Consider the following 57671-nt stretch of genomic DNA (forward strand, 5'->3'; position numbering starts at 1 on the left):
GTCTGATGTCCTTTTTCGCACTCTGGAGTCCTTATTTCACACATGGTGTAGCCTATCTTGTCATTATTGTATTATCCGGTCTCATGGTGAGCCAAATCCGATTCCCGTCTTTAAAACAAGTGCTAGCCTCACATGAGAAGGATATTGTGGAACCGAAATAAGGAGCGAGTCAGTATGGAATTTGCAAAAGAATTTATTGGTCAATATGGTTATTTCGCAATATACGGACTACTGGCTCTTGGCGTTATTGGCATGCCGATTCCGGATGAGGTGATGATGACGTTTGTCGGATATCTCGCCTCCATCTCGGTATTGAATTACTCCGTATCCATCGCCGTCAGTTTCGGTGGCGCATTTACCGGGGGGTTGCTCAGCTATATGATCGGTAAGAAGGCGGGCAGGCCGCTGGTTGAAAAATACGGTAAGTGGGTTGGCGTCAACGCCAAACGATTCAGCAGGGTGGAGTCGTGGTTCCTGAGATATGGATATTGGTCCATCATCCTGGGCTATTTCATTCCAGGCATTCGTCATCTGATGTGTTGTTTCTCCGGAATTAGCAAGATGGCCATCGGCAGGTATGTTGTCATATCCAGTATTGGTGCATTTGTATGGTGTGTTGTCTTTATATCTATTGGTTTTTATGTCGGTGTGTTAACTTAAAATGGGACAGCCTGTTGCAACATTGGGCTAAGATCGAAGACCTCTTGAGTGGTAAGATGGTCTTTTTTTGTTTTTAAGTGGTTATAAGAACTGTATGGCATAATTCAAAATGCAAAAAGCCGCTTTGACCATTCCAACCTTCGGGTTGAAGGGGGATAATGGATCAAAGCGGCGTGGGCTTCACGACCAATATGGTGTTTAATCTAAGGAAGAACGCTTGTAATGCGGTATGATTTCAATACCCTGCCTGTACACACTTTTGCAGTTACCCGCTTAAGTGAGAATCCTCGATTCCTCTTTCAACTCGTTTTTCCCCTTTTTTACGTGCAAAGGTGATCTTGAGCAGTGGCGGTGTAACCAGTGTAGTGATGATGACCATAATTACAACGCTGGTAAAGTACTCCGGATCAAGTAATCCGGAGGCAAGTCCGGTTGAAGCGATAATGAGCGCGACCTCACCTCGTGATATCATTCCCGAGCCAATGGCCATGGAAGATGTCATATCAAATCCGGTCATTCGCGCACCGGCTGCGCCACCAATAAGCTTGGACAAAATGGCAATGATACTGATGATCACGATGAACCAGATTTGAGAACCTACACCATCAAAGGTTACATTCAGACCGATACTTACAAAGAATACTGGTACAAAAATGCCGTAGGCAATGGGCTCCAGTTTGGTTTCGACTTCATGTTTGAAGTTGGTTTGAGAGATGGCGATACCAGCGGCAAATGCACCAATGATTCCAGCAACACCCATCCACTCTGCAAAGTAGGAAAATCCGAAACAGATAATCAGGCCCGCAGTAATAACGGTCTCGGTTACCTTCAGTGGTGCCATCCACTTCATGATGCGTGGAACAAGGAACCAGCTGGCAGCGATAATAATAACAAAGAATAACAGCTTCTTGCCAATCAGCAGAGAAATCGAAGTGTCTCCTCCACCTGTACCTAGCAAGCTCATCATAACGGCAAGAATGACAACGACAAGGACATCATCGACGACGGCTGCACCAAGGATTGTTGTACCCTCACGAGAGCTGAGTTGATCCATGTCCTTCAGCGTCTGAACCGAAATACTGACGGAAGTGGCACAGAACAAAAGTCCAAAGAACAGTGCGTGTGTCGTTGACATGCCAAAGGCTATGGCCGAACCGTATCCCCCGATAAAAGGTAATATGATACCGCCGACCGCTACGGCAAAGGCCGCCTTCCAGTTTTTCTTCAATTGCTCCAGATCTGTTTCCAGTCCGGCAATGAACATAAGCAATAGTACCCCGATTTCAGCCATGTAATGCACGAAATCACTTTGTTGAACCCAGCCCAGCAGCGCAGGTCCGAGAATGACACCGACAATCAGCTTTCCTAATACTGAAGGTTGGCCCAATCTGACGGACAAATCACCAGCAAGTTTGGTGAAAATCAAAATTAGCGCAAGAACCAAAATAAATTCCATAGATGTGCTCCTCTCCAGCAGTTGCGTTTTTATAGGATTACCTGCCCAAGGGCGAATCATTCCAAGCCAAAAAACAAAAAAAAGGCATAGAACAGCATTAATAAATAGTGCCATTCATGCCTAAAAAAAGACAAGGAGGGCCCTTGGTGACAGGCTCCTCCGGTTTCAACGCGTATGTGATTAATGACACTAATTATAACACAAATTTGAGCTGTGGTAAACATATTGCTGTCTTGGTAAGTATGAAAATGGCTATAACGGGAACGCTAACGTCGGTTGTGACATGTTTTGTTCAGAGTGTTGTCACTTAACAGCCCGGAATTGCCGAGATATAATGATATAGAACATAGAAGTTAGGATATGAGGAGGATTTTGCATTGGGCAAAAATAACAAAGGGGAGCCGAACGTTCCATCCCCGACGAGTAATAAAAATTTCGCAGGCATCATTATCACGATTTCCATTCTCGCTAATGTCATTATTTTATTATTGTTCTTCGCGCCGTCCATTGGTTACAAAGGTGATGTAACCTTTGATATTACGGTGTTGCCGCGGTTTAATGCCGTGTTTAACAGCTTTACCTTCATCTTCCTGCTTGCAGCGCTTATTGCTATTATCAAGCGGAATGTGAAGCTGCACAAACGATTTATTCTTGCAGCATTCTCAACGACATTGTTATTCCTCGTGACATATCTGACGTTTCATTACCTCTCACCAGAGACGTCTAAATACGGCGGCGAGGGCATTATTCGTTCGATCTATTTCTTCATTCTGATTACCCATAGTATACTGGCAGCCCTGATTGTTCCCTTGGCGTTGTTCACACTTGTGTGGGGTTGGACGAATCAATTGAAGAAACACCGCAAAATTGCACGTTGGACTATGCCAATCTGGCTGTACGTCAGTTCTACAGGTGTCGTGGTATACCTGATGATGGCACCATATTATTAATGTTATGAATGTTTCACTGTGCTAATTAGTTTGACTTGCGGGTAATGTTTCCATGGAAGGAGGGTTCACGTTTATGTACAGAGTTGTTTTGATTCGCCATGGACAGAGCATGTGGAATGTAGAGAATCGTTTTACCGGATGGACAGATGTGGATCTGACGACGGATGGATACGCAGAAGCTCGTAAAGCAGGGAAGATCATGAAGGAACAGGGATTTGATTTTGACTACGCTTATGCATCCGTGCTGAAACGTTCTATTCGCACACTCGATATTGCGCTGGATGAAATGGACCTCATGTGGATTCCCATTACGAAGACCTGGAAGCTGAATGAACGCCATTATGGTGCGCTGCAAGGACTGAATAAACAGCAGACTGCTCTGAAGTACGGGGAAGACCAAGTAAAGGAATGGAGACGATCCGTTAACGTATCTCCCCCGGCACTGGACGAAACCGATGACCGATATGTGCAGGATCAGGACAAGTACAAACGGCTCGGGTGCATCATCCCGTTTACGGAGAACCTGATGGATACCTCCAAGCGTGTGCTGGAGTACTGGAATGCGGAGATTAAACCGATGGTGTCGGCTGGCAAAAGAGTGCTGATCTCTGCGCATGGTAATACGCTCCGTTCACTCGTCATGCATCTGGACCAATTGTCCGAAGCAGACGTGATGGCGCTAAATATCCCGACAGGCATTCCGCTTGTCTACGAATTGGATGAAGATCTGCATCCGATCGGTCACTTCTATCTAACCGCCGATGGCTCGACCTACAAACATGAAGAAATGACCCATGTGGCAACGCCATCTGATTAATGGACATGGACGTATGTCTCGATTGTACGAAAGTTTGTTTGATTTACTAGTTCGGTTGATGTTTCAACTGACCGAGTACGAGTGAAAGATGACCGCTGAATTTTAATTCGGAGGTCATCTTTTTTTGCGCGATCAAGCCTGCACTTCGTTTCGTTTTGCTCCCACAGGGTAATTGTCAAACAAGACACGATGTACATTTATCCTGAAGGAGGAGAAGCACATGTCTAAAAGAAGAGGAATACTCATGACGGCTATCGGCGCAGGTGTGACTTATCTGATGAGGAACAAACAAGCAAGAGATAAGCTGTTTAGCACTGTCTCGGGTATGATGAAAAACTCCAATTCGTCGTCTAATGGAACAAGTAAAACCAGACCACGCGTGGAAGTGAAATAGATTGCGATAGTTCGTTTATCATTGAATTAAAATGATGATCATGAGAAACCTGGAGATGAAGTCGTTCCAGGTTTTTTTGTGCAGTTGAAAACTACCTTTTGTTTCGGTGAGGCATGCGATTTTTGCCAGCAAGAATGATACAATGGATACTTGCAGAACGTATGGAGGGAGATGCACATATGAAGAAAAATTGTCTAGGTACATCCGAACTGATGGTGTCTGAGATTGGGCTGGGATGTATGTCACTTGGAACTGAAATGGAGCACGCTAGGGGCCTGATTCATGAAGCTCTGGATCATGGGGTTAATCTGCTAGATACAGCCGATCTGTACGACGCAGGGCGTAATGAAGAGATTGTAGGACAAGCTATTAAAGGGCGTCGGGACCAGGTCATTGTGGCGACCAAAGTAGGTAATCGTCGTATGCCCGGCAAAGAGGGCTGGTTATGGGACCCGTCCAAAGCCTACATTAAGCAGGCTGTACATGAAAGTCTGAAGCGTCTGCAGACCGATTACATCGATCTGTATCAGCTGCATGGCGGGACCATGGACGACCCCATCGAAGAGACGATTGAAGCGTTTGAGGAACTGAAGAAGGAAGGCGTTATCCGATATTACGGAATTTCCTCCATTCGTCCCAATGTCATTCGGGAGTATGTAAAGAGGGCATCCATCGTCAGTGTGATGAACCAGTACAGTGTTGCTGACCGCAGAGCGGAAGAAGAAGTGCTGCCTTTGTTGGAGCAAAAGGGGATCAGCGTAATTGCCCGTGGGCCCGTAGCTAGCGGTGTACTCGCCGATTCCGGATCTGCCAAGGCAGATAAAGGTTATCTGGACTATACGCCAGAGCAACTATATACCATTCGGCAAGGGCTAAGTCTTCTTGTTACAGACCAACGCAGCATGGCTCAGACGGCTATTCGCTACGCGTTATCCCATCCTGCGGTAGCAGCTGTTGTCCCTGGTGCCAGTTCAAGAGACCAGTTGCTGCACAATATTGCCGCTTCCAATTCGCCTGAACTCACCGCTGCGGAAATTCAGGAAATACGAGAGCTCAGTCCCGCTAATCTGTACAAGCAGCATCGTTAACTTCATTAAGCCTATTTTCAATTGTAACTATACGAGGTACAATGAAGATCAGCCAAAAAAGGAACGTATAAGGGAGAGAAGACATATGGAAAGAATTCAAAGTGAACAGCAGTATTTGGATACAATTAACTCTGATGGTTTTACCGTCATTAAATTTGATACAACCTGGTGTCCGGATTGCAAAAACCTGGATCGTTTTATCGGGGATGTTATCGACCAACATACGGACAAAACCTTCTATGCCCTGGATGCAGAGAAGTTCCAGCCGTTTGCCGAAGAGAATGGTGTACGCGGCATTCCAAGCCTGCTCGTCTTCCAGAACGGCAAGAAAATCGCCCATCTGCATAGCAAATGGGCTAAAACACCTGCTCAAATCTCCGAGTATCTGGAGACGCTTGAATCCAAAGTTTAAGCGTACCAAGGCATCAGCAGTTTGTTTGATTAACTTAGCATACGGAGACCTCTTCTTGTCCTGCGACAGGAAGGGGTTTTGTGTTTCATTCCAGCCCGCATGATGTGCATTCAAATGTGCATTCGAATAACTGAAGTTGAGAAACAACGCTTGTTTAGAATTTGTTCAGTGCTCCCATGTATACTGTGAGAACAAACTGAATATTTGGGAGTGAACAAGATCCGTATGAAGAATGAAATTTTTGAGGAAATGCACCAATTAAGTCACAATGATGACCGGAGATACCGATTGTTAATGATTGGAGTGAAGCAATTGCTGCAGGAACAAAAGGAGAATAGATATAATCTGCGTGAGAGATTGAAGAATCGGAAGAAACACCGGAACATTCAAGTAAAAGAGTGGTACTAGCCAGACTTCTTTTCGGAAGTGAACATAAATATGGTTGTCCATGATACATAGTAAACCTAGTTGGCATCACCAATGATCCAAGCCAGCAAAAAAGGAAATAATGAAGAGTAGGACTTCTTCTAATTACAGATATTCCTGTCTTTGAAGCAGCAACAGAATCGTGAAGCAACAGAAACATAGCACAGAATATAAAATATGACGGCCTCACTTCCCAAGGGAACGTGAGGCCGTCATTGATTTTGCCTGTCTAATTACTTGAATTGTAATGATTACATCAGAATAATAAAGAACACGGCTGCCAAGACAAAACGATACACAGCAAAGACGGTCAGGCTCAATTTTTTCAAAATGGACAGGAACGTCTTGATCGCAAGCATGGCGACGATGAAAGCAGCGATGAATCCAATCGCAAAGATTGGAAAATCACTGCCGTTCAGGTGATCGATACTTTTGTACAGGTCATATCCCGTAGCACCAATCATAATTGGCACAGACACGAGGAATGTGAACTCCGCAGCGGCTACACGACTTACCCCTGCAAAGAGACCGCCTGAGATCGTTGACCCGGAACGGGAGAAGCCTGGCCACAAGGCCAAGATCTGAAATATACCCACCGCGAATGCCTGTTTGTAGGAAATATCATCGACATCATGAGTGGTAATTCGGTGACTCTTACTGCTCCAGCGTTCGGCTACGATCATCAATATACCACCAATAACGAGGCTGTACAGTACTGTCTCCGGACCAAATAAATGTGCTTTGATCCAGTCGCGGAATACAAGTCCGATGACTACGGCAGGAACCATCGCCAGGAAGATATGTCCCAGATTGAGGCGGCGGGAGTAAGGTCGGTTCCCTCCAGTGAAGCGGAACATATCAATGAATTTGTTCCAGTACAGTACAACAACAGCAAGTACAGCTCCGAGTTGAACAACCACCTCAAACGTTTTGACTGACTCGTTGTCCTCTGATAAACCCAGCAAGTGGGCAGTCAGAATCATGTGTCCAGTAGAGGACACGGGCAAAAACTCAGTCAAACCTTCGATGATGCCCATAATAATGGATGATATAATGTCCAATTCTCTTCCTCCTTGAAATGCAGGTGACAGCACAGGCTGTCCTGCTTGACCATGCCTGTTCATTTGAACAAGGCTATCACCTATTATGATCACAAATGCACTCAACTTCAACTTATGCTTGTAACCATTTGTTTAAAACTATATTGACAAAAACCTAGTTATCCCATAGGATATAACTTAACTGACTGACTGATCAATCGGGAGGGTTACATGAATGACCAAAATTAACGGTTTGGAACCTGGTGAAGAACGCCGGGACCAAATAATACGCATAGCGATGGAGCGGTTTGCAACCCAAGGCTACCATCAGACGAAAATTTCCGATATTGTCCGTGAGGCTGGTGTGGCGCAAGGGACATTCTACTGGCACTTCAAGAGTAAAGAAGCCATTGCTTCGGAGATTGTCTTAACGGGCAAGGAGGAGTTACTTGAGTCGATCGGACAAGGGTACCGCAAGGATGCCGGATCGGTAGAGGATATGGTGAAAGCTTCAGAAAGGCTGTTCACTGACTTGTTCTTGTTTGCTGCGAAGAATCGTTATTTTATGGAACTGTTGCTCAAAGGCATCGTGACGGAAGAGTCCGTACAACGCCTGGTCGAGGAGACACGTAATGCCGTCGAAACTGCGTTCCGTCATAATATGGAACGTGCCATCGAACTCGGCATGTTGCCTCAGGGCATAGATGTACCGCTTCGCGCAGCACTACTGGTAAGCATGATTGAAGGCATGATATCACGCTGGTTATTCGGCTCCGATGAGTTGCACAGCAAGTTCTCAGCCATGACAGCTTCATCGCTGGCAGCTGAGGCAGCAAGCTTTGAATTTTACGGACTATTGGGCACATAAGATTCACATGATTAAGCAATCTGAAGGGAATAATGGGTACAACTGCGGTTTAGTCACAATAAAGTAATCAAATGTACATCCAGATCAATACACGACTGAGAGGAAGTTAACGTAATGAACAACACATATGGATCGAAAACTCGTAAAGGCTGGTCTTTGACAGCGATTCTACTGATGACCGTGCTGGTACTTAGTGCTTGTGGAAGTAAGGCAACAGACAATGGAAGCACGAATGGTGCACAGGCAAGCAATGAACTGGAGCAGATCAAGTCGGCTGGCGTTATCAAAGTGGGCATGATGGGCACATACGCACCATACAACTTCCTGAACGATAAGAAAGAAATGGACGGCTACGATGCCGATATCGCACGTGAAGTTGCGAAGCGTCTTGGGGTTGAAGTTGAATTTGTATCCCAGGAGTTCTCCGGTCTGACACCAAGTCTGCAAGCGAAGAAGCTTGATGCCATTATCAGTCAGATGACGATTACCGATGATCGTAAGAAAGTACTGGATTTTAGTGATCCGTATATTACGAACCAAGTTAAAATTATTGTAAAAGAAGACAATAACGATATTACCAAGCTGGAAGACTTCAAAGGGAAAACGATTGGCGTAGGTCTGGGTACAAATGATGAATCATATCTGCGTAATGAAGTGTTGCCAAAAGTGGGAGACTTCACGATTAAAACCTATGACGATGTCATCTCCTCACTCAAAGACCTGAATGCTGGACGGATTGATGCCACAATCAACAATATGTATGCACTGAAACCTATTGTTGACGCCAACGGATTGAATATCAAAGCTGTAGGTGAAGCTATTAAGAGTGACCAGGCAGGTATTGCTGTTCGCAAAGACAATCCGGAACTCGTAGCAGCACTGAATGATGCTCTCAAAGGCATGAAAGATGATGGCACGTACAATACCATTTTCAAAAAATGGTTTGGTGAAGAGCCTGCGCAATAATGAACCTGCAAGGCGAAGGGAAGATTTGACCCATGGAACTGGTATTTGAAAATATCCCCTTCTTTCTGAAGGGGGCTTACTATACGCTGTATGTAACTGTGATCTCCATGTTTTTTGCTTTCATCATCGGGGTGCTTGTTGCGATTGCTCGTCTGAAGGGACCGATGTGGCTTAGGTTGATCGCAAGGTTTTATGTATCCATCATGCGGGGAACCCCGCTGCTGGTGCAATTATTCGTCATTTATTACGGATTGGTCGATTATGGAGTGACCTTGGGATCACTAACGGCTGCATGTCTGGGACTCAGTCTGAATGCAGGTGCATTTCTGTCGGAGACGTTCCGTGGAGCCATTCAGGCTGTACCAAAAGGACAGACAGAAGCTGCATACGCAACGGGAATGACCCCGGCTCAAGCAATGAGACGGATTATCTTCCCGCAGGCTGTGCGCATTGCCATCCCGCCGATGGGTAACACCTTCATTGGCATGTTGAAGGAAACATCACTTGTGGCGGCGATTGGAGTTACGGAGTTATTACGGTCAGCACAACTGCTGGTATCACAATATGCATTGAACATGCCATTTTATCTGGCCATCGGTGTGATTTACTGGATTATGAGTATCGGCTTCTCGGCCATTCTGGAACAAGTGGAGCGCCGGTTGGCCCGGGCTTACTGATGGGAGGAGAGAACCGATGATTACAACAACTGGACTTACCAAACGTTTTCAGAAAAATGAAGTACTTACGAACATCGATCTTCATGTCGATGCCAAAGATATTGTTGTATTGCTCGGCCCAAGTGGCTCCGGCAAGAGTACCTTGCTGCGCTGCCTGAATGGGCTGGAAGAGCTGTCTGGAGGACAGATCGAAGTGAACGGTGTTGTGGTTAACAGCGGCGATCCACTGCGAGTCCAGCGTGCCCGGGTACTGGAGATTCGTCGCCAGACCGGCATGGTATTTCAGCAATTCAATCTGTATCCGCACAAGACAGTGCTGGGTAATGTGATGGAAGGTCTCGTGACGGTAAAAAAAATCAAGCGTGACGAAGCGGCTGAACGCGGCCGGATTCTTCTGGATCGGGTCGGCTTGTCGGACAAGCAGGATGCGTATCCATCCCGATTGTCCGGTGGACAACAGCAGCGGGTCGCCATTGCACGGGCACTTGCAATGGAGCCGGAAGTGATGCTGTTTGATGAGCCAACTTCAGCCCTTGATCCTGAATTGGTGGGAGAAGTGCTTTCCGTCATGAAGGATCTGGCAGAGGAAGGTATGACGATGCTGGTCGTGACGCATGAATTGAAGTTTGCCCGTAATGTGGCGAACAAAATCGTCTTTATGGCGGATGGATCGATTGTGGAAGAAGCAAGTCCACAGGCCTTTTTTGAACATCCAACGCAAGAGCGCACCCGTCGTTTCCTGCAGCAGATAACTGAATTTTGATGAAGATAACAGCGATCGGAAGGTTATTCTGTCATCGGAGTGGCAAGTGCAAACCTTTTTTGCTTGAACTTAAACTATTGTGAGAAAGAAGGATAACATCATGAATGTAACAACCGTATGGAAAGGCAAACGCGCGTTTACTTCCGAAGGACCCTCTGGTTACGCGGTTGGCATGGATGCCACTGCTGCTTATGGTGGTGACAGCAAAGGGGCGACCCCGATGGAATTGTTACTCGCGGGTCTCGGCGGCTGTATGGGAATTGATATCACAATGATTCTGGACGCTTTCCTCGACAAAATTGAGTCGATTGAGATTGAAGCGCAAGGCACACGCAGTGAAGAGATGCCTAAAGGTTTCACATCCATTGATCTGATCTTCAAAGTTGATGGGGATATCCCGGATTATCGCATCTGGAAAGCCATCCAGATGGCGGAAGAGAAATATTGTGCAGTCTCCGCTTCGCTGAGCGCCGATATTCATCCAAAACTGATCCTGAATGGGGTAAGTACACCTCGTCCTTAATAGCACACGAGCAGATTCTATACTGAGAAGGCACTTCCAATCGAGGGAGTGCCTTTTTGGCTTTTCTAACACGTCAACAGGAATTTCGCCCATCTAGGAGTCACTGAACTTCTGTCAGCAAAAATAATTCGGTAAGCCCGGCCACCATGTTAATGGCGGCATCTTCTGCTAGAGGTTCAATGACAATCCGAATTCCGGCGGTTATGTGGTATGATTAATTCTGAGGACAGAACATCCTGATCCTGCTGTTTATATGTAAGCGCTTATACAGATGACGGAAGGTGCAGACATGTTGAAAAGGCTGATACAAACCACTAATAATCTCAAATTAAAGCATAAATTGCTCATTTCCTATGTACTGGTTGTCATGATTCCGGTCCTGATTGTTGGCCTTGCTGTGACCAGTTATTTTCGCCAGCAAGCCCTGGACAATGCGATAGGACAGACGATCATCAATGTGGACAAGATCAAGAGCCAGACGGCAACCATGCTTCGTGTACCAACCGATATATCCAATCTTTTAATGTTTAATGCGGATCTCAAGGAGATCGTGAATAAGCGGTACAAGAGCGTTGTGGAGTTAACCTCAGCATATCTGGCATACAAAGACTTTCAGGAGTACAGGCGTTTGTACCGTGAGATAGCGGGTATTCGCTTTTACTCAACTAACCCAACATTGATTAACAACCTCGAATTCATCCCGGTAGACAAGCAGACGGAAGAGAGTTATTGGTACCAACAGGCACTGAAAACAACCAGCATCGGGTGGTTCTACATTCCGGACAAGGAAGATAATCCTGTACACAAGCTCAGCCTGGTGCGCAAAGTACCTTTTGCCGAGTATCGGACAGAGGGCGTATTGATGATTGTGATCAATCAGGATGAGCTGAATGGATTGTTACGTCAGGAACAGTTCGAAACGATGATTACGGACGAGCAGGGTTATGTGGTTGCAGCCAAAAATACCGAACTGGTAGGCAAAACGCTGGACGAGCTTGATTTTGGCGTTGACCTGCAGAATCAGGCGAAAGGCACCATAGAAGGTGATTTCCGGGGGGAACCATCCAACATTGTTATTGATGAGTTGGGCCCTGGATCGAGTATGAACAGCCTGAAGGTGATTTCGGTTTTTGCTACCAAAAATATCGTCAAAGACGCCAACACCGTCAGCATGATCGGCATGATTTTCATTATCCTTGTGCTGGTTATTGCCCTATTATTCGTATATATCATCTCGTTCCTCACTTCGAATCGATTGCTTCGGCTGAGTAAACATCTCAACAAGCTGGCATTAGGAGACCTGAACGTGACTTCACGAATTGATGGAAACGATGAGATTGGACAATTGTCACGACAGTTCAACTATATGGTGAAAAGCATCAATGAACTCATGACGCAGGTGGTAGAAGCGACAGAACAGAACAATCAATTGGAAATCGCCCAAAAAGAGATTAAACTGAAAATGATGGCGAGCCAGATCAATCCCCATTTCTTGTTTAATGCATTGGAGTCCATTCGCATGAAAGCCCATATTAAGGGAGAAGCAGAAATTGCCAACATTGTTAGGTTGCTGGGTAAGCTAATGCGCAAGAGTCTGGAGATTGGCAGTGGAAAAACAACCTTCCGGGCTGAACTTGAAATGGTACGTTCCTATTTGGAAATTCAGAAATTCCGTTACGGCGACCGCCTTGCATTCCAGATCCATATCGATCCCGAGGTCGAGAAGATGTACATTCCGCCTCTAATTATTCAACCTTTGGTTGAGAATGCGATTGTCCATGGTCTGGAGAACAAAGAGGGTACTGTCCGTGTTCATATAAGTATTCGTTTAGTAGAGAACATTGTGCAGATCCGTGTGGATGACAATGGTGCAGGCATAACGTCAGAACGACTGGCTGAGGTGATGCAGTTTATCTGTGGACCGGAGGAACAGGAAAAGAGTCGGATCGGCATGCGTAATGTACATCAACGCTTAACATTGACGTACGGGGAGCCATATGGATTGCAGATTAAGAGTGTATATGGGGAAGGAACAGAGGTTTCTTTCACTTTGCCAGCAGGAGGGGACCAACATGTATAAAGTGTTTTTGGTGGATGACGAACCGAGCATACGTGAGGGACTGACAACCATTATCGAGTGGGAAAAATACGGATTTCAGGTCATCGCTACAGCTGCCAGCGGGCGTGAGGCCATCTCCCGGTTTGAGGAATTGGAGCCTGATCTGACGATTATTGATATTCGCATGCCTGGGATGACCGGGCTGGATGTGATCGAAGAAGTGCGCCGGAATCATCCGAATTCGCACTTTTTGATATTAAGTGGTTACGCGGATTTTGATTATGCCAAGAAAGCCATCAGTTTTGGTGTGGATGGTTATCTGCTCAAACCGGTGGATGAAGAAGAGATTATTGGTGAACTGGAGCGTATTGCTGCAATCCTGACCCGTGAACGAGAGACAATGGCACGTCAAGCTGGTGAAGATACCGTCTATCGGGAGCATCAGATCGAAGCTTTGCTCTTTGACAGTCTGGAGGGGGCGGGCAGCATGGAAGAAGATAGCCTGGGGCTGCACTGGCCTCACTATCAGATTGTACTGCTTGAGATGCATGCGGCCCCCGACCTGCAACGAGGAAGTGTTATGAAACGCAAACTGATTGAAGCATTTGACCATAAAGACCGAGGCATTGTATTTTCGTTCCATTCCGGTCTGGGGTTGTTAAGCAAGGAAACAATCACATCCGAGTCATCCGCAAGAAATCTGTATGATGAGCTGGAAGGACTTCTGGGAGAATGGGAGGTTCACATGTACGGTGCTGCAGGAGAACCCGTACATTCCACTTCTGAAATTGCGCGGTCATACACGCAGGCGAATCGTTTACTCGGGGAACGCTTTTTGTTCACGGAGCAACGCATCATTCTGTGGACTGAAGGTAGCGAAGGCGAAAGCGTTGTTAAGCCAGAAGTTGAAGCTGTGGACGGAGCACATGAGCCAGTTGAGGACGAACTCGCGGACAAGCTGTATTATGCGTTAGACATCCGCAGTAGTGAGTCCGTTATGCGGGTACTGGGTGAGATGGAAGAGCGGCTGGTTCCATATCACCGAACAGAGCAAGCGATCAAGACGGCGTTCTCACAGGTATTTTCCCTGGCGTTCAACAAGCTTGCAGCGACGAATCAACAGATGCATTCCATTATGCAGGAACATTCGGTTCTGATTAATGAAGTCTATCATCAATTTACGATGACTGATCTCAAAGTCATGGCATCGGAACACTTGAATCGACTTATTCAACGTATGGGTGGGGGAAGCAAGGATACTGTATTGAAACAGATGATTGAATTTATCCAGCGTAACCCTGGCGAAAATCTCAAGCTCGAAGTACTGGCAGAAGTGTTTAACTATAACAGCAGTTACTTGGGTAAGTTGTTCAAGAATCATACTGGAGAGTATTTCAATGCATTTCTGGACAAGGTTCGTATGGAAAAGGCCAAAGAATTGCTGGACGAAGGACTGAAGGTCCATCAGGTCGCAGCGAGAGTGGGGTATGCAAATGTGGACTACTTCCACGGTAAGTTCAAGAAATATGCAGGGGAATCCCCTTCCGCTTACAAACAGGCCAGAACCCAATCATCGTTGAAAGGAACGGCTACAGATATAAACGAGGAATAAGTACGAGTGCTGGGCCTTGCCCTTGCCTATTGTGTAAAACGTTTTCGGTAATCCTCGGAAATTTCCAGATTCATCATATTGTCCATGTACTTCCCATGATAAGCAATGGTCACGGAATGCTTTACATTTTAGACTGGATTTACAAGAATCCAGATGAAGGGATGGTTATACGATATGAATTTGTCTGATATAGGCGCTGTACGTCATACATTGAACTTAAATGGAACATGGCAGTTTTGTTTGGATCTGGAATCCGATAAACTCGTTGAACAAGTGATATTACCGCCATCACAGTGTGAAAACACATCATGGGAGACCATTCAAATTCCCGGTTCATGGGAAGAACAAGGATACGGAGATGAGCCTGAATATGATAGGATCGATACCTGGACCAAGGTACGCGAGTATGAAGGCTCAGCCTGGTATGCTCAGGATATTCATGTTCCATCAGGCGATCCCGGATGTCACTATGTATTCAGATTGGAAGGTGTCCGATGGACAACGGATCTCTGGATCAATGGACAGTATGCCGGGCAGCAGGATAGTCTGGTGAATCAACAGAAGTGGGATGTTACCTCTCTGGTGAAGCAGAGAGAAGTGAATCGGGTGGAGATCCGCGTTGATAATACGATGAAACTCCCGCTGGCGGGTAGCCATATTCATTCATTGCATACGGCCACAGCCTGGGGTGGAATCACGGGTGGTGTTTATCTGGATAGTCTGCCCCCATGCCGATTACAGACGTTACGGATTCAACCAGATGCTGAAACTGGAACCATTCTGGTTGATTGTACTGTAAGCGCTCCCGCAAATGAATCCGCTGGATCGATGCAATTACATGTGGATATCCAGCATCCGGACGGCACATGGCTTGATCGATATAGTTGTAATGTGAATCTGAGTGATCCATTGCATGTGGGTATAAGCTCAGCAGCTTTAACTGAAAGCAACGCTTTAATAGAACAGTGGCGATTGGAACTTGGAACAGAGAAGTCTATCGCAAGATGGTCGGATGAATCTCCGGAATTATACAAGGCAGTGATCCGTCTGCACAACGGTGAACAGGAACTGGATCGGCTGGAGCAATCATTTGGTGTACGCTCCTTTGCAACAAACGGGAAGCAGCTTGAACTGAATGGGACACCGGTGTATCTGCGCGGGTACGTCGATTGCTGTATCTTTCCACTGACGGGTTATCCCGTCTGGGACAAGGAGCATTATATTCAGCAGTTTCGAGTCGCCAGATCGTACGGCTTCAACCACGTCCGACTGCATGGGTGGAGTGCGCCAGAGCCATTCTGGGAAGCTGCTGATGAAGAGGGCATGTTGGTACAGGCAGAACTTCCCCATTGGTCTCGATTCTTTGAGCAACCGCATCAGTCTGTGCCAGCTGAAGTGTTGTCTTATCTGACACAAGAACTGGACGGGTTGCTTCAATCGCTGCATAGACATCCTTCATTCGTCATGTTCTCCATGGGGAATGAACTCATTGGTCCGAATGGCCACCCTGAACTCAATGCATGGGTGTCGAGGGCAAGGGATATGGACCCAACCCGGTTATATACGGACAATACAGGTTTTGGACAGCTTCCGGCGCAAGGGCGGGAATGTGATTATTATATTCAGTCGTTGAACTGGCATCCCCCGTTGGAATCTGCATATTCTGCTGTGCCGGATACCACGCTGGATTATCATGCAGTCACCCGGCTTGCGAAGCATCCCGTCATTGGGCACGAACATGCACAGTACACCATGTATGTGCGGCCCCAAGAGCGAGCCAAGTATACTGGCGTATTGCGTCCTAGCTGGTTACGACCGATCGAAGAATCGTTAACAAACAAAGGCATGATGGAGGACCTGGAGCATTTTCAACAGGTCAGTGGTACCCATCTGGTACGTTCCTTAAAAGAAGCCATGGAGCGAATTCGGCGAACACCGGACGCTGCAGGCGTACAGCTTCTGGATATTCGCGATTTTCCAGGGCAAGGACATGCAACGACGGGCATTCTGGACGTATTTTGGGATGACAAAGGCATTACAACACCAGAAGAATTCATGCGTTTCAACGCAGATGTGGTGCTGTTGCTAAGCTGCGAGGAGCGTACCTTCTACGCCGGTGAACCTATCCATGTGGATGTACGCATATCTCACTATGGTAAAGTGCCGCTTAAAGATGCATCCATACAGTGGAAGTTGATTAGCGATGATGTGATACTTACCAAAGGGGCATGGAAGACCGGAGATATCCAATGTGGGTCCGTCATGTCACTGGGAAGCATCGTCGCTACCGCACCTCATGAAGGAGCAGCAGCTTTTCGGATCGAAGCGGAGCTGATATCAGGCGATTCGGAAAGAACTGTAGCGAATGTATGGCATGGCTGGTCGTTTCCTATTTATCAGTCTCATCCGGGTTCGAATCGCTTGTGGAATACCGTGGCAGAGTTGAAGCCATTCCTGGGTGAAGCGCATGATGATTGCGTAGATCGCATCGATGGATTCCAGTTGTTGAAAAATCGGGAGATTGACCTGGTTATCGTTCAGTCGTTAACACCCAATGTTGTTGATTATGTGGTCAACGGGGGGAGTGTTTGGCTACAGACAACCGCAGAAGGGTTATATGATTCAGTGGAGACCAAGTATCTGCCTGTATTCTGGAATTACCTGATGTTTGCTACACAGCCTGGTGCAACGATGGGCATGTATTTGAGAGAACAGCTAGCACTACTAGGCTCCTTCCCGCATGATGGGGCTTCGGACTGGCATTGGTATCACTTGGTGAATGGTACACCAGCGATATGTTTGGATACGTTGCCCGGGGTGGAGCCGCTGATCGAAGTGGTGGACCATTTCCATCGGGCCAAACGACTCGCTTATGCCTTTGAGGCAAAAGTAGGGAAGGGCAAGATTTTGATATCCTCACTTCCGTTTGCCAACCTGGCTTTAATGAAGCGTCCGGAAGCCGCCTACTTATTTCAGGAGATACTTGCGTATCTGAATGGAGATCAATTCCGTCCAGCAACCTCCATATCAGTAGCGCAATTACTCGGGATCGTTAAACTGCAAACCATTCAATTTACATTGTAATCAGAGGGACCCGAAAGGGTCCTTTTTGTATGCCATGTATTTAGAGTAAACGATTACTATAAAACGTTTTTGATATTTACCATCTTAGATAATAATTTACCTTAATATTACTTTTATTTCATTTAAAAGTAGGATTTATCGCTGATTTTAACTAATTATTGTCTGATTATATATGTCTATATCTAATTTTTATATGATTTTCTCTAAAATCCAGATGGTATTTTGAAAACGCTCTATCGAGTATGATTATTTTATAAAACAGAGGAGGGGGAACGGAGATGGAAACGCTAACAAAAAAATCCGCTTCCGCGAACAGAAGCAGTGACCCCAAACCGCCTTTAAAGAATCGGCGGAACGGAATTTGGGACAGAATGAAACAGCAGAAATATCTCTATCTCATGTCATTGCCATTCGTAGCTTGGGTTTTCGTATTTAACTATCTGCCATTATGGGGATGGACGATGGCTTTCCAAAATTATAAACCTGCCAGATCGTTTGGTGATCAAGAGTGGGTTGGCTTTAAACACTTTGTAGAGCTGTTCAGTGATGATCGTTTCTATCTGGTACTTCGAAATACACTTGCTATGAGCTTGATGGGACTGGTTGTCGGTTTTATCGTGCCGATATTCTTCGCCATTCTCTTGAATGAAATGAGAGGTATGTTCTTCAAGCGTGCCGTGCAAACGGTATCATATCTGCCTCACTTTGTATCATGGGTCGTTGTGGCAGGTATTATCACCAAGATGCTCTCCACCGATGGTGGGATTATCAATGATCTATTGGTAGGACTGAACATTATCGATCAGCCGATCCAATTCATGGCCAAGGGGAACTTGTTCTGGTATATTGTAACCGCTTCAGATATGTGGAAGGAAACCGGTTGGAATGCCATCATCTATCTGGCGGCGATTACAGGTATCGACAATGAGCTGTATGAAGCTTCCCGTGTAGATGGAGCCAACCGCTGGAGACAGATGTGGCATATTACGTTGCCTGGCATACGGACCACGATTTCTGTACTTTTCATCATGTCGATTGGGCATCTGATCAGTATCGGTTTCGAGAAGCAGTTCTTGCTTGGCAACAGTCTGGTCACAGACTACTCGGAAGTCCTTGATCTATACGCGCTCAATTATGGTTTGAATATGGGACGATTCTCATATGGTACAGCCATAGGTATATTCAACTCCGTTGTCAGTATCATCCTTCTGTTTACTGCGAACGGCTTGTTCAAAAAATTCACTAAAGAAAGCATCATGTAGGGAGGGGACGACATTATGGCGAACAAAGCATTCAATGCTACTCGGGGCGATAAACTGTTCGATATATTCAACATCCTCGCGATGACCATGGTGCTGGTTGTAACACTTTATCCATTCCTTAACGTACTAGCCATCTCACTCAATAACTCGACAGATACAGTACGTGGCGGAATTTACTTGTGGCCTCGCGAATTCACATTACAGAACTACAAAACGATTTTCCAATATGATGGATTGCTACAAGGTTTGCAGATCTCCATTCTGCGTACACTTGTAGGTACCGTGCTCGGATTGATCAGTTCATCCATGATCGCCTTTACACTGAGCAGACCTGATTTTGGACTTAGAAAATTTGTTTCCACAACGCTCGCACTCACGATGTATTTCTCCGGTGGTCTGATTCCGGTGTACATTCTGATGCGTGACTTGAACCTGATCGGTACATTCTGGGTATATGTATTGCCTGGCATGATCAGTGCATTTAACGTGTTCATCATCCGTTCATTCATTGATGGCCTGCCATACTCATTGCAGGAATCCGCGAAGCTGGACGGAGCGAATGACTTTACAATCTATTACAGAATCATCTTGCCACTGTGTAAACCAGTGCTTGCTACCATCGCATTGTTCCTGGCTGTCGGTCAATGGAATGCGTGGTTCGACACGTACCTGTATAATGGTTCAAAGGCACATTTGACCACGCTCCAATATGAGCTGATGAAAGTATTGCAAAGTACGCAGCAAGGTTCAGGTGCTGGACGAAATGCCAATGATATGGCGCAGCAAATGACACAGATTTCACCGGAATCGATCAAAATGGCGATTACGATCGTTGTAACGGTTCCAATCCTCATTGTATATCCATTCCTTCAGAAGTACTTTGTCGGTGGTATGACACTGGGCGCAGTAAAAGGTTAAACAAGTGGGTACAGGCTGCCAAATAGAGCGGCCGTACATCTACAAATGAAGCATCAGGATACCCGAAGCGCAGCCATGTGGTCTGTGCTTCACCGTATAGGGCTGCGGTGTGGTATTCATGAAGCTATAGACAGGGACAAAAAAGTCCCGGACAAACAGACATATGAAACAGGGAGGATTACCATTATGGCAAGTTCCAAAATGAAGATTGCACTGGCACCAGTGCTTGCAATGTCTTTACTCGCAGGTTGCGGTGGAGGAAGCGGCGGTGATACGTCGTTCAAGGATACAAGCGCAGAGACAACTCCACTTACTTTTGATTTCTTCAGCGTTGACCCCAGTCCGAACTGGAATGGCATGAAGGATGAAGTAGGTAAAGTCCTTACGGAAAAAACAGGGATAACCCTTAACGGTGAATTCGCCGTTAGTGGTGGTCAAGATAAAATATCCTTAATGGCGGCGAGCGGAGATTATCCGGATATCGTCTCACCCAAAGGAGAACTTAGCAAACTGGTGGATGCCGGAGCAATGCTCGATCTGACAGATCTGATCGACCAATATGCTCCCAATCTGAAGAAGCTGTATGGTAATTACATGGACCGGTTGAAATACAGTAATGAGGATCAGGCTATTTATGTGCTGCCGACGTATTATGCGGTAGACCAAAAGTACTTTGATGCAGGTGGTGGATTTGGCATTCAGCATCGTGTACTGAAAGAACTCGGATATCCGGAAGTGCGTACACTTGAGGATTACGAGAATGTATTGAAGGCGTACAAAGAGAAACACCCAACGATTGATGGTCAGCCAACCATCCCGTTAACACTGGACGCGGATGATTGGAGAATCATGATTACGGTAACGAACCCGGCCTTCCAGGCAACAGGTGCTCCGGATGATGGTGAATACTATATCGATCCAGAGACGTATGAAGCAAGTCTTCATTACAAACGTCCAGAGGAAAAAGAGTACTTCCGCTGGTTGAACCATATGTATAACACTGGATTGCTTGATCAGGACAGCTTCATCCAAAAAACAGACCAATACAAATCCAAAATTGCAAGTGGACGTGTTCTGGGTGTCATTGACCAGGATTGGGGTTATTCCGATGCAGAAAATGCATTGAAATTCGCTGGTAAGACTGAAGCAACGTATTCACACTTCCCGGTAACCCTGTCCGAGGATATCAAGGATCATGCCTACCAAGACCCTGGTTTTGTATCCGGTTGGGGTGTAGGGATTACAACATCGAATCCTGACCCGGTTCGTACGATCAAATTCTTCGATTACCTGGCTTCTGAAGAAGGGCAAGTGTTGATGAACTGGGGAATTGAGGGCAAACAGTACGAAGTGAAGGACGGCAAACGTGTCATTCCTGCCGACATTCTGGATCAGAAAACCAATAATGCAGCCGTATTCCAGAAAGAAACGGGTATTGGACTGTACACCAATATGTCTGGTCACTATGGAGACGGTGTGAAGGATTCAACGGATAACTACTACACTACGAATTTCCCAGAACAGATTGTGGCAGCATATTCCGATGCAGAGAAAGAAACACTCAAAGCTTACGGTGCTACGACGTGGAAAGATCTGTTCCCGAGTGAAGACGAGTTCCCAATCAAACCATGGGGAGCAGCATACAATCTGCCAACACCAGGTGACTCCAACTACAACGTCATCTTCAAGAAAACACAGGATATCATCCGGAAGCGTATCCCGGAAGCCATTCTGAGTACTCCTGAACAGTTCGATGCGATCTATGACGGCATGATTGCAGAAGTGAACCAAGCAGGAGCAGAGGATATGGAGAAACAATATACAGAACTCGTTCAAAACCGTGTTCAATTGTGGAGCGGTGAAGAGGCTAAATAAACGATTAGCCAGTCAGATGTAAAACGAAAAAGAACCCAAAATATCTGGGTTCTTTTTTATGTGAAAACGTTTTCTATAAAACGTTTTCAATTTTATGAATTCACTATTGACAAGGGGTATAGGAGCGATTATTATTCAATTATGAAAGCACTTACATTTGCTTGTACATCACGTGATGTACACCTGAATCTCAAAGTAAACACTTGCAGGAATGAAGAGGAAATAAGGCAAGAGAAGAACATTTTTTTATTTTTAAGAAAACGCTTCTATTGTTATAAAAACAAGAAAATTACATTTGTATCATCTGGTCACGGTATGTGCAGGTCAGCCTGTTATACAAATATAAAGCTTCATTAATATCCATAAGGGGGATTATACATGAAGGGCAAAACACCAAAAACATTCGCAATGCTTCTGTTAGCCAGTGCTCTTGCAATTACAGCAGGATGCAGCGGCAGTGGAGGAGGAACTAACGCTTCAGAGAAATCGGTTGATTCCGGAGATACAACCAGTCCAGTGACCTTTACATTCTTTGGTGCAGACGCGAGTCCGAACTGGAATAACATGAAGGATGCTGTCGGTCAAGAGATTACTAAGGCAACGGGAGTTACAATTGAAGCTGAGTATGATGTGAATAATGGTGGTGACCAAAAGATTCCTTTGATGGCTGCCAGTGGTGATTACCCTGATATTATCTATCCTAAAGGCAACTTGTCTAAGCTTGTGGATGCAGGCGCGATGCTGGACCTGACCGATCTAATTGAGGAGCATGCTCCCAACTTGAAAAAAATCTATGGTGATCAGATGAACCGTCTGAAATACAGTTTGGAAGATCAAGCCATTTACACGATCCCGACCAATATGGGTGTAGATAACGTTTCATTTGACGCTACGGGCGGATTCGAAATTCAACAAAGAGTATTGAAAGAGCTCGGCTACCCTGAAGTAAAAACGCTTGAGGACTACGAGAACGTACTGAGAACGTATTATGAAAAACATCCAACGATTGATGGTCAACCGACTATTCCTTTAACATTGAATGCAGATGACTGGAAAATTATGATTACGGTAACGAACCCTGCATTCCAAGCTACGGGTGGACCAGATGATGGTGAGTATTATATCAATCCCGAGACCTATGAAGCCGTTCTACACTACAAACGTCCTGAAGAAAAGGAATATTTCCGTTGGTTGAACAAAATGTACAATGAGGGTCTGCTTGACAAAGATACATTTGTTCAAAAAGATGACCAATACAAATCCAAAATTGCCAGTGGCCGTGTACTCGGTCTAATCGACCAGGAGTGGAACTATGGTGAGGCGGAGAATGCTTTAAAATCATCTAACGGTGGCGATAAAACATATGCCCACTTCTCCGTATCCCTGAACAAGGATATTGTGGATCATACGTTCCAACCGACAGGATTTGACGGTTATGGTATCGGAATCACAACTTCGGCCAAAGATCCGGTACGTATCATCAAATTCATGGATTGGCTTGCTTCAGATGAAGGTCAGGTCCTGAGAAACTGGGGTGTTGAAGGCCAACATTACCAAGTAGAGAATGGTAAACGCATCATTCCGGATGATGTACAAGATCGCAAAACCAATGATAACTCCGCTTTTACCAAAGAATCAGGCATAGGCATGTATAACGTATTTAGCGCCAGATACGGTGATGGTGTGAAAGATGCTACAGATAACTATTACACAACGAATTTCCCTGAACAGATTCAAGCAGGTTACACTGCAGCTGAGAAGGAAACCTTGAAAGCCTATGGCATTACAACATGGAAAGATTTCTATCCTTCCGAAGAGGATCTGAAGCTGAAAGATTGGGGCGCAGCATACAACATGCCTGTACCATCTGACACGGATTACAACGTGACGTTCCAGAAAACACAGGATATCGTACGTAAACGTATTCCAGAGGCTATCCTTGCCAAACCTGAGAACTTCGACAGCGTATATGATGGTCTTCTGGCTGAACTCGATAAAGCGGGTGCAGTGGAGATGGAGAAACAATACACGGTTTGGATCAAAGAACGTGTATCTCTCTGGACTGGAAAAGATGTGAAATAAGCTTTGAAAACCAAGCATTAAAGATAAGGATTTTCATAGCGGAAAAAGCCCTTGAGAAGGGGCTTTTTTTATTGTTGACGTGAGGTGATGGATAGCCTATAATCTATCATGTAAGCACTTACAGTAAGCGGTTTATTTCATTTTCGAAAACGTTTTATGTCTGTTGGAAGGATAATTCTTTTTTACAGAATCGAAACGTCAGTTTCAGTAAAAACGTCGGAATGGATGATATCGAAAGCGCATTCAAAAAAATGGTATCCTCAGGCATAAAGCCTGTTATACAGATAAAACCTTCATAAATAATAGGGGGAACTAGACAATGAGAGGCAAAATGAAAGGCAATACACCCAAGACGTTTGCAATGTTGATGCTCGCAAGTGCAATGTTGGTTACAGCTGGCTGCGGGAATTCGGGAACCAAAGAGACTTCGGATTCCAGCGGAACCGAACCGATCACAGTTACATTCTTCGGGGCGGATGCTAGTCCAACCTGGAACAAGATGCAAGATGCTGTTGGTAAAAAGATTACGGAGCAAACAGGCGTTACCATTGAAGCAGAGTATGATGTAAACGATGGTGGTAACCAGAAGATTGCACTGATGGCTGCCAGTGGTGATTTTCCTGATATGATCTACCCTAAAGGTAACTTATCTAAGCTTGTGGATGCAGGCGCGATGCTGGATCTCACGGATCTGATTGAGGAGCATGCTCCCAATTTGAAAAAAATCTATGGAGAACAGATGAACCGTTTGAAATACAGTCTTGAAGATCAAGCGATATATACCATTCCAACCAATATGGGTGTTGATAATGTTACGTTTGACGCTACAGGTGGATTTGAAATTCAGCAAAGAGTATTGAAAGAGCTCGGGTACCCTGAAGTGAAGACACTTGAGGATTACGAGAATGTACTCAGAGCCTATTATGAAAAACATCCAACGATTGATGGTCAACCAACCATTCCATTAACGTTGAATGCGGACGACTGGAAGATCATGATCACGGTAACGAACCCGGCCTTCCAGGCAACAGGCGCACCGGATGACGGTGAATATTACATTGACCCTGAAACGTATGAAGCAAAACTGCACTACAAACGTCCAGAGGAAAGAGAATATTTCCGCTGGTTGAATAAAATGTACAATGAAGGCCTGCTGGACAAAGATGCATTTGTTCAAAAGGATGACCAATACAAGTCCAAAATTGCCAGTGGCCGTGTACTCGGTCTGATTGACCAGGAGTGGAATTATCAAGAAGCGGAGAACGCGCTCAAATCATCGGGCAAGGATGACGCCACATACGCTCATTTCTCTGTATCACTGAACGATGAAATTGTGGATCACACGTTCCAACCAGCCGGATTTGACGGTTATGGCATCGGGATCACAACTTCGGCCAAAGATCCGGTGCGTATCATCAAATTCATGGATTGGCTTGCTTCAGATGAAGGACAAGTTCTGAGAAACTGGGGTATCGAAGGTGAACATTACAACGTAGAAGATGGTAAACGCGTGATTCCAGATGACGTTCAGGACCGCAAAACGAATGACAACTCCAATTTCAGTAAGGAAACAGGAATTGGGATGTATAACGTATTTAGCGCAAGATATGGTGATGGTGTAAAAGATTCTACGGATAACTACTACACAACGAACTTCCCAGAGCAGATTGTAGCTGGTTACACGGCTGCCGAGAAAGAAACACTGAAAGCTTATGGTATCACGACTTGGAAAGAGTTCTATCCGGCTGAAGAAGATCTGCCAGTTAAGGATTGGGGCGCAGCATATAACATGTCCGTACCTTCCGGTACAGACTATGAAGTAACATTCCAGAAAACGCAGGATATCATCCGTAAACGGATTCCGGAAGCTGTTCTGACTACACCAGCAAACTTTGATGCAACCTATGATGCTTTACTGGCTGATTTGGACAAAGCGGGTGCAGTTGAAATGGAGAAACAATTTACGGTTTGGGTTAAGGAACGTGTTTCTCTGTGGACAGGAAAAGACGTAAAATAATATGGATTGTCTGTGATCCATACTTAAACAAGGAAAGGGCCCTATATGGGGCCTTTTTTTTGTTTAATGATGTGATGATTTGCATTGACGCAAATTTGGAAATCACATATAATTTTATTATTGTAAGCACTTACCGAAAACGTTTTATATTATAAGGAATATACAGCTGATTTAGGAACAGGAGCTAATCATGTCCCAACACAATAACCAAACCAAAATCAATCGTCTATGGTATCGACAACCGGCAAAACGCTGGGAAGAAGCATTGCCCATCGGAAACGGCCGTCTTGGAGGCATGGTGTACGGTGGCGCAGCAGATGAACGAATTCAGCTCAATGAAGATACATTATGGTCAGGGTTTCCACGGGATACGATTCAATACAGCAGTCAGCGGTATTTGAAGCAGACGCGAGAGTTGATCATGTCCGGACAGTATGGTGAAGCTGAGGATTTGTTAAACCGTGAAATGCTTGGTCGTGATGTAGAGGCCTACCAGCCGATGGGTCATTTTCTATTGCACCATGAGGGTCTAGAGGATCTTTCATATGATGCATTTGAACGGGAGCTTGATCTGGAATCGGGTATTGCAACCACGACGTATTCATGGAAAGGAACTCGTTACGTACGTGAAGTGTATTGCAGTGCTTCGGATGATCTAATGGTCTGCACATTGGCTGCTGATCAGAAGGGCGCTGTGAGTGTAAGTGTTACGCTAGACAGTCCCCATCCTTATCGCGTTGAGACTTCGGGAGATGCTCTAACCATGTTAAGTAGGTGCCCAAGTCATGTGGAGTCCAATTACTTCAGGGATCACCCGGAATCCGTCCTCTATGAAGAGGATCGGGGAACGGCTTATGCTGTCCGGGTAGCACTTACGGCATCTGGGGATCAGGTGAAGGTCTCCAATCTGGAAGGCAAGTTACATATTCAGGGTGCTGATCAGGTTGTTTTCTATCTGGCAGCAGCTACGTCCTTTGAGAGTTACGATGTGTTACCTGTGAAGGATCATCTTGTATTGGAAGAGGAATGCAAGAATCTGATCTCCAAAGTGACCACACATGGCGCGGAAGCACTTCGTGACCGACATATTCAGGATCATCGTGCGTTGTTTAACAGAGTCTCTATTGATTTAGGGGTATCGGTTAACGCCGAATTACCTACGGATGAGCGGCTGCAGGCTTATCAGGCAGGGCAACAAGACTCTGGACTGGAGGCACTTTATTTTCAATATGGAAGATATCTGTTAATGGCTAGTTCGCGTCCGGGCAGCCAGCCTGCCAATCTGCAGGGAATCTGGAACCATCAGGTAGAGCCACCATGGCATAGTGATTACACAATCAATATTAACACCGAGATGAATTACTGGCCGGCAGAAGTCTGCAATCTCAGTGAATGTCATGAGCCGCTGTTTGATATGCTGACCGACCTCAGTGATACAGGACGCAGAACGGCGCGCATTCTCTACGGAGCCCGTGGATGGACTGCCCATCATAACGTGGATATCTGGAGAACCTCTACACCGACAGGTGGAGATGCAAGCTGGGCTTTCTGGCCGATGGGCGGCGTATGGTTGACCTCGCATCTATGGGAGCACTATCAATTTACCGGTGATCAGCGTTTTCTTGAGGAACGTGCCTATCCCATCATGAAAGAGGCGGCTCTATTCTGTCTCGACTGGCTGGTGGAAGGGCCTGATGGTTATCTGGTTACAATTCCTTCCACTTCACCAGAGAACAAGTTTCTCACAGATGCTGGGGAGGCACGCAGTATATCCATGGCTTCAACGATGGATATGACTTTGATTCGTGAATTGTTTAGCCGCTGTATTGAAGCCTCGAAGCAACTAAATATAGATGAATCGTTGGCAAGCGAGTGGAGTGAGGCACTGGACAAACTCTATCCATTCCGAATTGGAAGCGAAGGACAATTGCTGGAGTGGTTTAAGGATTTTGCCGAATCTGAACCAGGGCATCGTCACGTCTCCCATCTGTATGGACTGTATCCCGGGGAGCAGATCAATCGAGTGAACACACCGGAATTGGTAGAAGCAGCACGGGTATCGCTTGAACGTCGTATCTCACAAGGTGGCGGGCATACAGGATGGAGCTGTGCATGGTTGATCAATCTGTATGCACGACTACTGGATAGCAGTCAGGCACATCAATTCGTGCGCACGTTGCTGGCCCGATCCACACATCCGAATCTGTTTGATGACCATCCACCATTCCAGATCGATGGTAATTTTGGAGGCACGGCCGGAATCGCTGAGATGTTATTGCAGAGCCACTTGAACGAGTTACATTTACTGCCGGCACTGCCTGAACTCTGGACTCAAGGTCGTGTTGAAGGGCTTCGGGCAAGAGGTGGTTATACGGTAGCAATAACGTGGACGGACAACAAGCTTGTATCAGCGGTTATTAAGGCAGATCGAAATGAGTCGCTGACCCTTCGCAGTGCTTATCCGCTGCGTGTGGAAGGAAACGAACAAGCCAAGGCAGAGCTTACGCCTCAGGGCGATTATGTAATTATTATAACGATGACCGCAGGACAGACGATCCGCGTGTCATCATGAGACGGAGGAGCCAACCATGACCATTTTTCAATTTCCACAAGATTTTCGGTGGGGTACAGCAACAGCTTCCTATCAAATAGAAGGAGCGGCACAGGAAGGTGGACGCGGGGTATCCATCTGGGATACGTTCGCTCGCACACCTGGCAAGGTATTTAACGGAGACAATGGGGATGTCGCATGTGACAGTTACCACCGTTACGAGGAAGACATCGAACTGATGAAGAAACTCGGGATTAATACGTACCGATTCTCCATTGCGTGGCCGCGCATTATTCCTGACGGAGATGGGGAGATCAATCGGGAAGGACTGGACTTCTACCATCGCTTTGTGGATGCATTGTTAGAGGCTGGCATCGAACCGTTCCTTACTCTGTATCACTGGGATCTTCCACAAACGCTGGAGGATGACGGCGGCTGGGGCAACCGTAGAACTGTAGACGCTTTTGTGAAATATGCCGAAGTGATTTTCAAAGAATTCTCGGGCAAGATCAACTTTTGGCTGACATTCAATGAACCATGGTGTATCGCTTTCCTGTCGAACCTTCTCGGGATTCATGCGCCAGGAAACAAAGACCTTCAAACGTCAATTAATGTGGCACATGGATTGCTAGTTGCTCATGGTAAAGCCGTTCAATCCTTCCGTCGCTTGGGAACAACGGGTCAGATTGGTATTGCTCCGAACGTATGCTGGGCTGAGCCGTACAGCAAATCTCCTGAGGACCAGGCAGCGTGTGACCGATCGATTGCGCTCAATACCGATTGGTTCCTTGATCCCATCTACAAAGGTTCATATCCGCAGTTTATGGTGGATTGGTTCGCAGAAGCGGGGGCTACCGTACCAATTCAGGAAGGCGATATGGAGATCATCTCCCAACCGATCGATCTGCTCGGCATTAACTATTATACGATGGGGATTAATCGCTTCAATCCGGAGGCAGGTGCTCTGCAATCGGAAGAAGTTGATATGGGCCTCACCAAAACCGATATTGGCTGGCCTGTGGAATCACGTGGTTTGTATGAATTTATGCATTACTTGCAAAAGTACGGTAATGTGGATGTATATATCACAGAGAATGGTGCCTGCATCAATGATGACCTGGAGAACGGAAAAATTAACGATGATCGCCGGATTTCATATTATGAGCAGCATTTGGCTCAAATTCACCGGATCATTAATGACGGCATTAACCTGAAAGGGTACATGGCATGGTCACTGATGGATAATTTTGAGTGGGCAGAAGGCTACCGCATGCGTTTTGGTCTTGTTCATGTGGACTATCGTTCACTCGTGAGAACACCGAAGGAGAGTTATTACTGGTATCAGAACGTTATCAAGAATAATTGGTTGGAGACAAGGAACTAAGGTAATGCCATTTAGTGTGTAAAAGTCGAGAAAGACGGTAACATTGGAGTATTTCAATGTGCCGTCTTATTTTATATTTTTATCGTTGGAAACAAGTAGTTCATAAAGGTTTCATAAGGTCAAGTGCAGTTCCTGTTATGAAGAGACGTTTTTTGGGTTATAAGAAGTAAGGAAGAAATGAATAATGTTTTGTCAACGGGTCTTTTTAAAATAAAGTGTCCAAATTGCGAAGAAAATTTGAACATTTGTTGACTAAAAATCATACTGATGTGGTATATTGGTATAAGGAAAGCACTTACAAAAAGGGAAAAGGAAGTGTTTACTATGGCATCGAAGACAGCAATGGTCAGCCAATTGGAGCGCAAAGACAAAAATATGCGGCGCGCCGTCTTGACGATGACAGTTCTGGCATGGGTCGCACTCATTACGGGAGTGGTCATGTGTCTGATCAATCTGAACGACTTTAATGATCGTAATCTTGGCTTGATGGTTGGTATTGGATTCCTTGTAGGTAGTGTGTTCATTTACGTTATTGCCAAAGCGATTGGCCTTGTTCATACACGCCGGGAAGACGAAGGCGCCGATTGATTATAATCCTGCGTTGATTCGTTCATAATAAGACTGGATAAGTTCCCGGAATCCAGTCAATAAAGCCCTTTGCGGATTCGTTGAACTGTTCAACGAATCCGCAAAGGGCTTTATTTTGTGACTTGATGTGTAAAGATTACAATGTGCAAATATCAACCATGCAAGCGATTTGTGAGAAAAAATTCACACATTTAAGGTGTAAAATCGACAAATTTGTTAACAAGAACAAAAAAGTTGTTCATTTCTGATATCTTTAGTAGGAAGAGAGTAGTATACTGATTTTTCAGTATGAGCGAATTTAAGGAGAGGGGATCAAAATGAACAAGAAACCTAGGTCGCTAATCCGGATTATCATTCCGGTTGTCCTGACGTTGGTTACAATTGCATTGATTGTCTGGCCAATGCTGGCAGGCGGACAGTACGTTGTTCTGGATCCGAAGGGGCCAATTGGCGCTTCGCAGAGAGATTTGATTGTCATCTCGACAATTTTGTGTGCTGTCATCATTGTGCCAGTACTCATTTTGTCTGCCGTAATCGTATGGCGTTACCGCGACAAGCCGGATAACAAAGCTGCTTATGAACCTAACTGGTCTCATAGCACGAAGGCGGAGGCAATCTGGTGGACGGTTCCAATTATCATTATTGGACTGCTTGCCATTGTTACTGTTCGTTACACGTATGATCTGGAGCCTTCGAAGCCGTTGGCTCACGAGAAAGCACCAATTACCATCCAAGTGTCTTCACTGGACTGGAAATGGTTGTTTATGTATCCTGAGCAAGGGATTGCAACGGTCAACACGCTGAATATTCCGGCAGACCGGCCCGTGAAATTTGAACTCACTGCGGATTCACCGATGAACTCATTCTGGATTCCGCAACTTGGAGGACAGATTTATACGATGTCGGGTATGGCGATGACCTTGTATCTGCAGGCAGATCATGAAGGCAAGTACTGGGGTTCAGGCGCTAACTTCACAGGTGAGCATTTTGGAGAAATGCGTTTTGATGTGAATGCTACATCGGACGAAGATTTTGACAATTGGGTAGCTGAAGTGAAACAGAGTTCTCAGGCGTTGACTACAGAAGGTTACAAAGCACTGGCTGAACCAGGAACAAGCAATGTTGCTTATTATTCTGCCTTCCCGGAAGGATTGTTCCAAAATATTGTGACCAAGTATGTTGTAGATGGTCAAAGTGCTCACAGTAAGCATGGAAGTTCAAGTGAAGCTTCTGGAGCCATTCAAAGTCCAACCGATGTGTCCAATCAAGATGAGGACAAGAGTGCTAACTAAAGATTCGAAAGGAGGCCCCCAATGTTAGAGAGACTTAAAGAGTTTGCATCGGAGTTTTTCGTAACTGGCGACCCGCTGATCTATGGAGCAGACGTGGCCATCGGTATTACGATGATTACGATCGTAACGGTGCTGACTTATTTCAAAAAATGGGGCTGGCTCTGGCGTAACTGGTTAACTACCGTCGATCATAAAAAGATCGGTATTATGTATATCATTGCTTCCATTATCATGTTGTTCCGTGGTGGTGTGGATGCATTGATGATGCGTCTGCAGCTGGCTATGCCTAACATGGATTTCTTACATCCTGAACATTATAATCAGGTCTTTACAACTCACGGCACGATCATGATCCTGTTCATGGCGATGCCATTTATGTTTGGTTTATTTAACGTTATCGTGCCATTACAGATCGGAGCAAGGGACGTTGCCTTCCCGTTTCTGAATGCATTGAGCTTCTGGTTATTCTTCCTGGGAGCAATGCTGTTTAACCTGTCGTTCGTTATCGGTGGTTCACCGGATGCCGGATGGCTGAGTTATCCACCTCTATCGGAGCTGTCACACAGTCCGGGGGTCGGACAGAACTTCTATATATGGGGTATACAGATATCGGGTATCGGTTCCCTGGCTACCGGTATCAACTTCCTGGTTACCATCATTAAAATGCGTGCGCCAGGCATGAAATGGATGAAAATGCCGATGTTCACATGGTCGGTATTCTCCACTTGTATCATTATCTTGTTTGCTTTCCCGATCTTGACCGTGACACTTGCATTGCTCTTCCTCGACAGGTTTGCTGGAGCGCATTTCTTCACACTTGATCTGGGCGGTAACCCAATGATGTATATCAACTTGATCTGGATGTGGGGTCACCCTGAGGTATACATTGTCGTCTTGCCGGCATTCGGTGTGTTCTCCGAGATTGTAAGTACCTTCTCTCGGAAAAAACTGTTTGGTTACAAGTCAATGGTATTTGCAATGTTAATTATCAGCTTCCTGTCCTTCTTCACATGGGCGCATCACTTCTTCACGATGGGTTCAGGAGCGGATGTGAATGCATTCTTCGCCGTAACTACGATGTTGATTGCTATTCCAACAGGGGTTAAGATATTTAACTGGCTGTTTACCATGTATCGAGGAAGGATTCGCATGGCGACTCCGATGATGTGGACACTTGCCTTTATCCCGTGCTTTATTGTCGGGGGTATGACAGGCGTTCTGTTATCCGTTGCTCCTGCTGACTTCCAGTTCCACAACAGTTACTTCCTGATTGCCCACTTCCACCAAGTATTGATCGGTGGCGTTGTCTTCGGATACTTCGCTGGTCTGTATTACTGGTGGCCTAAAATGTTCGGTTTCCAACTCGAAGAGAAACTGGGCAAATGGGCATTCTGGACTTGGAATATTGGTTTCTATGTCTGCTTCATGCCGCAGTACGCTGTCGGTCTGATGGGTATGACACGTCGTCTGAGCACATACGGCTGGGATACTGGCTGGTGGGAACTGAACTTCGTATCCACAATCGGGGCATTCCTGATGGGTGTCGGATTCTTGTTCCAAGTTGCACAAATTGCAGACGGTATTCGCAAATACAAAACACTTAAAGCTTCCGGCGATCCATGGGATGGTCGTACGCTCGAGTGGTCGATTCCTTCACCAGCTCCTGAATATAACTTCGCTGTTACACCGCGCGGAGACGATATCGATGAGTGGTGGGAAGAGAAAGAACGTCGTGCCAAAGGCATCTATCCGCCTGAGCAACCGCTTGAGCCGATTCACATGCCGAAGAACTCCTCGATTCCGTTCATCATGTCTGTCTTCTGGTTCGTTGCTGGTTTCGGCTTCGTATTCGGTTGGCTGTGGATGGCGATTCTCGGACTTGCTGGCGTAGGCATCTGTATGATCGCCCGTTCATTCTCTTACGATACGGATTATTACATTCCGGTCGACGAAATTAAGCGTACCGAAGCGTCGTTAAGGGGGTCGGTATAGATGGCTCAAGCAGCCGCTAAGCACGGTGAGAATCATGCGCATGGTCATGACCATGGCCACCATGATCCACAGGAAATGAAAATTCTCGGATTCTGGTTCTTCCTGATTTCCGACGTTATCTTGTTCTCCGTATTGTTCGCAACCTTCATTGTGTTGCGTGACAATACGGCGGGCGGACCGATTTTGTCCGAACTGATCAAAATGCCTGGCGTTATCGCCGAGACATTTATCTTGCTCACGAGTTCATTTACGAGCGGACTTGCCGTTCTGGCAATGAACCAGGGTAAAGTGAAACAGTTGATTAACTGGCTGATTGTTACAGCTGTTCTGGGTGCAAGCTTTATCGCCCTGGAGGTTTACGAGTTTGTTGAGATGGTTCACGAAGGCTTTAGTTACACGACGAGTGCGGCTTCTGGTGCATTCTTCACCCTCGTGGGTACTCACGGACTTCACGTATCGCTTGGTCTGATCTGGATGATCGGACTCATGTTCCAACTGAAAAAACGTGGGATTACCGACGTTACTCGCGGTAAGATCAACGTCATCAGCTTGTACTGGCACTTCTTGGACGTCGTATGGATCTTCCTCCTGTCGATCGTCTATCTCATGGGGGTGATGTAGATGGCAGAGCACAACTCACATGATTCCCACGGCCATGAACAACATGGCTCACTGAAGTCTTATGTCATCGGCTTCATTCTGTCCGTCGTACTGACAATCATTCCACTTGTGGTGGTTTTGAACGACATGATGGGCAAAACAGGAACACTCGTTGTGATTCTTGGTACAGCAGCACTTCAGTTTGTGGTTCAACTCTTCTTCTTCATGCATATCCGTGAAACAGAGAAACCACGCTGGAATGTCATGGCCCTTATTTTCGGATTACTGATTATGATGACCATCGTAATTGGTTCGATCTGGATCATGCTTAACAATGCTGTTGCACATTAATTTATAAGATGAAAGAGCTTCATGACCTTGGAATTCAAGGTTGTGGGGCTCTTTTTTTTCTAAGTAGAAGTTAATGCATATTTTAATGAAAAAAAAGTTGTATTATATCATAATAAGTCGTTGATGAAATAATTTACCAATGATACTATTGTTATACACTCTGTCAATATATTCAATATTTTAGCTAGAGCTATTTTAGCAAAAGTTATTTTAGGAGATGTACCAATGAAAGCTAGGGTAATCCGTTATTATCGTTTTGGCGAACCAAGTGAAGTGTTATGTATGGAAGAAAAAGATGTGATACCCCCTGGCCCCGGTGAATTAGCAGTGAGGATGTATGCTCGGCCTATTAATCCCTCCGATATCATTCCTGTTCGAGGAGCTTACCCGCATCGTACCCGATTACCAGCTGTTCCCGGGTTTGAGGGTATGGGGATAGTAGAAGCAGTAGGGCCGGGAGTATCCAATCAAATGTTGGGGCGCCGCGTCTTGCCGCTAAAAGGCGAGAATACTTGGCAGGACGTCGTGAAGACTTTGGATCGTCATACAATCATCGTGCCGAATGATATCGATGATCAATCAGCAAGTCAGCTCTATATTAATCCGGTTACGGCTTGGTTGATCTGTACAGAGGTGCTTAAGCTTACGTATGGTGATACCTTGATTGTGAATGCAGGGGGATCTGCGATCGGGCGAATCTTTGCACAGATCTCAAAAATCTATGGATTTAAATTGATTTCGCTTACGAGAGATGATCGTCATACTGCTGAACTGTATCGTCTTGGAGCATTTTCTGTTATCAATACAACGAAAGAGTTGCTACAGGATAGAATTGCAGAATTAACAGAGGGATGCGGTGCTGATGCAGCCGTGGATTGTATTGGAGGGACAGATGGGGAACAGTTGGTCAGTTGCCTTAAGCCGAATGGTACGGTCATCAGTGTAGGACTACTTTCGGGGATCACACCGTTATGGCATGAAGTAACTCGGGGAACACAAGTTCATGTGAAACTTTTCTGGTTAAAGCATTGGGTGGAACGCTGTTCGCAAGAACGCTGGGAACAGGTATTTCATGAGGTGATGGAGCTGGTCAGAGCAGGGAGGCTTGTCATGGCAAACATTGGGGCGACGTATGAACTAACGAATGTACAACAGGCTATTGCAGCGGCTGAATCGGGTATTGAGGGGAAGGTTCTCTTAATACACTAGTACATAAGACTTGGAGAAAACTCAACATAAAGAACGCGTAATTAAAAACTAATTCATATTGGGGGCCTTGTTGTGAAGATTAAAGATATGATGTTTACTGCGATTATGGCAGCCGTTATTGCAGTACTTGGACTGTTACCTCCGATTCCACTACCATTTATACCTGTGCCAATTACAGTTCAAACGCTGGGCGTGATGCTGGCAGGCAGTATCCTTGGTGCTCGATTGGGAGGGATAAGTCTCTTGCTCTTTGTTGTTCTGATCGGTTTAGGAGCTCCATTGTTGTCCGGTGGCAGAGGGGGCTTGGGTGTTCTGGTTGGACCTACAGGCGGGTATGTTCTAAGTTATCCGATTGCTGCTTTTGTGATCGGGTTGCTGGTTCAACGGACATCCGTCGCAGGCATTAAATTTTGGAACTTTCTACTGAGCAACATCGTGGGCGGAATCCTTGTTGTGTATGCAGTGGGTATTCCATTCCTTTCCTTTATAACGGATGTACCTATTACACAGGCTCTCATAGGCAACCTTGTTTTCATTCCAGGTGACCTGCTCAAAGCAGTGCTTGCTTCACTTATTGCTGTTAGAATTCTCAAGGTAAGTCCTACAATGATCCAGGATACGAAGAGGCAGACTCCAGGGGTCTAACATTATGATATTCAGAGACTGCACATTCCTAAGCACTTCTGTACAAGTAAATCGCGCCAAGTGATGGAGGTACTACAGTGATTCATTTTTCCAATGTAACGTTTGGTTATGCAAACCGGCCAACAATGTTAAACGATATTAACCTTCATATTCGTTCTGGTGAATACGTGGCGTTTGCTGGAAGGAATGGAGCAGGGAAATCCACCATAGCCAGGTTAATGAACGGGTTACTTCTTCCAACCACAGGCCAAGTAACCTTTAATGATTATGTGACATCCAATGAAAATGATTTAAGTATCATTCGTCAGAGAATCGGAATGATCTTCCAAAATCCAGAGAATCAAATTGTGGCATCTACAGTGTTTGAAGATATTGCCTTCGGCCTGCAAAATGTTTGTGTCCCTACTGAAGATATCAAGCGTCATGTAACAGAGGCATTGAGGCAAGTGGGGATGCTGGATTATTATAATTCCGATGTATTTTCGTTATCAGGAGGGCAAAAACAGCGTATCGCTATTGCGGGAGTTCTCGCTATGGGACCAGAAGTTATTGTTTTTGATGAATCTACCTCAATGCTCGACCCGGAAGGCAAAGATCAGATTGCATTGCTGATGGGAGAGTTGCATAAACAAGGAATTACGATTGTAACGATTACGCATGACTCAGAGGAGATTGCAGCATCATCGAGAGTTATTGTACTTGATCAGGGTGACATTTGTTATGATGGATCGCCCGAAGCCTTGTTTCAAGGAGAATACTGGCGTTTTCCCGGGGTAACGGCTCCTTTTGTCGTCGAGGCAAGAGAGGCATTGAACCGGGAGGGGTTACACTCTTCTTCAGCACTCACTCTGGAAGATTTGGTGGATGATTTATGCAAATTAAACTAAAAGAAGTGGACTTCTCGTATCATGCTGGAACACCACTGGAGAACAACGTATTGAGCAATATTACACTCACCATGAGTCATAATCGTATCTTTGCTGTTGTGGGAAAAACGGGATCAGGCAAGTCAACTTTTGTACAGCTGCTCAATGGGCTTCTGCAACCTACAAATGGAACAGTTGATATAGGGGAGTTTCGAATGACAACCGATCGAAAAAAAACACATGTTCTCTATGATAAAGTAGGTATTGTATTTCAATTTCCGGAGCATCAATTATTCGAGGATACGGTATTAAAAGACATCTCCTTTGGTCCCAAGAACTTGGGCTGGTCGGCCGAAAAAGTTCGTAGTACTTGCTTGGATGCATTACACATGGTAGGTCTGGACGAATCTTTCTGCAATAGATCACCGTTTGAATTAAGTGGCGGAGAGAAGCGGAGAGTGGCAATCGCAAGTGTGTTAGCGATGAACCCGGAGGTGCTTATTCTCGACGAGCCAACCGTAGGGTTGGATTCGGAAGGGAAAGAGCAGCTGATGGAACTCTTTCGTTCCTGGCAGCAAGAACAGGGGAGTACGATCATTATGGTGACGCACGATATGGAAACTGTTGCCGAGTATGCCGAAGAAGTGATTATATTTGAACGTGGTCAAGTGCAAAGACATACAACTCCGCTCCAATTGTTCACTGAATATCAAGATGAGTTGAAAGATATGGGATTGAAGCTGCCTAAAGCGCTCCAGCTCGTGGAGGCCATAAATGTAAAATTGAACGCTGAATTGCAGCTGGAGTCAGTAAAGAAAGAATGGATTTTTTCATATATTGCTGATTTTTTTCAGAGGAAGGAATTGTAGTTATGTCCTTATCTCAATCCTTTATCATTGGTCAGTATGTCCATAGAAACTCCATCATTCACCGGCTTGATCCAAGAGCTAAGCTCGTCATCACGTTCCTGTTCATGTTATCTGTCATGTTATTGAACTCATGGCTTTCATACGTTTTGTCTGCGGTGTTTGTGGCGGGTGTAGTCACTATATCGCAAATACCACCTTCCTATATTGTTAGAGGACTAAAACCTGTTTGGCTAATAGTCATTGTCACATCTGTGTTTCACATTTTTCTGACGCAAGGGGGGCAGTTATGGCTTGAAGCGGGAGTGTTCTCGATCTACGAGGAAGGTGTCATTAAAGCAGGTAATATAGCCATTCGCATCATTCTTCTTCTCGTCATCGCTTCATTGTTGACGCTTACGACAAAGCTGGGTGATCTCGCACAGGCTATTGAAGATCTGTTGAAGCCTGCCAAGCGGCTGGGTGTTCCTACACAGGAATTTGCGTTGATGATCTCGTGGACGATCCGCTTTATTCCAATCCTGTTGAATGAAACCGACAACGTGATGAAGGCACAGCGGGCAAGAGGTGTTCGTTTTAATTCCGGTAATATTGTTCGTCGTCTGCGAAGTTTTATCCCAATTGTAGTACCTATCCTTCTGTTAGCGTTCCAGAAAGCCGAAAGCGCTTCACTGGCCGTCGAGGCACGCGGATATAGCCCAGGCATGAATCGAACGCAACTGAGAACGTTAGCTTTCAAAAAGCTCGACTATCAAGTGCTGATCATATCTATTTTTTGTTTCGCACTTTTGTTGGCATTACGAAAGTGAGGTAATTTATGAGAATTTACCCATTAAATCTACATGAATATCAAAGACTCATTTCAGTATCTAAAGGTGATCAGCCTGCGACAATGTGGTTTAGGCAGGCATCTTACTTGAACGTATACACAGGGGAAGTTGAACAAGCGAATATCTATCTGTCCGGAAGTCGCATTGCCTACGTTGGAGCGAAGGAACTGCTCACTTCAGACCAGACCCAGGTCGTTGAATTGGAGAAAGGTCATGTTGTTGTTCCAGGATATATTGAGCCTCATGCACACCCATGCCAAATGTACAATCCTTATACTTGGGGAGAAGCTCTGTTACAGAAGGGTACGGTCTTGTCCATTAATGATAATCTGTCTTTGTTAACGTTTCTAGATACTGAAGCTTTGTCATTCATTGAGAAGCTGGAGGAGACAAGTCACCATATGTTCCTATGGTGGTGTAACATTGACCGTCCTGATCGAGCTGATCCAATGACTATGGAAAAGTGGCTGCAACATAACCTTGTGATACAGAGCGGGGAACTGACCGAATGGCCCAAACTGCTGGCAAACGACGAAGTATTGGTAGAGCAACTTTATCTTACGAAGGCTCATCATGGGATGAGGGCGGAAGGACATTTGCCTGGCGTATCTTATGAAAAAATAAGTACCATGGCTGCAGCGGGCATCACAGCTGACCACGAAGCTCTCCATGCAGAAGATGTACTTAGACGATTAAAAGCGGGGCTACACGCCTCGCTTCGATACTCATCTATTCGTCCTGATTTGCCACACCTCCTTAAAGGGATGAAAGGTGATTCCCGGTTCAATATGAACAGAATGATGCTTACCAGCGATGGCCCGTCACCAAACTATGTGGAGAGGACGAGCTGTGCCAGCATGATCAAGATCTGTATGGAGACGGGAATATCTGTAGCGGATGCCTTTCGTCTTGCTACCTTAAATCCGGCAGTATATTACGGTCTGGATGAAGACTTAGGCGGGATTGCACCAGGCAGACTGGCTTGTTTGAACGTCTTAACCTCCATAAATGAACCTGATCCACTGCATGTCCTGCAACGAGGTGAGTGGGTGGTCCAAAATCAAAGGCGAGTAGTAGAGCCAGATGAAGCAGAGATACGCACTTGGTTGCGCTCCACTTTTCCGTCTCGTCGAACGATCGTTAACCTGAGGCTGGACCAGATGGAAACTCGAACCGACATCGGTATTGAACTGGTGAACGATGTTATCACCCAATCGTACCATTTTGATCCCCGGGCGGAATTGGAAACGGATGAGAACCGGATGACATTGCTGGATGTTAACGGAAGTTGGGTGATCAACACCCGAATCAAAGGTTTAGCGTGTGGGATCAAGGCATTAGCAAGTACGTACAACGCTTCGAACGATACACTTTTGCTTGGGCGATCTCTGTCTGCCATGCGCGAAGCATCTCAGGAGTTGGAACTTCGCGGGGAAGGAATATTAGTATATTTCGTGGATGGGGAGCAACTGTACATTCCTCTTCCACTCAGTGGAGCTATGAGCTTGGAGAGCGTGGCATCAATCGGCGTTAGTGTGGATCAGTTCAATGAGAAAATGCGTGTCCACGGTTACCGATTTGGTGATCCTCTGTATTCTCTTTTATTTCTGACAGCTTCACATTTGCCGCATATTCGTGTATCGGACAAAGGGTTGTATCTGGTTAAAACAGGTGAGATAGTGCTCCCGGCGACCCCTTTAGTTAATACAGTAAGGAAGGTGAAATGATGTTACTGGCTGATGCGATACGCATACATGCTTCCCAGAATCCAGAGAAAACTGCCATCTTTGATGATGCCCGTCAGATTTCGTACGCCGAGCTATACCATGGAATAAAGCTGGCAGCAAATACAATTCTGGCTACTGAGGAAGATTTCGAAGCCGATGAACTTCCTCTTGTCGGCCTGCTGATGAACAATAGTGCCGTGATGATCGAATACTTTCTTGCAGCCACCAAAATTGGAATGTGTGCTGCTGTATTTGATCCCAAGTGGAGCGATGCAAATCTGACGGAGGTTATTAATGAATGTGAACCTCGTGTGCTTGTTATAGATGTGGAGTTCAAAGCCAGAATACCTCATATTCCATCGTCAACAAGGGTGATTACTGTGGATACAGGTGAACCTCGTTCTCTCAGAAGGGAAGAAGCCGAACCACAGCGATCCTCAACTGAAGATAGTCTGTTCTACATGGGATATACCTCTGGGACGACCGGACGACCGAAAGGCTATCTCCGTTCTCAGCGTTCATGGATCGAGAGCTTTGCATATGCGCGTGAAACATTCGTGCATGATGCAGGAGACCATGTATTGGCGCCGGGTTCTTTGGTCTATTCACTTACGTTATATGCGTGCATTCAAACTTTGTATATTGGCGGGACATTCCATCTAACAAGAAAATTCCGAGCGGAATACGTATTGGAGACGTTAGCAACACATGCGGTTACACATCTTTATCTTGTACCTACGATGTTTGAAGCACTCTACAAAGCGTTCACGGCTTCTGATTCAGTTACTGCGCTGTCATCCGTCAGATCTCTCATTACGTCAGGTGATAAATGGTCCCCAGAATCAAAACGGAAGGTGACAGAGGTATTTGAAAATGCAGGCTTGTATGAATTTTATGGTGCATCCGAGCTAAGCTTTGTCACAGTACTTGATCCGGAAGGAAACCGGTATAAACCTGATTCAATCGGTAAACCGTTTGCCGGTGTGCAGGTATCCATTCGTGAAGCGGATAGTACGGAAGCAACCGAAGGTACAGTAGGACAATTGTTTGTGAAGAGCCCAATGATCTTTGCCGGATATTATGGTTCCGAGGAAGAAACCAGCCAAGTTGTACATGGTGAATGGGCAACTGTGGGAGACCTTGCAACACGAGATTCCGAAGGCTATTTATATCTGGTTGGTCGAAAGAAAAACATGATTATTAGCGGAGGGCTTAATATATATCCGGAGGAAATCGAGAAGCTGTTGTTAACATTGGAAGGCATTGAGGAGGTCATCGTTGTAGGTGTACCCGATGTATACTGGGGCCAAAAGGTGAGCGCACTTATCAAGCTCAGAATGGGTAGCGAGGTTAGTGATGATGAGATTGTATCATTGTGCCGTCGTGAGCTTGCTACCTACAAGTGTCCAAAGGAAATTATACGGGTGGATGCCTTCCCCTATACAACGAGTGGAAAGATTTCGCGAACAAAACTGAACGAGTTACTGAAAATAAAGATATGAACAATATGTTGATTCCTGTTATTCTCTCCGCCAAGCGAACTGCAATCGGCAAATACGGGGGGATGTTTAAGGAGACACCGCCGGAGATACTGGCTGCAGAAGTGATTCAGGCCATTTTAAGCGAAATTCCCATCCCCTCCGGTGACATTGATGATGTTCTATTGGGGAATGCAGTAGGCGGGGGAGGTAACATCGCCAGGTTATCCGCGTTACAAGCCAAACTCCCAGTAGAGGTCCCTGGCGTGACGATTGATCGTCAATGCGGATCTGGTCTTGAAGCTATTCATTTAGCAGCGAGGCTGATTCAATCAGGTGCCGGGGAAGTGTATCTGGCTGGTGGTGTCGAAAGCACAAGTCGTGCACCCTGGAGATTGGAGAAACCCTTGTCTCTGTACGGGAGTGTAGTACCTCAAGTAATCACTCGCACAAGATTCTCTCCGGAATGGATCGGAGATCCGGATATGGGGAAGGCGGCTAACAACGTTGCTAAGAAGTACGGTGTGACTCGAATGGACCAGGACGAATATGCGCTTTCCAGTCATAGGAAAGCGATTGCTTCAATACAAAGCGGGCGTTTCGACAACGAAATCGTTCCATTGTCTATCCCGGAGGGTAAGCAACTCAGAATCATTCATACAGACGAATGTCCTCGGGCGAATACAACACTTACGAAGCTTGCAGCATTGCCATCTGTTTTCGAACAGGATGGTACAGTGACGGCTGGTAATGCATGTCCATTGAATGATGGTGCCGCTATCGTTTTAATCATGTCAATGGGAAAAGCATTATCGTTAGGACTCACACCCCTAATGAAATTTATCGACAGTGTGGCAGTGGGGGTTGACCCGAACTACTTGGGTATCGGTCCGGTTCCTGCCGTTACCAAGTTGCTCAGCCGAAATCGCTTGGCAATGGAAGACATTGATCTTGTGGAATTCAATGAAGCGTTCGCTTCACAAGTTCTGGCCTCTTTAAGGGAACTGCATATTCCAACTCACATTGTTAATGTGGGAGGCGGGGCACTGGCGCTTGGACACCCGTTCGGTGCATCGGGAGCCATCCTGGTTACACGCCTATTCAACGAGATGAGGCATATAAAGGGGGCTCGGGGAATCACAACACTGGGTATTGGTGGCGGGATCGGGCTTGCATCATTGTGGGAGAAGTGCGAATAGGAGGAAACAGCCTTTGTTGTTAGAGGGACAGGTAGCAGTCATTACGGGTTCCAGCCGCGGAATTGGGCGTGCAACCGCAATACGTATGGCACAAGAAGGAGCCAAGGTAGTTGTCAACGGTGTACAAGAAGGTGGGGTATGGGACGTTGTTCAGTTGATTCGGGATGAGGGTGGGACCGCTATTGGGGTCGTTGAATCCGTCGCAAGCATGGCCGGTGGTGAACGCATCATATCGGAGGGTCTTCGCGAATTTGGCAAGATTGATATCCTGGTGAACAACGCCGGAGTTGTTCACGATAAGATGGCCCATAAAATGAGTGAAACCGAGTGGGATCTTGTATTGAATTCGCATCTTAAGGGAGCCTTTGCTTGTATCCGGTCCGCTCTGCCGAGCATGAGGGAACGAAGGGAAGGCAGCATTATTAATATGATCTCCGTGGCGGGCTTGACCGGAATGATTGGGCAATTAAATTACAGTGCTGCCAAAGCCGGATTGATAGGCATGACGTGGACACTTTCGCTGGAACTTGAATCTTATGGCATTAATGTGAATGCAGTTTCTCCCGCAGCGCGTACTGACATGACAATGCCCTATATCGAACGGGCGAAGCAGACCGTCGAAATGAAAGGTGAGTCGTTTCCCGAGTACTGGAAAGTAGGTTCAACGAAAGATGTGGCCGAATTGATGCTTTCCTTATGTCTGCCGCGTTGCCGTAGGGTTACCGGTCAGATCTTCTCTGTTAATGGTGGAAAGATCGGTGTTTGGTCCCCTCCAGAGCACTATATAGTTGCCACCCAATCCAGTAGGGAGAACGGTTGGGAAGCAGGCGAACTCTTTGAGCAAGTGTTGTCAGCCTACGTGAAAGTGTAGAACTATTTCCGAAATATACGAATTGATGGAGGAAATTTTGTTGAAGAAAAAACGCATTTTTATTGGGATGATGGCCGGGATGGGGAGAGTGAATCGTTGTCTTCCCATAGCACTAAAGTTACGAGAGATGGGACATGAGGTGGCGTTCACAATCTGGGGAAATGCCGGGGTCGCGATGGAACAGATGGGTTTTACCTATATTCCGATTCCAGTTATTCCTGCTCCCAAGGGACAGGTTTTCCACCCAAACTTCAAGGATATGAATCACTTTTTGTCCATGATGGGGTACGCCGATCCTGTTTACATGCGAGATGAGCTTGAAGCTCGTCTGCGGGTAACCATCGGTTTTAAACCGGACCTTGTTATTTCCGATTCGAGTGTCCCCGCAGCGTTCATTGCCTGTAAGCTGGACATTCCTCTCGTTTCTATAAATCAGTCCAGCACACTTCCAGGTGGTCTTCCTTTTACAACGAATTATGGATCATATGGAGAAATACCAGATGTCACGAATGTGTTGAACGGAGCGTTGGTTGAGTATGGTCTTCCTGAAACGGACAACATTCTTACATTTCTGGCGGGTGACCTTGCCCTTCTTCCGAGCATACCGGATTTTGATCCGGTACAGATCGGGAAGCTGCCCGTTCCAATTGAATATATCGGTCCCGTGGTATGGAGAGATACAAATGAGACAGGAATGCCTGCGAGCTGGTTGATGAAATCAGACAACGACAGGAGGCCACGTGTATTTGTGTACACAAGTCGTCTCGTGGAATGGGGTGTGGAGAGTGGTGGTCATATTTTCAGGGAAGCCGTTAGAGCACTCGGTAACACTTCGACGGAGCTTTTGATTGCTACTGGTTTTAATCCATTGGAAGGGGACAGCGTGGAAGTACCCCCTAATGTACACTTCACCTCATATGTATCGGGAGTTATGGCAGCCGAGCATAGCGATGTCATGATTCACCATGGCGGACATGGAAGTTGCATGACAACGATCTTAACAGGCACGCCGTCGTTGGTCATTCCGACCTGGGCAGAACGTGAGTTTAACGCCAAGCAGTTACAGGACGTTGGCGGTGGCAGAGTAATGTCCCCGGATGAGGTTACGGGATCTGCTCTAGCTGAGACCGTTAACACGATGATGACTAATGGAGACATGGATAAGGCTGTGGCGCTGAAGGAAAACGTCTGTGCTTCGCAGTACGGAGGAGCCGAGCGTGCAGTTGAACTCATTCGTCGGTTGTTGTAAAGAGGGGGCAAGGTTCTATTGAAAAGTCTTTTGGTTGTCCTGAGAAGCCCGGCCTTACTTTTATTATCCGTGTGCATTTTTTTTATTGGTTTGGGATACGGATTGACGCTACCATTCATGCCATTATTCGGAGTAGAACGGGCAGGAATGAGCCCCTTATCATTAGGGATCTTTATGGCGTGTGGATCGTTAAGCGGCATTATCATTAGTACGCTGTTTAGTCGATTGTCCGATAAAAAGCCTGTGCGCAAGTGGATCATTGTTGGATCATGTGTATCTGCCTCTGTAGGCTATGTATTCTATGCAAATACGGACAGTTACATTGTGTTAATGCTGGTTTCCTGTACTTTCATGGCCTTGTCATTCTCGGCCTTTCCACAATTATTTGCTCTTGCGAGAGAAGTGGTCGAGAGGGAGGCGAGTGAAGATGTCACCGTTGTTATGGCTGTATTGCGAGCTCTGGTGTCTCTGGCCTGGATTCTTGGTCCTGTAATGGCGTCTTTTATAATCTACCAGTTCTCTTACACAGGCCTGTTTCTGGTTGTTTCGTTGATGTACATGCTCGTTGCCATATTTGTACTGATGATTCGAGCACACGAGAGTCGGGAACCGGGGGGCGTAACGGAAGTATCATCGGACTCAGTGCGTAGTTTCAAGCGCCTGCTGATGGCGCCGCAGATTGCCTTTTCATTACTTGCTTTTATGGCATTTGAGTTGGCTAACACGATGGGGGGCATTGTAACTCCCTTATATGTTACGCAAGAGTTGCAAGGCGGGAAGTTGGACGTTGGCATGATCTCGGGTGTTAACGCAGCCTTGCAGGTCCCCATCATGATCATTTTGGGAATACTGGCCAAAAGGTTTGGTAGTATCACAGTTATGAAATGCGCAGGATTGTTTGGAGTCGCCTATTTTTCCCTATTTTGGTTTACCCAATCGGGATGGCAGATCATAGCTATCCAGATATTCAGTGCCATTTTTATCGCGATTGTACTTGGAGTTGGAATGACTTTTTTTCAGGATTTGGTTCCTAAAATGACAGGCACGGCCACAACGTTGTACAACAATGCAAACATCATTGGTTCAATGGGTGGTGGATTACTAGCCGGAGCAGTCGGAAATTATTTTGGTTTTAAAATAGTGATTGCCTGTTCGGCAGCACTTGCCTTCCTGGGATTTGCATTATTATTAGTGCCGATCGCCAATAAAAAGGTAGTCCGGCATGTGGGAGGAGATACCTATGAAAGCTAGTGTAATTATTCTATCGCATAATCAGAAAGAAGTGATTCAGGCCTGTTTGTCTTCCTTATCTCGACAGCGTTTGTGTGAAGGTGATCAATACGAAGTTGTTGTTATTGATAACGGGTCTATAGACGGCACGGGAGAGATGATCGGCGGGCTTACGTATGATTTTCCTATACAATATAATTACATTCCTTCTACGGAACAATCAAGTCGGGCAGCGGCACGAAACAAGGGGGTTACTATCGCGAATGGAGATGTGATCGTGTTCCTTGACGGAGATCAACTCGCTGGACCGGACTTTATCTATGAGCATTTAAGAGTACACAAGCTTGCCGAGGAGAAACTTGTCATAGGATTTCGAAGATATCTGGGTGAAGAGAGCATCGATATAACACAGTTAAATCCGGGATGGGTGCATGCTGCTATTTCATCATCAGAAGCAGATGAAAGATTTCAGCTCATGGAACGTTTTTCGGAAAACGGAAGCGTATTCCGCACAGCGTGGCATCTGTCTTTCAGCTGCAATTTCTCGGTAAACAGAGAAATACTGATCCGATCGGGTATGTTTGACGAAGGGTTCAAGGGATGGGGGTTGGAAGACAGTGAGCTTGGCTATCGTCTGCAACAGGCTGGAGGAACGTTTGTATTGAACAAAAAAGCGTTAACCTTCCATATCTTTCACCCTTCCGAGTTTGATGAGAATCGTTATGATGGTTGGAAAACGAATCTGGATTATTTCCTCGAATGTCATCCGATGTTTGAAGTACAGGCGCAAAACATCTTAAAGGAATTTTTTGATCCAGAGATTAGAAAATCATGGTGGGATTGTTATATTCGCTTCGAGAAGGTTGTAAGAGCACATCAAGGTTACGAGGGGGATCGATTACCTGTCAGCATCATTGTTGTCTATGCCGAGGGCCCAGAACTGATCCAGACCATTTCGGCAGAAGCTGCCCATAGAGAAGTGTTGGTTATAGATAAGACACCATCACCGGACCTGGATATCTTGTGCCAATGTATTAACGAAAAATTTGATGTTTTGTATTACAAGCATCCTTCGGAAGATCAGTTAATCGACTTGTATGATCAGTATGCAGTCAGGGGAATTGTGAAACATGAAGTTTTCAAGTGATCATGGATCAGCTGTTATAGCCGCAATTGATGACATTTTATACGGGAGGTTGACATGAATTTTGAATTGACAGAGCAACAGAAGCAGATTCAATCCGCCGCACGCTATTTTGTGGACGAGCTACTGATTCCGTTGGAACCTGAATTATTGCGTAACGAGCGTGAGGGAAGACACGGGATCGAACTTAGACAGATTAGAGAGCTTCAACAAAAGGCGAAAACACAGGGCCTATGGGGTATTGAGACACCAGAAGAGTATGGGGGAGCAAATCTTGGAACGGTCACTAGTGCACTCCTGAAAATGGAGCTGGGACGCACGTGTATTCCGTTTGTCTTCGGGGGGGAAGCGGACAATATCCTGTACCTTTGCAACAAGGCACAGCAGAGCAAGTATTTGCTTCCCGTTATTGCGGGCGAGAGGCAGTCCTGTTTTGCGATAACAGAGCGTTCGGCAGGTTCCGATGCAAGTCGAATTCAGATGAGGGCTGAGCGTGTGGCAGATGGTTGGGTACTCAATGGGGAGAAAGTATTTATCACAAACGGGAACGAGGCGGATTTTGCGATTGTTTTTGCAGTGACTGATGTCCAGGCAGAGCCGGGTAAAGGGATCACTTGCTTTCTGGTGGACCGGGACATGGGATGGACGTCAGAGCCGATTCCTACGATGGGGGGGGATAAAAGTCCTTCTGTACTTACGTTTAACCAAGTGTTCGTGCCAAACGGAAATGTGCTCGGTGAAGAGGGGCAGGGGTTAACGACAGCGATGCAGTGGATCAGTCGAGGGCGTTGGGTGATTCCCGCTATTGCTGTGGGTGCCTCTGGAAGGCTGATCCATATGGCCATTGATTATGTTAAAGAACGATCGACATTTGGAGAGCAATTGGCAAGTCGGCAGAGCATCCAATGGATGATTGCCGACTCTGCGGTTGAGCTGGAGGCTCTGAAATGGCTGGTATTATATACTGCTTGGAGGGTGGAGCAGGGGCTGGATGCAAGACATCATGCGACGATGTCCAAGTTGTACGGTGCAGGTAGAGCAAACGATATTGTGGATCGGGTCCTTCAGATTTTTGGCGGAATCGGATATTCGAAGGACTTGCCGATTGAGCGCTGGTATCGGGAAATGCGAGTATGGAGAATCTTCGAGGGCACAGACGAGATTCAACGCATGATTATTTCCCGTAATCTGCTCAAGGGTCATGTCCGAATTGGAGAGTGGGATTAACGGGCCATGTAACGAATGGATCCTTCATAGGCTAACAAGTCAGACGGAACGCCCGCTCGATGTTCAACATAGACTGTGATACTGCATTCCAGATGGGAGAGGTTATCTGTGTTGATGACACTCACGAGGACACGGACGACGTCCCCTTCCATCACGGGTGAGCGAAATCGATATTTTATATCGCATAGAATCCAGTTATCCAACGCCAGCATTTGTAGTCGGTTTCCAATCATGCCACCGATAAGCATACCTTGTGCAATTCGGCGAGGTGCCCCTGCTTCATGTGCTTTGAGAACGTCCAGATGAATTGCGTTATTATCGCTCGATGCAGCTGCATAGGCCATGAGCATAGCGCTGGTTATGGTTCCAAGACAAGCGTCGAACAGGAGCTCACCAGATGAGGGACGGTGTTTCCCATCCCATTGATAATAAATCTCCGAGGGATATTGCGGATACACAGGCTCGAGTTCGAAGTGCGAAGGCTGCAACGCTGGAGAGTCCAGAAGTATTAATGTGGTGTTAGCAACGAGTACGGGTTGTTTCATGATGTCCGTAACCTTCATTGTACAATCAAGGAGATGGATGTTCCCCAGAGATCCAGTTGTTTCGCGTACGTTTGCAAGTTCAATCCGGTAAAATAAAGCTGTATCATACTTCAATTTACGTTCGTATGTAAAAGATTGTTGGCCATGGATCATAATTTTCCCAGGAAGTTCCATCCAGGGTAAGTGTGTCTGTTGCCACCATATCGTCGGAAAGGTGAGAGGAATGGATCTTGCGTCGGGACGAAATTCTTCTGGAAAGCCTTGCGTGAACTGGACAATCTGTTCTGTGGTAATAACCATTTTCTTGGGAGGAGTAAATACTCCGATCCACGATTGGTAATCCATAGCTTGCATCTCTCCTTTGACTGACCATGTCTTGTATTATATCGAAGACAGTTAGAATCATAAATGTTTTATCACATAAATTACTTTTTCGAAAATAAAGGTACACAAAAGATACATAATGAACTAAAATGAACTTATATGAACATGTTCAAACTCAATCCCAACTAAATTAAATGACGAAAGGAATGGATTAATAATGGAAAATCGTTATGCTGCACATCCCAATGAAGTGAAAACGTATGATACATCTCGCCTGCGTGAGGAATTTTTGATGGAGCAATTATTTGCAACCGATGAGTTGGTAACTGTGTATTCTCATGTGGATCGTTATATTGTGGGAACGGCTGTACCAGAGAGCAAGGACATTACCCTGGAAGTGAACCTGAAAGATATCGGAACGAACTTTTTCCTGGAGCGTCGTGAAATCGGTATCATTAATGTAGGTGGTCACGGAACAGTGACAGCGGACGGACAAGGTTATGAGATTGGAGCGAAGGAATGTCTCTACATCGGTAGAGGTGTGAAGGAAGTTGTGTTCACGAGCAGTGACAAGGCTCAACCTGCCCAATTCTATTTTGTATCCACACCGGCTCACCACACCTATCCAACAGTAAAAGCAACGCAAGAACAAGCTCAGCCGAATCATCTGGGTAGCATCGAAACTTCCAATGAACGTACGATCTATCGTTACATTCACCAAGGAGAAGGTGGAATTCAGAGTTGTCAGTTGGTGATGGGCATTACCGAACTCGACAAGGGCAACATGTGGAATACCATGCCTGCACATACCCATAACCGCCGGTCCGAAGTATACTTGTACTGGAATCTGCCGGAAGACGGCGTTGTGTTCCACATGATGGGTGAGCCAAACGAAACGCGGCATCTGGTTGTACGCGACCGTCAGGCGATCATTTCCCCAAGCTGGTCCATTCACAGTGGTGTGGGTACAAGCAATTACACCTTCTGTTGGGCGATGGCTGGTGAGAACCAGACGTTCGAAGATATGGACGGCGTAGCCATGAAAGACCTGAAATAATAAATTACAGATGTCTGAGTTAAATTGACAGGGTAGACACTAGAACTCATTCATTTTAACTCAGGTAGTATAGGAAGTTGATTGTGATGAATCCATTAAAAAGACATGAAAAAATTATGGAGGCTCTGCTGGAGCGCCAGGAAGTAACTGTAAGTGATCTGAGTGAGTTGCTGCAGGTGACTGGGAAAACAGTGCGAGAGGATCTCGACAAGTTAGAGAGTATGGGACTGCTCGTACGTGTCCATGGTGGTGCTATGCTGGCTCAGAATGACCAGTATGGCATCTTGAACAGCCGCGGAGTTACCGAGAAGCATCATCCGGAGAAAACGGAGATTGCTGAACGTGCCCTTGCTTACATTCGACCTGGAGATATCGTTGCCCTCGATGGTGGCAGCACCACGCTGGAGATGGCCAAACGTCTCGATAATCAACCGCTGACGGTGGTGACCAATGACCTGTTCATTATTGCAGAGTTGACCAAGAAGGAGCAAGTGAGACTGGTTGTGCCTGGCGGGGCTCGTGTACGGAATATGCTGGTGGGGGATGATACGGCTGCGTTTATATCCAGTCTTAACATTCATAAAGCCTTTATATCCACGACAGCCCTTCATCCGGAATTTGGATTATCAATATACACGGGAGATCTGGTTCCTTTGAAAAAAGCAATGATATCTGCCTCGCAGCAAGTATACGGCGTTGTGGATCATTATAAATTCGGACAATTTGCACTGCGAACTTTCGCCCAGTGTTCGGAACTGGACTACATTATCAGCGATAGTCGTTTGGATGAAGAGACGGCTGCCTTATACAAGCAGAGCGGTGTCACAGTGGATTATCAAAGTTAACCTCATTCATTATTCATGGGATTAAAGAACGGACGGATCTAAGGATTGCATATCAAAACCATGCGGAGGAATCATTCATGAACCCATTTGATTTAAGCGGACAAGTTGCACTGGTGACAGGTACCTCGGGAGGACTTGGACAAGGGATGGCCATTGGTTTGGCAGAAGCAGGTGCTGATGTGGTGCTGGTCTCTTATTCCAAGCCTGCGGAAACGGCAAGTGCCATTGAAGCACTCGGACGCAAAGCTTATGTGATTGAAGCGGATTTAAGTCGTGAAGATGAGTTGTCGGCTGTGTTCGAACAGGCGCTTGCGTTCCAGGGCAGAATTGACATTCTCGTCAACAATGCCGGTATCATTCGTCGCACACCTGCGGCTGATCATGCAGGGCAGGACTGGCATGATGTCATCGGTCTGAACCTGAACACTGTGTTTTTCCTAAGCCAATTGGCTGGCAGACATATGATTGAACGCGGAAGTGGCAAAATCATTAATATTGCATCCATGTTGTCCTATCAAGGTGGGATCAACGTGCCAGGGTATACAGCCAGTAAACATGGCGTTGCCGGTTTAACCAAAGCACTCGCCAATGAATGGGCAGGGAAGGGAATCCAGATTAACGGTATCGCACCTGGTTATATGGAAACCGATAATACTACCCAGATCCGTGCGGACGAGAATCGTTACCGGGATATTACAGCCCGTATTCCTGCGGGGCGCTGGGGAACACCTGAAGATCTGAAAGGCCCGGTTGTCTTTCTGGCATCTGCCGCTTCGGATTATCTGAATGGTCATGTGCTGAATGTCGATGGCGGCTGGATGGCACGTTAATCGTTTGATCATCGGATTAGCATAAGGAGGCATTGAGATGAAACTTGGTATTCTGGCGCATACATTTGGCAAACAGCCTACAGCACAGCTTGCGCAGACGATTGCGGATAACGGATTTAATTCCGTACAGCTGGCGCTGGCCAAAGCATTATCAGATGTGGACTCATCAAATGGCAAGCTCAGCCCTGGGCTGGCCAATGAGATTGGCGATCAATTTGCACAGCGCGGGGTGAAGATTGCGGTACTGGGCTGTTATATTAATCCGATTGACCCTGATCCCGTGACAAGGCGTGCGGACATTGATCGATTCAAGGAGCATCTGCGTTATGCCCGGGATTTTGGTTGCAGTATGGTGGCAACGGAGACCGGGGGCTTGGACACCTATCAGGATACACATCCCGATGGATATGAAGAGAAGGCGTGGAGTGTGCTGAAAGAAACGGTTGAGGAGTTGGCTGAGGAGGCGGAGAAATGGGGCGTGCATGCGGCGATTGAGCCTGTGTCCACACATACCCTTCATACCCATGAACATATGACACGGTTGTTTGAGGAGATTCCTTCTTCGAATCTGGGGATGCTGTTCGACCCGTGTAATCTGATTAAACAACCACATGCAGCAGATCAAGGAGCTTTCTTGCGCGAGGTGATGGAATCGCTGTATCAGCGCATGATTGTGATCCACGCCAAGGATGTAGCCTTCGATGCAAAGGGAGAGAAGTTCAATCCTGTACCTGGGGCAGGCATACTGGATTACCCGTTATTTTTTGAATTGCTAAAAACATATAAACCACATATCGATATTTCACTTGAAGGCGTAACTGCGGAGGAAGCTGTGCCTGCGGCCAAACATTTGCGTGAAGTATGGAGTAGCGCTCGGGTGTAACAAGTAGAAAAAGCGGGGCCGCAGCTCAGCGATTATGATGGCAACAAATCAAGAAACCTTTGCGGTGGAAGCAAAGGTTTTTTGGTTATAACGGCCTTATCATACACATCATTAGTATTTCTTATCGGAAAAATCGGAAATAATTCTTTTCAAATGCGACATCTTGTGAGAGAATATGGAAAACATACGCCACCATGACATGACATCAAGGAAAGTGACAACGTATAAGTTAAAGGGAGGAAACAGATTTATGTCAAACGAACGTGAGCTTTCATTTGAAACATTGGCAATCCATGCAGGCCAGGAGATTGATCCGACCACCCATGCACGTGCAGTACCGTTGTACCAAACCACATCCTATGGATTCCGGGATACGGAGCATGCAGCCAATCTGTTTGGATTGAAAGAGTTTGGCAATATCTATACCCGTCTGATGAATCCAACTTCGGATGTGTTCGAACAGCGTATTGCTGCATTGGAGGGAGGTGCTGGTGCATTGGCTACGGCTTCCGGTCAGGCAGCGATCACATTCTCTTTGCTAAATATAGCAGGTGCGGGTGACGAGATTGTTTCCTCAGCCAGTCTATATGGGGGGACCTATAATTTGTTCTCGACTACACTCCCGAAATTGGGACTGGATGTGAAGTTTGTAGATTCCAGTGATCCAGAGAATTTCCGGGCTGCGATTACGGAGAAAACAAAGGCATTATACGCCGAAACCATTGGTAATCCACAAGGAAATGTACTGGATATTGAAGCAGTGGCAGCCATCGCTCATGAACATGGTATTCCTTTGATTGTAGACAATACGTTCCCGAGTCCATATTTGCTACGTCCCATAGAGCATGGAGCGGATATTGTTGTTCATTCGGCAACAAAGTTTATCGGTGGTCACGGTACATCCATCGGTGGTGTTATTGTGGATAGCGGCAAATTCGACTGGAAAGCCAGCGGCAAATTCCCGGGATTGACGGAACCGGATTCCAGTTATCATGGTGTGGTATATACAGAAGCCGTCGGGCCAATTGCTTACATTATCAAAGCAAGAGTACAACTGATGCGTGACCTCGGGGCGCCGATCTCCCCATTTAATTCATGGTTGCTGATTCAAGGACTGGAGACGCTGCATCTGCGTGTGGAACGTCACAGCACCAATGCACTGGCTGTCGCGCAATATCTGGAGAAGCATGAGGATGTGCAGTGGGTGAGCTATGCAGGGTTGCAAAGCCACCCGTCCTATGAACTGGCACAGAAGTATTTACCAAGAGGCCAGGGAGCGATTTTGACCTTTGGAATCAAAGGTGGAGTAGAAGCGGGACGTAAACTGATTGAAAATGTTAAACTGTTCTCTCACCTTGCGAATGTAGGTGACTCCAAGTCGCTGATTATTCATCCTGCGAGTACAACGCACCAACAGTTGTCAGAGGAAGAGCAGATCGCAGCAGGCGTTAAGCCTGAGCTGATTCGTGTATCTGTAGGTACAGAGAATATTCAGGATATCATCTATGATCTGGAGCAAGCCATCAAAGCAAGTCAGGGAGCAAGTGTAGGCGCATAAATGGCATGGGGTGGATGTGTAATCAATCACTTAAGCGATATGTCATAAACAGGTCAAATGAATATCAAGAGATGGTTAAAGCCGTTGTCCTCCGGGACAGCGGCCTTTTGTCTTTTTGAACACGCATTTATGAGTAATCATCGAAAAAAGCCCATTTACAAATGAGGACGACAGGCATATACTGATTAAAAGTTGTATTGGGTAAAATTAATTGCATAAGCGCAAAAATGATTATCATTCTCATTTGAGATTATTGCAAAATCATTCACAAAACCATGCTGCTGCGGGATTCCCGCAGCAGCATGTGTCATTTTCAGGGGATTAACAATGGCTCTCATTCTCAATACAACTTCATTTCTGGAAGCGGAACTTGAGCACATCACTATCCGTAAACCTACCATTCGAAAGGAACGTGATTTATATGCAAGCGATACATCAACCTCTACACAGACAGAAACAAGCAGAACAACGCTCATCCCAAACACCCGGCCCCAATCGGGGTAAGAAGCCTGATTTTCGAGCCATGATACAGAATAAAGAGATGCAATCAGCATTGGGCAGCGGGCTATTGATGCTGATTGCCTGGGGAACTGCACCGTATTTGGCTACCTTATCCATCATGCTCTACATTGTGGCGTATGCCGTTGGCGGTTGGACCAAAGCGAAGGAAGGTATCGAGACACTGGTCAAGGACCGTGATCTGGATGTAAACCTGCTGATGATTGCCGCATCCCTTGGGGCAGCAGCCATCGGTTACTGGAATGAAGGCGCGATGCTGATCTTTATTTTTGCACTCAGTGGTGCGTTGGAAAGTTATGCGACAGAGCGCAGTCATAAGGATATCTCATCGTTGCTCGCGTTGAAGCCGGAGACTGCCCTGCGTATTGAGGATGGACAGATGAACCTCGTGGCTATTGATGATCTGCAGCCGGGTGATCTGCTGTTGGTCAAACCGGGAGAACTCATCCCAGCAGATGGTGTCGTGTACCGGGGGAGTTCTTTTATCAATCAGTCATCCATCACCGGAGAATCCCTGCCTGTGGACAAAGTTGTAGGGGATGAAGTCTATGCAGGTACGGTAAACGGGGAGGGTGCCTTATACGTAGAGGTTACCAAATCGGCTGAAGGGTCACTGTTCGGCAAAATCATTAAAATGGTGGAAGAAGCGCAGGCAGAAGTGCCGGATTCCCAGCGTTTTATGGAGCGGTTCGAAGGAATATACGCTCGCATTGTTGTAGGGGTGACTTTACTTGTGATTGCAGGAACTCCACTGCTGCTTGGCTGGACATGGAATGAGGCATTTTATAAAGCGATGGTATTTCTGGTTGTTGCTTCGCCTTGTGCATTGGTGTCTTCCATCATGCCTGTTATGTTGTCCGCGATGTCCAGTAGCGCCCGCCGTGGCATTCTCTTCAAGGGAGGTGCCCATATGGAGAATATGGCTCGCACGCGGGTCGTGGCTTTTGACAAAACAGGTACATTGACTATGGGCACCCCGCAAGTCACCGATATTATTACGGCTGAACATATAGATCGTGCCCAGCTGTTAGCTGCGGTAGCGGCAATTGAGAACATCTCTATGCACCCCTTGGCTCGTGCCATCGTAGATCAGGCGAACAAGGAGAACATTACACTTCAGGAAGCGGAGCACGTACAGGCTCTAACAGGTTGGGGTATCGAAGGAACTATAAAAGGTGTGGTCTGGAGCATTGGCAAAACAAACGTAATGGAATCGATGCAGTCAGAGGAGATGAAAGACAGCAACGTTGGTGATCCAGATGAACATGGTGTTAACCATGTGAAGGTATATTCTGAGTGGGGCGATGTATGCTCCCGTCTTGAGGGGGAGGGGAAAACCATATCCGTTGTTATGACTGATGGTGAATTAGTCGGTCTGATCGCGATGCGGGACACGGTACGGCCACAGGCAGCAGCTGCAGTGAGAAAGCTTGAAGCGATGGGTGTGAAAGTTGCCATGTTAACAGGAGATCGAGCCAGATCAGCTTCTGTAATTGCCCGTGAAACAGGAGTAAGCATGGTCTATGCAGATTTGCTGCCTGAAGATAAAGTGAAGCAGGTTCAAGCGCTCCGCAAACAGTATGGTCCTGTGTTAATGGTAGGGGATGGTGTCAATGATGCACCGGCACTTGCAGCAGCTACTGTGGGTATGGGGATGGGATTATCGGGTAGCGGGACTGCACTGGAAGTCGCTGATGCGGTACTGATGAATGACAATATTGAAGAGATCGCTTGGGTGATTGGGCAGGCTCGTCGAGCTCAGCGTACGGTGAAGCAGAATATGTGTTTTGCCATCACCGTTATTCTGGCCTTAATTGCGGGTAACTTCCTCCAGGATGTCGCATTGCCTTTGGGTGTGGTAG

50 protein-coding genes (2 of these 50 cut by a window edge) are annotated in these 57671 nt (G+C 46.2%); 47 read left to right on the forward strand and 3 right to left on the reverse strand.

Annotated elements, in window-relative coordinates; all coding sequences use genetic code 11:
• A protein-coding gene (gene pssA / locus J7E78_RS20280; protein ID WP_215077935.1) for a CDP-diacylglycerol--serine O-phosphatidyltransferase crosses the window boundary here: on the forward strand, positions 1 to 161 show its final stretch. Its footprint begins 385 nt before the window's first position; 161 of the gene's 546 nt are visible here — the last part of the coding sequence; its start codon lies beyond the left edge, outside the window; it ends in the stop codon at positions 159 to 161.
• 13 nt (positions 162 to 174) lie between these two features.
• Positions 175 to 660, forward strand: a complete 486-nt coding sequence (locus tag J7E78_RS20285) for a DedA family protein (protein WP_215077936.1) — start codon at positions 175 to 177, stop codon at positions 658 to 660.
• Between the two features lie 265 nt (positions 661 to 925).
• Here the strand turns inward: J7E78_RS20285 and J7E78_RS20290 are convergent, their stop codons facing one another.
• Positions 926 to 2116 (reverse strand): cation:proton antiporter, encoded by a 1191-nt coding sequence (locus J7E78_RS20290; RefSeq protein WP_215077937.1) that lies wholly within the window; start codon positions 2114 to 2116, stop codon positions 926 to 928.
• Positions 2117 to 2493: 377 nt separating this feature from the next.
• Here J7E78_RS20290 and J7E78_RS20295 point away from each other — a divergent pair, with 377 nt between their 5' ends.
• The 6 genes from J7E78_RS20295 to J7E78_RS20320 all read left to right on the forward strand — a co-directional run bounded on the left by J7E78_RS20295 (position 2494) and on the right by J7E78_RS20320 (position 6185).
• Positions 2494 to 3066 carry a DUF420 domain-containing protein gene (locus tag J7E78_RS20295; protein WP_215077938.1) on the forward strand — a complete coding sequence of 191 codons (573 nt, stop codon included), beginning with the start codon at positions 2494 to 2496 and terminating at the stop codon, positions 3064 to 3066.
• Between the two features lie 73 nt (positions 3067 to 3139).
• Positions 3140 to 3883 (forward strand): 2,3-diphosphoglycerate-dependent phosphoglycerate mutase, encoded by a 744-nt coding sequence (gene gpmA, locus J7E78_RS20300; RefSeq protein ID WP_215077939.1) that lies wholly within the window; start codon positions 3140 to 3142, stop codon positions 3881 to 3883.
• A gap of 220 nt (positions 3884 to 4103) precedes the next feature.
• Positions 4104 to 4277 carry a hypothetical protein gene (locus J7E78_RS20305; protein ID WP_167544434.1) on the forward strand — a complete coding sequence of 58 codons (174 nt, stop codon included), beginning with the start codon at positions 4104 to 4106 and terminating at the stop codon, positions 4275 to 4277.
• Positions 4278 to 4456: 179 nt separating this feature from the next.
• Positions 4457 to 5365 (forward strand): aldo/keto reductase, encoded by a 909-nt coding sequence (locus J7E78_RS20310; protein ID WP_215077940.1) that lies wholly within the window; start codon positions 4457 to 4459, stop codon positions 5363 to 5365.
• Between the two features lie 85 nt (positions 5366 to 5450).
• Positions 5451 to 5777: a thioredoxin family protein gene (locus tag J7E78_RS20315; protein ID WP_017692202.1), complete on the forward strand. Its 327-nt coding sequence runs from the start codon at positions 5451 to 5453 to the stop codon at positions 5775 to 5777.
• 225 nt (positions 5778 to 6002) lie between these two features.
• On the forward strand, positions 6003 to 6185 hold the full coding sequence (locus J7E78_RS20320) for a hypothetical protein (RefSeq protein WP_017692203.1): 183 nt from the start codon (positions 6003 to 6005) through the stop codon (positions 6183 to 6185).
• Positions 6186 to 6454: 269 nt separating this feature from the next.
• Here the strand turns inward: J7E78_RS20320 and bacA are convergent, their stop codons facing one another.
• Entirely contained in the window at positions 6455 to 7264 is an 810-nt protein-coding gene (bacA, locus tag J7E78_RS20325) for an undecaprenyl-diphosphate phosphatase (protein WP_215077941.1), read from the reverse strand.
• A 214-nt stretch (positions 7265 to 7478) separates the two neighbouring features.
• On the opposite strand from bacA, the gene J7E78_RS20330 reads away from it, so the two are divergent.
• From J7E78_RS20330 to J7E78_RS20490, 33 genes are all read left to right on the forward strand, one after another.
• Positions 7479 to 8111: a TetR/AcrR family transcriptional regulator gene (locus J7E78_RS20330; RefSeq protein WP_215077942.1), complete on the forward strand. Its 633-nt coding sequence runs from the start codon at positions 7479 to 7481 to the stop codon at positions 8109 to 8111.
• Between the two features lie 114 nt (positions 8112 to 8225).
• A complete protein-coding gene (locus J7E78_RS20335) occupies positions 8226 to 9077 on the forward strand; it encodes a substrate-binding periplasmic protein (protein ID WP_017692206.1) in 852 nt (283 codons plus the stop codon).
• 32 nt (positions 9078 to 9109) lie between these two features.
• Entirely contained in the window at positions 9110 to 9754 is a 645-nt protein-coding gene (locus tag J7E78_RS20340; RefSeq protein ID WP_017692207.1) for an amino acid ABC transporter permease, read from the forward strand.
• A 16-nt stretch (positions 9755 to 9770) separates the two neighbouring features.
• A complete protein-coding gene (locus J7E78_RS20345) occupies positions 9771 to 10517 on the forward strand; it encodes an amino acid ABC transporter ATP-binding protein (protein WP_215077943.1) in 747 nt (248 codons plus the stop codon).
• 100 nt (positions 10518 to 10617) lie between these two features.
• Positions 10618 to 11040 (forward strand): OsmC family protein, encoded by a 423-nt coding sequence (locus J7E78_RS20350; RefSeq protein WP_036606882.1) that lies wholly within the window; start codon positions 10618 to 10620, stop codon positions 11038 to 11040.
• A 289-nt stretch (positions 11041 to 11329) separates the two neighbouring features.
• The gene (locus J7E78_RS20355; RefSeq protein ID WP_215077944.1) at positions 11330 to 13120 is read left to right on the forward strand and encodes a sensor histidine kinase; all 1791 of its coding nucleotides are present in this window, start codon (positions 11330 to 11332) and stop codon (positions 13118 to 13120) included.
• Positions 13113 to 14711 (forward strand): response regulator, encoded by a 1599-nt coding sequence (locus J7E78_RS20360; RefSeq protein WP_215077945.1) that lies wholly within the window; start codon positions 13113 to 13115, stop codon positions 14709 to 14711. The genes J7E78_RS20355 and J7E78_RS20360 overlap by 8 nt, the downstream gene beginning before the upstream one ends.
• A 174-nt stretch (positions 14712 to 14885) precedes the next feature.
• On the forward strand, positions 14886 to 17795 hold the full coding sequence (locus tag J7E78_RS20365) for a glycoside hydrolase family 2 protein (RefSeq protein ID WP_215077946.1): 2910 nt from the start codon (positions 14886 to 14888) through the stop codon (positions 17793 to 17795).
• A gap of 278 nt (positions 17796 to 18073) precedes the next feature.
• On the forward strand, positions 18074 to 19057 hold the full coding sequence (locus J7E78_RS20370) for an ABC transporter permease (RefSeq protein ID WP_036606891.1): 984 nt from the start codon (positions 18074 to 18076) through the stop codon (positions 19055 to 19057).
• Between the two features lie 15 nt (positions 19058 to 19072).
• On the forward strand, positions 19073 to 19975 hold the full coding sequence (locus J7E78_RS20375) for a carbohydrate ABC transporter permease (protein WP_036606894.1): 903 nt from the start codon (positions 19073 to 19075) through the stop codon (positions 19973 to 19975).
• Between the two features lie 186 nt (positions 19976 to 20161).
• A complete protein-coding gene (locus J7E78_RS20380) occupies positions 20162 to 21850 on the forward strand; it encodes an ABC transporter substrate-binding protein (RefSeq protein WP_215077947.1) in 1689 nt (562 codons plus the stop codon).
• Positions 21851 to 22228: 378 nt separating this feature from the next.
• Positions 22229 to 23932 (forward strand): ABC transporter substrate-binding protein, encoded by a 1704-nt coding sequence (locus J7E78_RS20385; RefSeq protein ID WP_215077948.1) that lies wholly within the window; start codon positions 22229 to 22231, stop codon positions 23930 to 23932.
• Between the two features lie 319 nt (positions 23933 to 24251).
• Positions 24252 to 25949 carry an ABC transporter substrate-binding protein gene (locus J7E78_RS20390; RefSeq protein ID WP_397330601.1) on the forward strand — a complete coding sequence of 566 codons (1698 nt, stop codon included), beginning with the start codon at positions 24252 to 24254 and terminating at the stop codon, positions 25947 to 25949.
• A gap of 190 nt (positions 25950 to 26139) precedes the next feature.
• Positions 26140 to 28521, forward strand: coding sequence for a glycoside hydrolase family 95 protein (locus tag J7E78_RS20395; RefSeq protein WP_215077949.1), 2382 nt, complete (start codon positions 26140 to 26142; stop codon positions 28519 to 28521).
• A gap of 16 nt (positions 28522 to 28537) precedes the next feature.
• Positions 28538 to 29884, forward strand: coding sequence for a GH1 family beta-glucosidase (locus J7E78_RS20400; protein ID WP_215077950.1), 1347 nt, complete (start codon positions 28538 to 28540; stop codon positions 29882 to 29884).
• Between the two features lie 324 nt (positions 29885 to 30208).
• Entirely contained in the window at positions 30209 to 30472 is a 264-nt protein-coding gene (locus J7E78_RS20405) for a hypothetical protein (protein ID WP_091038518.1), read from the forward strand.
• Positions 30473 to 30789: 317 nt separating this feature from the next.
• On the forward strand, positions 30790 to 31764 hold the full coding sequence (gene cyoA, locus J7E78_RS20410; protein WP_124118138.1) for a ubiquinol oxidase subunit II: 975 nt from the start codon (positions 30790 to 30792) through the stop codon (positions 31762 to 31764).
• 21 nt (positions 31765 to 31785) lie between these two features.
• Complete coding sequence (locus J7E78_RS20415) at positions 31786 to 33756, forward strand: cbb3-type cytochrome c oxidase subunit I (protein ID WP_215077951.1); 1971 nt, start codon at positions 31786 to 31788, stop codon at positions 33754 to 33756.
• Entirely contained in the window at positions 33757 to 34377 is a 621-nt protein-coding gene (gene cyoC, locus J7E78_RS20420; RefSeq protein WP_215077952.1) for a cytochrome o ubiquinol oxidase subunit III, read from the forward strand. It abuts the gene before it with no gap.
• Positions 34378 to 34707 (forward strand): cytochrome o ubiquinol oxidase subunit IV, encoded by a 330-nt coding sequence (cyoD, locus tag J7E78_RS20425; protein ID WP_215077953.1) that lies wholly within the window; start codon positions 34378 to 34380, stop codon positions 34705 to 34707.
• Positions 34708 to 34932: 225 nt separating this feature from the next.
• Positions 34933 to 35916 carry a zinc-dependent alcohol dehydrogenase family protein gene (locus J7E78_RS20430; protein WP_215077954.1) on the forward strand — a complete coding sequence of 328 codons (984 nt, stop codon included), beginning with the start codon at positions 34933 to 34935 and terminating at the stop codon, positions 35914 to 35916.
• A gap of 72 nt (positions 35917 to 35988) precedes the next feature.
• On the forward strand, positions 35989 to 36561 hold the full coding sequence (locus tag J7E78_RS20435; protein ID WP_215077955.1) for a biotin transporter BioY: 573 nt from the start codon (positions 35989 to 35991) through the stop codon (positions 36559 to 36561).
• Positions 36562 to 36638: 77 nt separating this feature from the next.
• Positions 36639 to 37448 (forward strand): ATP-binding cassette domain-containing protein, encoded by an 810-nt coding sequence (locus J7E78_RS20440; protein WP_215077956.1) that lies wholly within the window; start codon positions 36639 to 36641, stop codon positions 37446 to 37448.
• Positions 37433 to 38296 carry an energy-coupling factor transporter ATPase gene (locus J7E78_RS20445; RefSeq protein ID WP_215077957.1) on the forward strand — a complete coding sequence of 288 codons (864 nt, stop codon included), beginning with the start codon at positions 37433 to 37435 and terminating at the stop codon, positions 38294 to 38296. Before J7E78_RS20440 ends, J7E78_RS20445 begins: the two co-directional genes overlap by 16 nt.
• Before the next feature lie 2 nt (positions 38297 to 38298).
• On the forward strand, positions 38299 to 39102 hold the full coding sequence (locus J7E78_RS20450; RefSeq protein ID WP_215077958.1) for an energy-coupling factor transporter transmembrane component T family protein: 804 nt from the start codon (positions 38299 to 38301) through the stop codon (positions 39100 to 39102).
• Between the two features lie 107 nt (positions 39103 to 39209).
• Positions 39210 to 40850: an adenine deaminase C-terminal domain-containing protein gene (locus J7E78_RS20455; protein WP_215077959.1), complete on the forward strand. Its 1641-nt coding sequence runs from the start codon at positions 39210 to 39212 to the stop codon at positions 40848 to 40850.
• A complete protein-coding gene (locus tag J7E78_RS20460; protein WP_215077960.1) occupies positions 40847 to 42352 on the forward strand; it encodes an AMP-binding protein in 1506 nt (501 codons plus the stop codon). Before J7E78_RS20455 ends, J7E78_RS20460 begins: the two co-directional genes overlap by 4 nt.
• Positions 42349 to 43527 carry a thiolase family protein gene (locus J7E78_RS20465; RefSeq protein WP_311517720.1) on the forward strand — a complete coding sequence of 393 codons (1179 nt, stop codon included), beginning with the start codon at positions 42349 to 42351 and terminating at the stop codon, positions 43525 to 43527. Before J7E78_RS20460 ends, J7E78_RS20465 begins: the two co-directional genes overlap by 4 nt.
• Positions 43528 to 43540: 13 nt before the next feature.
• The gene (locus tag J7E78_RS20470; RefSeq protein ID WP_215077961.1) at positions 43541 to 44398 is read left to right on the forward strand and encodes an SDR family NAD(P)-dependent oxidoreductase; all 858 of its coding nucleotides are present in this window, start codon (positions 43541 to 43543) and stop codon (positions 44396 to 44398) included.
• A gap of 40 nt (positions 44399 to 44438) precedes the next feature.
• A complete protein-coding gene (locus J7E78_RS20475) occupies positions 44439 to 45647 on the forward strand; it encodes a glycosyltransferase (RefSeq protein WP_215077962.1) in 1209 nt (402 codons plus the stop codon).
• Between the two features lie 18 nt (positions 45648 to 45665).
• Positions 45666 to 46898 carry a sugar efflux transporter gene (locus J7E78_RS20480; RefSeq protein ID WP_215077963.1) on the forward strand — a complete coding sequence of 411 codons (1233 nt, stop codon included), beginning with the start codon at positions 45666 to 45668 and terminating at the stop codon, positions 46896 to 46898.
• The gene (locus J7E78_RS20485) at positions 46888 to 48024 is read left to right on the forward strand and encodes a glycosyltransferase family 2 protein (protein ID WP_215077964.1); all 1137 of its coding nucleotides are present in this window, start codon (positions 46888 to 46890) and stop codon (positions 48022 to 48024) included. The genes J7E78_RS20480 and J7E78_RS20485 overlap by 11 nt, the downstream gene beginning before the upstream one ends.
• Positions 48025 to 48078: 54 nt before the next feature.
• Positions 48079 to 49248, forward strand: coding sequence for an acyl-CoA dehydrogenase family protein (locus J7E78_RS20490; protein WP_215077965.1), 1170 nt, complete (start codon positions 48079 to 48081; stop codon positions 49246 to 49248).
• Here the strand turns inward: J7E78_RS20490 and J7E78_RS20495 are convergent.
• Positions 49245 to 50138: a MaoC family dehydratase gene (locus J7E78_RS20495; RefSeq protein WP_215077966.1), complete on the reverse strand. Its 894-nt coding sequence runs from the start codon at positions 50136 to 50138 to the stop codon at positions 49245 to 49247. The two genes, J7E78_RS20490 and J7E78_RS20495, sit on opposite strands and share 4 nt — an antisense overlap.
• 196 nt (positions 50139 to 50334) lie before the next feature.
• Here J7E78_RS20495 and kduI point away from each other — a divergent pair, with 196 nt between their 5' ends.
• The 6 genes from kduI to J7E78_RS20525 all read left to right on the forward strand — a co-directional run.
• Positions 50335 to 51174 carry a 5-dehydro-4-deoxy-D-glucuronate isomerase gene (gene kduI, locus J7E78_RS20500; protein ID WP_036606918.1) on the forward strand — a complete coding sequence of 280 codons (840 nt, stop codon included), beginning with the start codon at positions 50335 to 50337 and terminating at the stop codon, positions 51172 to 51174.
• Positions 51175 to 51260: 86 nt separating this feature from the next.
• Positions 51261 to 52019 (forward strand): DeoR/GlpR family DNA-binding transcription regulator, encoded by a 759-nt coding sequence (locus J7E78_RS20505; RefSeq protein WP_215077967.1) that lies wholly within the window; start codon positions 51261 to 51263, stop codon positions 52017 to 52019.
• A gap of 77 nt (positions 52020 to 52096) precedes the next feature.
• Positions 52097 to 52849, forward strand: a complete 753-nt coding sequence (gene kduD / locus J7E78_RS20510) for a 2-dehydro-3-deoxy-D-gluconate 5-dehydrogenase KduD (protein ID WP_062836432.1) — start codon at positions 52097 to 52099, stop codon at positions 52847 to 52849.
• Between the two features lie 37 nt (positions 52850 to 52886).
• Positions 52887 to 53732 (forward strand): sugar phosphate isomerase/epimerase family protein, encoded by an 846-nt coding sequence (locus tag J7E78_RS20515; RefSeq protein ID WP_215077968.1) that lies wholly within the window; start codon positions 52887 to 52889, stop codon positions 53730 to 53732.
• Between the two features lie 250 nt (positions 53733 to 53982).
• Complete coding sequence (locus J7E78_RS20520) at positions 53983 to 55290, forward strand: homocysteine synthase (protein WP_215077969.1); 1308 nt, start codon at positions 53983 to 53985, stop codon at positions 55288 to 55290.
• A gap of 421 nt (positions 55291 to 55711) precedes the next feature.
• Positions 55712 to 57671, forward strand: partial view of a heavy metal translocating P-type ATPase gene (locus J7E78_RS20525; RefSeq protein ID WP_215077970.1) — the 5' portion only. It continues 56 nt past the right edge of the window; 1960 of the gene's 2016 nt are visible here — the first part of the coding sequence; the start codon lies at positions 55712 to 55714; its stop codon lies off the right edge, out of view.

The sequence above is a fragment of the Paenibacillus polymyxa genome (genome assembly GCF_018614975.1).
In the GTDB taxonomy this organism is placed as follows: Bacteria; Bacillota; Bacilli; order Paenibacillales; family Paenibacillaceae; genus Paenibacillus; species Paenibacillus polymyxa_E.

Coding starts and splice junctions, on each gene's coding strand:
- J7E78_RS20285 (WP_215077936.1), top strand. CDS start 175: ATGGAATTTGCAAAAGAATTTATTGGTCAATATGGTTATTTCGCAATA.
- J7E78_RS20290 (WP_215077937.1), bottom strand. CDS start 2,116: ATGGAATTTATTTTGGTTCTTGCGCTAATTTTGATTTTCACCAAACTT.
- gpmA (WP_215077939.1), top strand. CDS start 3,140: ATGTACAGAGTTGTTTTGATTCGCCATGGACAGAGCATGTGGAATGTA.
- J7E78_RS20305 (WP_167544434.1), top strand. CDS start 4,104: ATGTCTAAAAGAAGAGGAATACTCATGACGGCTATCGGCGCAGGTGTG.
- J7E78_RS20310 (WP_215077940.1), top strand. CDS start 4,457: ATGAAGAAAAATTGTCTAGGTACATCCGAACTGATGGTGTCTGAGATT.
- J7E78_RS20315 (WP_017692202.1), top strand. CDS start 5,451: ATGGAAAGAATTCAAAGTGAACAGCAGTATTTGGATACAATTAACTCT.
- J7E78_RS20320 (WP_017692203.1), top strand. CDS start 6,003: ATGAAGAATGAAATTTTTGAGGAAATGCACCAATTAAGTCACAATGAT.
- J7E78_RS20330 (WP_215077942.1), top strand. CDS start 7,479: ATGACCAAAATTAACGGTTTGGAACCTGGTGAAGAACGCCGGGACCAA.
- J7E78_RS20335 (WP_017692206.1), top strand. CDS start 8,226: ATGAACAACACATATGGATCGAAAACTCGTAAAGGCTGGTCTTTGACA.
- J7E78_RS20340 (WP_017692207.1), top strand. CDS start 9,110: ATGGAACTGGTATTTGAAAATATCCCCTTCTTTCTGAAGGGGGCTTAC.
- J7E78_RS20345 (WP_215077943.1), top strand. CDS start 9,771: ATGATTACAACAACTGGACTTACCAAACGTTTTCAGAAAAATGAAGTA.
- J7E78_RS20350 (WP_036606882.1), top strand. CDS start 10,618: ATGAATGTAACAACCGTATGGAAAGGCAAACGCGCGTTTACTTCCGAA.
- J7E78_RS20355 (WP_215077944.1), top strand. CDS start 11,330: ATGTTGAAAAGGCTGATACAAACCACTAATAATCTCAAATTAAAGCAT.
- J7E78_RS20360 (WP_215077945.1), top strand. CDS start 13,113: ATGTATAAAGTGTTTTTGGTGGATGACGAACCGAGCATACGTGAGGGA.
- J7E78_RS20365 (WP_215077946.1), top strand. CDS start 14,886: ATGAATTTGTCTGATATAGGCGCTGTACGTCATACATTGAACTTAAAT.
- J7E78_RS20370 (WP_036606891.1), top strand. CDS start 18,074: ATGGAAACGCTAACAAAAAAATCCGCTTCCGCGAACAGAAGCAGTGAC.
- J7E78_RS20375 (WP_036606894.1), top strand. CDS start 19,073: ATGGCGAACAAAGCATTCAATGCTACTCGGGGCGATAAACTGTTCGAT.
- J7E78_RS20380 (WP_215077947.1), top strand. CDS start 20,162: ATGGCAAGTTCCAAAATGAAGATTGCACTGGCACCAGTGCTTGCAATG.
- J7E78_RS20385 (WP_215077948.1), top strand. CDS start 22,229: ATGAAGGGCAAAACACCAAAAACATTCGCAATGCTTCTGTTAGCCAGT.
- J7E78_RS20390 (WP_397330601.1), top strand. CDS start 24,252: ATGAGAGGCAAAATGAAAGGCAATACACCCAAGACGTTTGCAATGTTG.
- J7E78_RS20395 (WP_215077949.1), top strand. CDS start 26,140: ATGTCCCAACACAATAACCAAACCAAAATCAATCGTCTATGGTATCGA.
- J7E78_RS20400 (WP_215077950.1), top strand. CDS start 28,538: ATGACCATTTTTCAATTTCCACAAGATTTTCGGTGGGGTACAGCAACA.
- J7E78_RS20405 (WP_091038518.1), top strand. CDS start 30,209: ATGGCATCGAAGACAGCAATGGTCAGCCAATTGGAGCGCAAAGACAAA.
- cyoA (WP_124118138.1), top strand. CDS start 30,790: ATGAACAAGAAACCTAGGTCGCTAATCCGGATTATCATTCCGGTTGTC.
- J7E78_RS20415 (WP_215077951.1), top strand. CDS start 31,786: ATGTTAGAGAGACTTAAAGAGTTTGCATCGGAGTTTTTCGTAACTGGC.
- cyoC (WP_215077952.1), top strand. CDS start 33,757: ATGGCTCAAGCAGCCGCTAAGCACGGTGAGAATCATGCGCATGGTCAT.
- cyoD (WP_215077953.1), top strand. CDS start 34,378: ATGGCAGAGCACAACTCACATGATTCCCACGGCCATGAACAACATGGC.
- J7E78_RS20430 (WP_215077954.1), top strand. CDS start 34,933: ATGAAAGCTAGGGTAATCCGTTATTATCGTTTTGGCGAACCAAGTGAA.
- J7E78_RS20445 (WP_215077957.1), top strand. CDS start 37,433: ATGCAAATTAAACTAAAAGAAGTGGACTTCTCGTATCATGCTGGAACA.
- J7E78_RS20450 (WP_215077958.1), top strand. CDS start 38,299: ATGTCCTTATCTCAATCCTTTATCATTGGTCAGTATGTCCATAGAAAC.
- J7E78_RS20460 (WP_215077960.1), top strand. CDS start 40,847: ATGATGTTACTGGCTGATGCGATACGCATACATGCTTCCCAGAATCCA.
- J7E78_RS20465 (WP_311517720.1), top strand. CDS start 42,349: ATGAACAATATGTTGATTCCTGTTATTCTCTCCGCCAAGCGAACTGCA.
- J7E78_RS20485 (WP_215077964.1), top strand. CDS start 46,888: ATGAAAGCTAGTGTAATTATTCTATCGCATAATCAGAAAGAAGTGATT.
- J7E78_RS20490 (WP_215077965.1), top strand. CDS start 48,079: ATGAATTTTGAATTGACAGAGCAACAGAAGCAGATTCAATCCGCCGCA.
- J7E78_RS20495 (WP_215077966.1), bottom strand. CDS start 50,138: ATGGATTACCAATCGTGGATCGGAGTATTTACTCCTCCCAAGAAAATG.
- kduI (WP_036606918.1), top strand. CDS start 50,335: ATGGAAAATCGTTATGCTGCACATCCCAATGAAGTGAAAACGTATGAT.
- J7E78_RS20505 (WP_215077967.1), top strand. CDS start 51,261: ATGAATCCATTAAAAAGACATGAAAAAATTATGGAGGCTCTGCTGGAG.
- kduD (WP_062836432.1), top strand. CDS start 52,097: ATGAACCCATTTGATTTAAGCGGACAAGTTGCACTGGTGACAGGTACC.
- J7E78_RS20515 (WP_215077968.1), top strand. CDS start 52,887: ATGAAACTTGGTATTCTGGCGCATACATTTGGCAAACAGCCTACAGCA.
- J7E78_RS20520 (WP_215077969.1), top strand. CDS start 53,983: ATGTCAAACGAACGTGAGCTTTCATTTGAAACATTGGCAATCCATGCA.